Here is a 57,671-nt window from a genome sequence, read left to right as displayed (position 1 = left end):
GACGTGCAAAAACAGTTGATTTAATTAGCGAATACGCCCAAATTTATAAACATTATGGACGTATTAATTTAGAAGGAAATGCTTTTCCTCTTCCGATTCGTAGTGACCATAGCTACCGTAGTACTTTCGGTGCTGGAAGAAGTTTTGGGGGCAGACGAGTTCATGAAGGAACCGATATTTTTGCCGGATATGGCGTGCCAGTAAGATCGACTTGCTATGGCATTATTGAAACGAAAGGTTGGAACCGCCTTGGTGGATGGCGCATTGGTATTCGCGACCTTCATAACAATTACCATTATTACGCTCATTTAGGCGGGTTCTCAAAAGAAATACAGCTTGGACAAATTGTTGAGCCCGGAAAAGTAATCGGGTTTGTTGGTAGCACTGGCTATGGCCCCCCTGGTACAGCCGGAAAATTCCCACCCCACTTACATTTTGGCATATATAAAGACAATGGCTATACAGAATGGGCCTTCGATCCATATATGCATTTAAGCCTTTGGGAACGCAAAGAACGAGCAAATACAAAACGATAACCGTAGCGCATTGCTACGGTTATTTTTTATCCAGTAAAAGCCCGATTGATTCAAGTTTCACTTTATATGCAATTAACTATCTGTTTTCTTTTTATCAGGTACAGCAACACTTCCGCTTCCATAATACGTAGGCACTTCCCCTTGAACGATACGCGTCGCAATCGGAACATTTTGTTTCACCGTTATCTCTTTCGTATGAAATGGAATGATTACTTGCAACGTTACTTCCATTTCCATAACAATTTGAATCGCTGTAGTGTTGATCCCGTGCGGCTCAATTTTTTGTTTAATATCTGTATTCACATGCCCAATTGGCGTGAACTGAATCGGAATATCTGGTCCTATATTACCAAGAAGCGCATTATCAGTTACACGCCCAAAAGGAACTGCCATAGTCGCCCCGTTTTTTTCAGAAATACCTAGCTCCTTCAACTTCCCTTGTTCTACTTGCTGCAAATATTTTTCTATGTACGTAGTCGTTGACGTTACGATTTCATTTACTTGCTTCGTATTTAAATTAATTGTGGATACTTTCCCGTTTTTATCATTTTGTACTTTCATTAACGAATCGACATCGAATCCTTCATTAATTCGATCCTTTACCGCCTTCGTCATAATTGCCGTCGCCATTTTCTTTGTCTCTACTTCTCCATATTTAATTAAGGTCGGCTGAATACTATTATTCACAATCCACAGCCCTTGCGTAAGTAATATAACAAAAAGAATAAACGACATAAGCAGTATATACCGAAAGGCGATAGGTCCCTTTCGAAACCGCGAGTTTTTCGAGCGAAATATACTCATAAAAAAACCTCCTTCTTATATCATTTCTATGCAAGAAGGAGGGACGATATATGCTTATCTCATTTTTAATAATGCTTCTTTTCCAATCGTTCCTGCTGGAATGCCTAATGCTTCAGCTCCAGTCGTTACCGATTCTAGTGGCGCTTCAAGAAGTTGTTCAATCGTTCTTACACCAACCGCACGGCCAGCAATAATTCCTCGATCACCTAACTTCTCATTTAAAAGACCTACATCTAATGCACCACACATAATATATCCTTTATCGCTCATTACAGCTAGCAAATTCGTCTTTGGAAGTTTGACGCTAACCGCAATAAACGTATAATTATTAATTATAATTGGCTCCACATTAACCATAGTTCACACTCCTCTCTTTCTTATCTGTATGACAAGAGAAAAATGAGTGTTACAAGTTAACTAGCCTATAGTTTAACGGAAGATGTATAAGTTATTAACATATCTGTTAACACATCTCTAAGTAGTTCTGGCATATAATATTGTTTGCTAGAAAGTGTGGATAGCTCTGGGTATAAGTATCCAAACGTAAACATATCAATTGTTCCTACTGTATATATACGGTCTAACTCCAGCGATTCGCCGTTAATCAATACATCTTCTAATAAAATTTTATTCCCAGGAATCGTATCTGGAATTACTTCTACACCAGCGTAAATCATTTTCCCCATCACTTTTCCACGAAATCCGAATCCTTTTACCTCAAGGTTTTCCATATTCGGTTTACGTGCTTTCAAAATAACTTCTCTTAATATCTTTCCTGGAACTTTCAAAGCACACGGATTAATTGGATGTGGACAAATTCTGTGAATATCTCCGCGCGTTACAACACCCTCTTCTAATCCTTCAAGAAGTACACCAGCATTCACCATTCCAACTTCTGCACTGCACCATGTTTTCAGCGCACTTGCTAACATATGAGAAAACGGCGCCTCATGAAACCAATCAACCGGTAATGACTCTTTTAAATGAACGACAGGCTCTGCCATTATATGCTTACTTTCTTCCTGCAGTATTTCAATTGTGGATAACGGCTCGCTATAAGCCCCTAACCGTTCCGTCTTAATTGCTCTACCGTCTTTTTTCAGTAGTTTCTTCGTCTCTATATCCACAGTAAGCTGTACGTGACCAACGTAACGCCCCCACTTTTCACAACAACAAAGTAACGTATTATTCATAAGAACACCACGCTCAAATAAATGATGCGTATGCGCACCTAAAATCACATCTATATCATAATGCTCTGCCATATACTCATCCATGCTTTTTCCAAGGTGAGAAAGGACAACTGTAATATGAGCCTCATCTCGCACTTCTTCTAAAATAGACTCTAAATGGATAAGCGGATCTTCAATATGCCAATCGAGCATATGATAGAACTCTGGATAAGCTACCGTTAACCCGATAAAGGCAATCGTAATCCCATCTGTCGTTGTATGTAATTTATAAGGCTTTGCCCACTCCGGACGTACACCTTCTTTTTCAAATAAATTCGCGACAAGCACTTCAAATCCAGCCTCATCATATAGACGATTCAAATGCTCCTTCGCTAACGTAATTCCTTCATTATTTCCGATCGTTACATAATCATATAACGCCTCATTTAAAAGCTTCGTATTGCCAAGTCCATTCGTCGCTTCCGAAATACTATGAAAACGATCCACATGATCGCCGATATCAACCGTCAAAACGGTCTCTCCCGCTTCCTGTCTTCGCTTTTTCTCTCCCTGTACAAACCGAGAAATTTGCGGCCAATTTTCAAAATGACTATGTATATCGTTTGTATGATAAAGGTGGATGATTGTTTCCTTATTTATATTCAGAGAAAAAACCTCCTCTCAGTTCCTTACTGCCATTTACGCTATGCGCATACAATAATCCTGTAAATACTTTTCGTCTTTTCTTGCTATTTTACATTGTACTCGCATTGTGAGAAAAAGCAAAAGATTGCCCTTTTTTATATGAGAAACTTTTGCTAATGCAGGAAAGAATTCCAGATAGTGGAGGGAGGGGTGGATTTGTCAAAAAGTTTAATATAAAATTCAGTGGTTGATTGTTCAAGTGGATTTGTCAGTCTCTTTGTCTTAAACCTAGTCGTTCTCTGTTCTTATAAAATGTTTGGGGTATGTGAGAATTTTCTTTTGTCTTATCTTGTCGACAAATCGATATTCCTTGTCGAAACGTTGATATATTGAAATAATCGTTGATATATTCCCGTTTATGATCGATATATTTGAAAAATCGTTGATATATTTAGCTGAACACCCACCCGGGTATCCTCTCCCAAGCCAAGACAAATCCGCAAAACAAAAAAGCGCCCTGCACAGCAGGGCGCTTTCTTCATACATATATTATCCAGTTCTAGCGGCTAGAATGTTCGGTGGCTTCACTTCTTCCTATGAGGCAAAAAGCGCCTCTACGTCAGAAGCTCCATCCCCCTCACATTCTGAACGAGCCGCTTCCACTTTAAATATTGTCCAGCTTTGCCTCCTAAACCCTCATGTCTAAGAACCTTCCGCACGAGAAGATAAAAAGCATCTTCTGTGCGAAAGAACCTTAGCCAACGGGTCTGAACAGTCGGCTCCGCATTTCTATTTAACCAATAGAACCTTCCATCTCAAACTTGATCAGGCGGTTCATTTCAACTGCGTATTCCATTGGAAGTTCGCGAGTGAATGGCTCGATGAAGCCCATTACGATCATTTCTGTAGCTTCTTGCTCAGAAATACCGCGGCTCATTAGGTAGAATAATTGTTCTTCTGATACTTTCGATACTTTCGCTTCATGCTCAAGTGAAACGTAATCGTTTTTGATTTCGTTGTAAGGAATTGTATCAGATGTAGATTGGTTATCCATGATTAACGTGTCACACTCGATGTTAGAGCGAGAGTTTTTCGCTTTTGGTCCGAAGTGTACGATACCACGGTAAGTTACTTTACCACCATGCTTCGCAATCGATTTAGAAACGATTGTTGAAGACGTGTTTGGTGCTAAGTGAATCATTTTCGCACCAGCATCTTGGTGTTGGCCTTTACCAGCAATCGCGATTGATAATGTTAAACCACGAGCGCCTTCGCCTTTTAAGATAACTGCTGGGTATTTCATCGTTAATTTAGATCCGATGTTACCATCAATCCATTCCATCGTCGCGTTTTCTTCACAAACCGCACGTTTTGTAACTAGGTTGTATACGTTGTTCGCCCAGTTTTGGATTGTTGTATAACGGCAATACGCATCTTTTTTAATGATGATTTCTACTACCGCACTGTGAAGTGAGTTAGTAGTGTAAACAGGTGCTGTACAACCTTCTACGTAGTGTACGTGTGCACCTTCGTCTACGATGATAAGCGTACGCTCGAATTGTCCCATATTTTCAGAGTTAATACGGAAATACGCTTGAAGTGGTGTATCAACTTTAATACCTTTTGGAACGTAGATGAATGATCCACCAGACCAAACTGCAGAGTTTAATGCAGAGAATTTGTTGTCTGTTGGTGGGATTACTTTTCCGAAATGCTCACGGAAAATATCTTCGTTCTCTTTTAATGCGCTATCTGTATCTTTGAAGACGATTCCTAGAGCTTCTAGGTCTTCTTTCATGTTGTGGTATACAACTTCAGATTCGTACTGTGCAGATACACCAGCTAAATATTTTTGCTCAGCTTCTGGAATACCTAATTTATCAAATGTTGCTTTAATTTCATCAGGTACTTCATCCCAAGACTTCTCAGATTTCTCAGATGGTTTTACGTAGTACGTAATTTCATCGAAATCTAAGTCATTTAAGTCGCCGCCCCATTGTGGCATTGGCATTTCATAGAACTTATCCAGTGATTTTAAACGGAAGTCTAACATCCACTGTGGTTCTTCTTTCATACGTGAAATCTCTTCAACGATCTCTTTTGTTAAACCGCGTCCAGCACGGAAAATCGAAACGTCTTTGTCTTTGAAACCATATTTGTAATCGCCGATATCTGGCAGTTGCTTCGCCATGTTGGTGTGTCCCTCCTTAGATAACCTCATTTTTAGGAACCTTTAACATTACTTATCTTCGTTTAAGCCCTTTTCTAACGCTTTCCACGCTAATGTTGCACATTTAATACGTGCAGGGAACTTGCATACGCCTTGTAATGCTTCAATATCTCCTAAATCGATGCTGTCATCGTACTCTTTTCCTAGCATCATGTCAGAGAAAATTTTCGAAAGCTGAAGTGCTTCTTCAATTTTCTTACCTTTTACTGCTTGTGTCATCATTGAAGCTGAAGACATTGAGATTGAACATCCTTCGCCTTCAAACTTCGCCTCTTGCACAATACCTTCTTCTACTTTCATCGTAAGTTGAATACGATCGCCGCAAGTTGGATTGTTCAAGTTAACAGTAACACTATCTTCTAACACGCCATTGTTACGAGGATTCTTATAATGATCCATAATAACTTGACGATATAACGTATCTAAATTATTAAATGACATTTGTGAAATACTCCTTTGTCTTGATTAGCGATTCAACAAATGTATCAATTTCTTCTTTTGTATTATATAAATAGAAGCTCGCACGTGCTGTTGAAGAAGCTTTTAGCCACTTCATAAGCGGTTGTGCACAGTGATGTCCTGCGCGAACTGCAATGCCTTCTACATCTAATACAGTCGCTACATCGTGAGGATGTACGTCTTCAATATTAAATGTAACAAGACCAGCGCGATGCTTTGGACCATAAATTGTAACGCCATCTACTTCTGATAGTCTTTCTAAAGCGTATTGCGCTAATTCATGTTCATGCTTTTCAATATTATCAAGACCGATTTCTTCTAGGAAATCAATTGCCGCACCAAGTCCGATTGCATTACCGATAATCGGTGTACCTGCTTCAAACTTCCACGGAAGCTCTTTCCAAGTAGATTCTTGTAAATCTACGAAATCAATCATTTCACCGCCAAATTCAATTGGCTCCATATTGTTCAGCAATTCTTTTTTACCATATAATACGCCGATGCCTGTAGGTCCGCACATCTTATGAGCAGATAATGCGTAGAAATCACAGTTTAAATCTTGTACATCTACTTTCATGTGAGGTGTACTTTGTGCACCGTCAACGACCATAATTGCGCCATTTTCGTGTGCGATCGCTCCGATTTCTTTTACAGGGTTAATCGTTCCAAGCACGTTTGAAACTTGCATAATAGAAACGATTTTTGTATTCGGTGTAACTGTTTGACGAACATCTTCTAAAGAAATTGTACCGTCTGGTTGAAGCGGAAGGTATTTTAAAGTTGCACCAGTTTTCTTCGCAACTTGTTGCCACGGAATGATGTTACTATGGTGTTCCATGTAAGAAATAACGATTTCATCGCCTTCTTTTACATTTTCAAGACCATAGCTAGCCGCTACTGTATTTAATGCAGTTGTCGTTCCGCGCGTGAAAATAATCTCTTCCATTGATTTCGCGTTAATAAACTTGCGAACTTTCTCGCGTGCACCTTCATACGCGTCGGTAGCTTTCGTACCGAGCGTATGAACACCGCGATGCACGTTAGAATTATATTCTTTATAGTAACGTTCTAACGTTTCAATGACTTGAATTGGTTTTTGAGAAGTTGCTGCACTATCGAAATATACAAGTTGTTTGCCGTTCACTTTTTGATCAAGAATTGGAAACTGTTTGCGTATTTCATGAATATTCATTAGCGAACTTTCCTTTCAATTACCTCAACAAGCTGTGCTTTTACTCCTTCAATTGGAAGCTCATTTACTACAGGTGCTAAGAATCCATGGATGACTAAACGTTCTGCTTCGCGTTTTGGAATACCACGGCTCATCAAGTAGTATAATTGGTACGGATCTACGCGGCCTACTGAAGCTGCGTGACCTGCCATTACATCATCTTCGTCGATTAAAAGAATTGGGTTTGCATCCCCACGAGCTTTCTCATCTAACATAAGAACGCGAGAAGATTGTTGTGCGTTTGATTTAGATGCACCGTGTTCAATCTTACCAATTCCGTTAAAGATAGATGTTGCACTATCTTTTTGTACACCGTGTTTTAAAATCCAACCTTCAGAGTGTTTACCGAAGTGAACAACTTTAGTTGTAAAGTTTTGCGTTTGGTTACCACGGCCAATTGTTACTGTTTTCGTATCAGCATATGAACCGTCGCCCATTAAGTTTGTAACGTTCTCGGAAATTGTATTTCCGTCATTCATAAGGCCTAGAGCCCAATCAATGCGGCCGTCGCGTCCAACAACACCGCGGCGGTTAACGTAAGTTGTTACGTCTTTTGCTAATAGATCAACCGCACCAAATTTAACTTGTGCGCCTTGTTCCACGATTACTTCTGCTACGATATTTGCAATACCTTTAGCATTTTCATTTGCAACATAGTTTTCTACATAAGTTGCAGTACTGTTCGCATCAGCTACGAATAATACATGGTTATATACGTTAGCTTCTTCGCCGTCTACTAAGAATACAGCTTGAAGTGGAGTTTCAAGAACAACGTTTTTCGGAACATATACGAATGCACCGCCGTTGATTAATGCAGCATGAAGTGCAGTTAAACGATGCTCGTCTACCTTCACGCCGTCTTTCATTAAATACTTTTGTAATAGTTCAGCATGCTCTGTTGCAGCTGTTACGATGTCTGTAAAAATAACACCTTTTTCTTTTGCTTCGTCTGCTAAAGAAACGAACGCAGTTGTACCAGTACGTTGTACTAATACACTGTTATTTTCATCGATTAAGTTTTTCACTGCTTCTGGAAGCTCTGTTAAAGAACTTACAGGCTCTTGCTTAGCAGCGTCGCCTTTTCCGATAAAGTCCCATTTTTCAATTTTCGTTTTATCAGGCGTTGGCATTGGAAGTTCTGTTGCTTGTGCAAGAGCTTGTAAGCGGAACTCAGTCAACCAAGCAGCTTCGTTTACTTCGCTTGCGCGCTGACGGATTGTTTCTTGATCGAAAGGTAATGTACCGATTGTCATGTTTATGCTCCTCTCTTACGCTTCTTGCTCTGCTGTTTCGTCTTCAATACCTAATTCTTTTTTAATCCAGTCGTAACCTTCAGCTTCTAGACGTTGTGCAAGCTCAGGGCCACCAGATTTAACAATACGACCGTTCATCATAACGTGAACGAAGTCTGGAGTGATGTAGTTTAATAAACGTTGGTAATGCGTAATCATTAGGCAACCGAACTCTTCGCCGCGCATTTGGTTAATACCTTTAGATACAACTTTTAATGCATCGATATCAAGACCTGAGTCGATTTCGTCTAAGATTGCGATTTTTGGCTCAATCATCATTAATTGAAGAATTTCGTTACGTTTTTTCTCTCCACCAGAGAAACCTTCGTTTAAGTAACGTTGTGCCATTTCTGGATCCATTTCTAGGAATTCCATGTTTTTATCTAATGTACGTATAAATTTCATAAGAGAAATTTCATCGCCTTCTTCACGACGTGCGTTAATTGCAGAACGTAAGAAGTCAGCGTTTGTTACTCCGCTAATTTCACTTGGATATTGCATTGCTAGGAATAGACCCGCTTGTGCGCGCTCGTCTACTTCCATTTCTAATACATCTTCACCGTCGATGATGATGCTACCTTCTGTTACTTCATACTTTGGGTGACCCATAATTGCAGAAGATAAAGTTGATTTACCTGTTCCGTTAGGTCCCATAATTGCGTGGATTTCTCCACCTTTTACTTCAAGGTTTACACCCTTTAAAATTTCTTTGCCGTCAATTGATACGTGTAAGTCTTTAACCGTTAATGTAGAACCAGCCATCTCAATACCTCCATTAATCCTATATATACATTTTAAAAATTCCTAAAACGTTCATATTCTCATTTTATTCTCATTCTAATTTTATATCAAATAAAATGATATCGCAAACGACGAAAAAAAGTAACCGTTTTTTCACAAATGTATATAAGTATTTCCTTTTCACCTTTATATGATACACCTTTCTTCTTATTTATATAAAGAAAAAAGGACCGGTAAATTCCCAGTCCTTTCCTTATAATTATTCACTTATCGGAAGTACAGCACCTTTATATTCTTTATTAATAAAGTCTTGAATTTCTTTTGAATGCAATACTTCTACTAATTCTTTAATTTCTTTTTTCTTCTCGTCACCTTTACGAACTGCAATGATGTTTGCATACGGAGAGTCTGATCCTTCAATCGCAATTGCATCCTTCGTTGGATTTAATTTTGCATCAATTGCATAGTTCGAATTAATAAATAAAGCATCTCCCTCATTATTTTCATACAGCTTTGGTGACAATCCAGGCTCTACATCTGTTTTAAACTTTAAGTTTTTCGGATTTTCTACAACATCTTTTACTGTCGCTTTAACAACATCTACACCGTCTTTTAATTTAATAACGCCGCCTTTTTGTAACAATGCGAGCATACGGCCACGCTCCGCTACGTTATTACTCATAATAACTGTTCCGCCATCTGGCAATTCTTTTAAACTTTTATATTTCTTAGAATAAATCCCCATTGGCTCTAAATGGATTTTTCCTGCGTTTACAATTTTATATCCCTTTTCTTGAATTTCTTTATCTAAGTAAGGAATGTGTTGGAAGTAGTTCGCATCAATTTCCTTATCCGCTAACGCTTTATTTGGCAGTACATAATCCTGGAACTTTTTAATCTCTAACTTAATGCCTTTTTTCTCTAAGATTGGCTGTGCTTTCTCCAAAATAACAGCGTGCGGCACGTTAGAAGCTCCAACAACAAGCTTATTCTCTTCTTTCCCTCCGCAAGCAGCTAATGTAAATACAGACAGCGCTGTAACAACTGACAATAGAATCTTTCTCATATGATGTCCCCTTCTCCCCTATAGTTATGTAGTTATAAAAAAGGCTGGCATACACCAGCCCTTTTCAGCAATTATTCTTTTACAGGAACAACTGCCCCTTTATATTCTTTATTAATGAAGTCTTCAATTTCTTTAGAATGTAATACTTCTACAAGAGCTTTAATCTCTTTCTTATCTTTATCGCCTTTACGAACAGCTACTATGTTTGCGTACGGTGAATCATTTCCTTCAATTGCAATTGCATCTTTTTCCGGATTTAACTTTGCATCAATTGCATAGTTAGAGTTAATTAAAACAGCGTCGCCTTCTTTATTGTTATACACTTGTGGCAATAAACCAGGCTCGATATCCGTTTTGAATTTTAGATTTTTCGGATTATCTGCAATATCTTTTGGAGTTGCTTTAACTGGATCTACCCCATCTTTAACTTTTAAAATACCTTCTTTTTGTAAAATTGCTAAACCACGTCCATGGTCAGCAACAGAATTACTCATAATAATTGTCGCTCCGTCCGGAAGTTCTTTTAAGCTCTTATATTTTTGAGAATATACACCAATTGGCTCTAAATGAATTTTCCCTGCTACTTCAAAGTCATACTTTTTATCTTTAATTTCTTTTTCTAAATACGGAATGTGCTGGAAGTAGTTTGCATCTAAATCCTTATCCGCTAACGATTTATTTGGCAACACGTAATCTTGGAATTTTTTCACTTCTAATTCAATTCCTTTTTTCTCAAGTAACGGTTTTGCCTTTTCTAAAATTTCAGCGTGCGGTACGTTAGAAGCACCAACAACAAGCTTCTTTTCATCTTTATCTTTCCCGCCACAAGCAGCTAAGCCAAAAATTGAAGTTGAAATAAGTGCCGTAAGTAATAATTTTTTCATTTGAAACATCCTCCCGTTTTTTATTATCGTTTATCTATTCGAGTCGTTAAACTATCACCAATCCACTGAATTAAAAATACAACTAGTAATACACAAATTGTCGCAACGATTGTTACATCGTTATTTCCTCTTTGGAATCCTTCTAAGTAAGCAAGTGTTCCAAGGCCACCAGCACCAACAACTCCCGCCATTGCTGTATATCCTACTAAAGCAATTGTCGTAACCGTAATACCAGATACTAATGCTGGTAACGATTCTGGAATTAACACTTTCAAAATAATTGTGCTTGTTTTTGCTCCCATTGCTTTTGAAGCTTCAATTACACCTTTATCAATTTCGCGAAGTGCGATTTCAACCATTCTCGCGTAGAATGGTGCCGCTCCAATAATTAAAGCCGGCAGCGCTGCACTTGCTCCAAGAATTGTTCCAAGAAGAATCTTTGTGAATGGGATTAATAAAATAATTAAAATGATGAACGGTATAGAACGGAATATATTTACGAATGCTCCAATCACCGTATTAATTGATTTGTTTTCCCATAAATTATCTTTTGCTGTCATGAAGAGTAACAATCCTAAAATTAGTCCTAAAACAAATGTCGCAAGAGCTGCGATTGCCGTCATATATAACGTTTCACCCGTTGCTTCTAACATTTGATTCCAATCAACATTTGCGAGTAACTTATCCATGTGCAATCACCTCCAGCTCTACTTGATCTTGATGAATTCCTTCTATTGCTTGCTGGATCGCTGTTTCCTCACCATTTAAATGAACAACTAAACTACCGTAAGAACCGTTATTCGTTTGTGCGATATTTCCTTGCAAAATGCTAACTTCTATATCACTGCGTTGCATCAATCGTTGAAGCACTGGTCTTTCTACAGCCTCACCAATAAACTGCAAACGAATTACTTTTCCATCTGGATATTTTTCAATTAAACTTTCAATCGTTTCATTTGTATCTTCAGAATCTGTTAACTGCTGTACAAATCGTTTCGTAATATCTTGCTTCGGATTACGGAATACATCAAGTACTGGACCCGTTTCTACAATCTTTCCTCTCTCCATTACCGCCACTCGATTACAAATCTTTCGAATTACGTGCATCTCATGTGTAATGAGTACAATTGTTAAACCAAGGCGCTTATTGATGTCTAATAGTAAATCCAAAATTTGATCTGTCGTTTCTGGATCAAGAGCCGACGTTGCTTCATCACATAAAAGTACTTGTGGGTTGTTAGCTAATGCTCTTGCAATCCCAACGCGTTGTTTTTGTCCCCCGCTCAGCTGAGATGGGTACGCGTCTCCTCTTCCTTCTAATCCGACAAGATGAATTAATTCATCAACACGTTTTCTTCTCTTCGTTTTATCAACACCTGCAATTTCAAGTGGAAACTCAATATTTTCACGTACAGTTCGTGACCAAAGTAAGTTGAAGTGTTGAAAAATCATTCCGATTTCTTGCCTTGCCTTACGAAGTTCACTTCCTGTAATTGTTGATATAACACGATTCGCAATTGTAATTTGGCCAGAAGTCGGTTTTTCTAACTGATTAAACAATCTGATTAAAGAACTTTTCCCAGCGCCGCTATATCCGATAACACCAAATATTTCGCCTTTTTCTATTTTTAAATTGGCGTTATCTACAGCAGTGACATCACCGCTTTTTGCTTTATATATTTTCTTTACATTCTCTAATAGAATCATGATGTATCACCCCTTTTTTTGTTTAGGTCGACTCCGCAATTTTTTATGTTTAATGCGTGTAGTCCACCGTTATCACTACTTTTATTGTTTGAATGTCCTCCACATTCAAACAATAAAAAAACCTTTCTGCTTTAGAGAAGCAGAAAGGTTTATGTGCGTATATAACAACATTATCCCTCTCTCTCATCTCTCAAAGCATTTGCTTTGCAGGAATTGGCACCATTTCAACATAAGTTGACGGTTGCCGGGCTTCACAGGGCACAGTCCCTCCACCTCTCTTGATAAGAGAAATCAGATTCAATTTTCGTCTGATTTGTAATTTATGAAATTGTCTATATTTTATGAATTGAATTGTATCAATATCCAAACACCATGTCAACAGAAATTTTCGCAAAAAATGAACCTTCAGAATTTTAAGCACCTACTGGCATCGGTTTACATATATGAAACATCGATTCGACTAATAGCATCGTTCGATACGTTCCCGAATATTGTACACGTCCATCGTTCATTAACATTTGCAATCGTACATTTCCATTAACCAATTGTTCTATATCCTTTTCGTCTAAGCAAATGATTTGTTCCGTTCCTCTTTCCTCATGTACCAGCTCTATATAATCTCTTGAAATTTGTAACGAACAACTTTCATCTCCCAAACGGAAATTAACAGTTTTTTCCTCTCGTCTTAAAAGCGGCTCTAAATGATATTGACCATTAGCGTAATTTACAAATGATTGAAGCAAAGAATATAATCTCACCCTAAATCACATCCTTCATATCACTTTCTATTACATACCATTCCCTCTCACTAAAGAGCAATCCTGTTATTTTCGCTCGACAAATACTGTATCCATCCTGCATCTCGACATATTTCCCAAGAAATATGTCGAGGCGGCAAAAATTTTGCCGCCTACTTTAATTCCGTATATAAATATTCAACCGAATGAAATGCGTATATCTTCTTCATCAGTGTCCCATTTTCAAAAACAAGTAAACAAGGTACACTTTCAATCCCATACTCTTTTGCTAAATGTGGAGCATAATTTAAATCTAACATCCCAATTTTCAACTCTTCAATTGTCATCTCAACGACTGTTAACATCTTTTTTGCTAATTGGCATGTTCCACACATTGGAGTATATACATATAACACTGTTTTTTCTTCGTTCTCTATTAGGGATGTAGCTTCGGCTCCTGTCCAATCAATCACTTCTATCATTCCTTACCGTAAATATTCTGTATAAACGTCAATGTCGGCTCCCCATAATACATTTGCTAAGTGTGTAGATGGCGCAGTTGCCACTTCTCGGTACGAGCGATCAATATAGATATGCTCGGCTTGCGGAAATTCTTTTCGAAATTGTTTCCTTAACTTTTCTCCAGCATCATCAGCATCTACTAGCACATACACTTCCTTATCAAAAAACTGATCAACGAGCTCATCCATTTTCGATAAACCAATTGTACCATTTGTACAAACAATTTCCACCGGTTCACGAATAATAGATTCAATCTTTCTTCTATCTGATGTACCTTCTACAATAATGACTTTTTCTACATAAATCATATGTCATCACCCGATCACCATATACTATATAACCTTGAACTTAGTATATAGTATATTCGTTATTTTCATGTTGTTTCCTGTTTATTTTTGCAAAAGAAAAGCGAAACCGACTGTTTAGCCCTGTTGGCTAAGGTTCTTCCGTACAGAAGACGCTTTTTGTCTTCTCGTGCGGAAGGTTCTTAGACATAAAGGGCTAGCCGCTGGAGATGGACAATGAAAAGCGCAAGCGGCTCGTTCAGATTGTGAGGGGGGATGGAGCTTCTGACGTARAGGCGCTTTTTGCCTTGTAGGAAGAAGCGAAGCCACCGAACAATCTAGYCGCTGGAGATGGACAATGAAAAGCGGAAGCGGCTCGTTTAGATTGTGAGGGGGATGGAGCTTCTGACGTAGAGGCGCTTTTTGCCTTGTAGGAAGAAGCGAAGCCACCGAACAATCTAGTCGCTGGAGCTAGACAACGAAAAACAAAAACGGCTAAACCTGCATAAAGATTAAACGAAAATTTTTTTCAAAAAACGTTCTCCTACACGATAATTAGTATATGATTCTACATTCATTATTTTACATAAAATAAAAAAGGACAGCACAAAGGCTGTCCTTTAGTCGACTATAATTAGTCTTGGTTTGTCATTTCTGCATATTTTTCTGCAGTTAATAACTTCTCAACTTGGCTTGCATCAGAAAGTTCAACTTTAACCATCCATGCACCCTCGTATGGAGATTCGTTAACAAGTTCTGGTTGGTCACTTAATTCTTCGTTTACTGCTACAACTTTACCGCTTACAGGTGCGTATAACTCAGAAACTGTTTTAACAGATTCTACGCTTCCGAATGGCTCGTCAGCTTCGATTGTTGCACCTACTTCAGGAAGTTCAACGAATACGATATCGCCTAGCTCACCTTGTGCAAAGTGAGTGATACCGATAACAACTTCATTACCTTCAGTTTTTACCCATTCGTGTTCTTCAGAGTAACGTAAATTATTTGGAATGCTCATGACTGTACCTCCAGTGAATGTATTAATTATGTAAAAATACCTTATTGGTACTTTTTCCACACACTTTCAAACTGCTCTTCGTTAAAACCAAGTGTTACATTCGTTCCATCTGTTACAATTGGACGTTTAATCAACATGCCATCAGATGCTAAAAGCTCATACATTTCGTCTTCGCTTGCATCTTTCAACTTATCTTTCAGACCAAGTTCACGGTAACGCATTCCACTTGTATTAAAGAATTTTTTTAATGGTAATTCACTTTTTTCATGTAAATTACGTAAATCTTCTTTTGATGGTGGATTTTCAACAATATGAATCATCTCATATGCTACATCGTTTGCCTCAAACCATTTCTTTGCCTTTTGACATGTGCCACACTTTGGATATGAATAAAATGTTACTGTCATAAATTCACCTACTTTTTTACTAACCTTTACCTTTATCATATAGAAAACGTTTTATTATTTCAAACCATTATTCGCTAAACTTTTACTTATTTCGTGATAATTTTTAATAATCCTGCGAATTTTTCTTATTTTTCCGCCATTTGTTAAGAAAAAAATAAATATATAAATTTTTTAGATTCTGCACCAAACATATATCTTAAACAAGCGTTTGATTAATTCTCCATTTTTCTTCGTTAACCTTTGAACTACATGAGTTTCTTTCTACCGAACATACAGCTTAAACAAGCGTTTGATTAATTCTCCATTTTTCTTTCTTAACCCTTAAGTTACATCGGTTTCTTCCTACCGAACATACAGCTTAAACAAACGTTTATTTAAAAAAATAAGAAGCCTCTTTTGCAGGCTCCTTCATCATCTATTCAAATAATCTGCAATTGTTTGAAATACTACGATATACATATTATGAATACTTTCTTCTGTGTTTCCACCATTTGATAAACCAATTGCCCATTGTTGCCCTTCACCACTTCCGATATTCGCAAAACCTTGCGTATACATCGCATTTACATCTTTTCGTGCACTGTTATACTCTATCCCTTTTGTAATAAAAATTGAATATAATTTATCTTGTAAACCGATAAAAAATACTGGTTTCTTTAGCGATGAAAATACATTTTTATACTGCTCTGTTGAGGCTTCTTGAAAGTGATCTTTCATTATTAGAAAACCATCCACTTCCTTAGATTTCTTTTCCAGTGCCTCTAACTTCATTTCCTCAAACTTTACATTCCTAAACGTATCTTTCGGCTTTTCTCCAACAACTCCAATTACGAGTGCTCTTCCGTTATATTCTAATTTCTCTCCTTCTTTATCCTTTGCACACCCAGCACCGACTAGGCATATCAATATAAAAAATAAGAAATACGATAAACGCTTCATTTAGCACCCTCCCCCTTCTTTTTAGTCAAGTGACAAAAACGTAAGGTTAATTCAAGAAAATGTAAGTAAAATCGATAGCCCAATTCACGTTTCTATATTATAATCAATTGAATTTACTTACATTACTAAACATAGGAGATTAACATGAAGAAATTTAAACTTTCATCTTTTCTTCCGTTAAGTTATATACTTCTACTCGTACTCGTAAGTCCCCTTTACGACGTATTAAATAAATCGACTGTTCACGCAGTAGACGTTACAACTGTAGTAGATGATTGGATTCCATTTGTAAAAGCATTTATTATTCCTTATTTACTTTGGTTTCCATACTTATACGGCGCACTTATTTATTACTGCTTCGCTGACCGAAAGCAATATTATGTCACTTTAAGTAGTGTTATTTTTGGAAAGCTTGCTTGTTTTTCTATTTATTATTTTTGGCAAACAACTGTACCGCGTCCGACTGTCGTTGGAACAGATGTATTTTCTGAACTAGTTCGCTATATTTATAGTATCGATCAACCGGTAAACTGTTTCCCTAGCATTCACGTTCTTACTACATTTGTAATTATGTTAGCTGCCTTTAAGCGTAGAGAACAACATGCTTTTGAATATTACATCCTTACTTTCTTCGGTACACTTATTATTTTATCAACGCTATTTACGAAGCAGCATGCCTTTTTAGATGCCGTTTCTGGAATGACACTTGCAAGCATACTATACTTCGGAGTTCAGCTCTTATTAGCAAAAGAACCAATAAAAGTTCCAGTAAAACAAAATCATAAAATGTAACATAAAAAAGCAGACTGTGGCTCAGTCTGCTTTTATCTATTATTAAGGAGATTTTCAATTTAAGATTGCGGTACAGTCATATCACCAGAGTGAATACGACCTGCTTTTTTAAGAGCAATGTAAAGTATATAAGAAACAGCTACTGGAATGATGATATAAGTGATTACCATCGCTGGGACAACTTCCCATCCTTCGCTAGAAATTAAATTAATTGGTGCGATAAGAGAACTTAATCCAAGACCTGCAATTTCCTTTCCTGCTTCCAGTTGGAAAATTAATGCGGATACTGGACCAACTATAGCACTGGCGACGACAGTTGGGACGAGAATCATTGGATTTTTAGTGATATTTGGTAACTGTACTTTCGGAGTACAAAGTGCTTGAGCTAATATGCCACCTAAATTGTTTTCTTTCGCTGAGATAACAGAGAATCCGATAAACTGAGCAACGCAGCCTGCAAGAGCAGCACCACCTGCAACACCGTCTAAGCTAAGTGCGATCGCTAACGCAGCTGATGAAGCTGGAGAGATAAGTAATAATCCCCAAACTACTGCAATGACGATAGAAGCGATAAACGGGCTACCAGCTGAGCTATCTTTAATAAATGCTCCAACTGTATTTAAAACAGGAGTAATATTATGAGATAACCAAATACCTACTAAACCAGAACCTAATATTGCCGCAAATGGAACGAGCATCATATCTAACGCAGTTTTTCCGCTTAAACGTTTACCAATATATACAGCTAAAGTTGCTGTTAATAAAGCACCGATTGGCTCACCTGTTTTAATAATTAGACCTGCTTCAGTAATTGAAATGGATCCGGCACCAATTGCTCCAGCCACCATAGCCGAGAAAATTACAAGGCCATTTGCACCGAGCATAAAAGCAATTCCGGCACCAATTGCTGGTGCCATAAGTGATTTTGCAACAACTCCGATTGTAATAAGTAATGGTATATCAACAATTCTTCCTATATTTTCGATCAGTAAACCAATTCCGAGGGATACGAAAATACCTTGTGCGATTCCAGCAGATGCTTTAAATACACGAGACATTATATATTCCTTCATTTGTTTCACCTTCTTCTATAAGTTAGTAACCAATTGTTTTCATATAATCACGTAAAATATCGTTTGATTTTGCGAATCGAGATTCTTCATCCTCTGTTAAATTGAGTTCTACAACTTCTCTTATACCGTCTCTAGTAATAATAGCTGGTACTCCTGTACAAATATCATATTCACCATACTCACCATCTAAAATGGCTGATACAGCAATGACACGGTGATCATCATTAAAGATTGAGCTTGCAATATATGCTAGAGAATTTCCGATTCCGTAATAAGTAGTTCCTTTACGTTTATAAATTTCCCATCCGGCTTTTGCAGTCTTCTCAACGATTTCATCTAAATCTATTTCACCAAATCGTTCTTTTTGTTCTTCTAAAATTTGCAGAATTGGCTTTCCACCAACAGTTACGTGAGACCAAGCAACCATTTGAGAATCACCATGTTCTCCTAATGAATACCCATGAATACTACGAGGGTCTACATGTAGCATTTCAGATAAAATTGTTCTTAAGCGAGAAGAATCTAGTGATGTACCAGTACCGATTACGCGATTTCTAGGTAATCCAGATAATTTCCAAACTTCATATGTAATAATATCAACTGGGTTCGATGCAAGTAAGAAAATACCATCAAATCCACTTTCCATTACGCCACCAACAACACTTTCCATAATCTTCGCACTCGCTCCTAAAGTATCTAAGCGACTTTGCCCTGGTTTTGGTGCTGGTCCTGCTGTAATAATGACAATGTCCATATCTTTGCAGTCTTCATAGCTTCCTGCATATACTTTTGTTCTTGTATTTGTAAAGTTAATGCAATGTGATAAATCCATTGCTTCCCCAACTGCACGTTCATGATTTATATCAATTAATAATAGCTCTTCGCAAATCCCTTGATTTACAATGGAATACGCACAACTTGATCCAACTAATCCAGTACCGATAATTGCAATTTTTCTTGTATGTCTTTTCATAGCAATCTCTCCTAATTGATCATATAATCTATTTCTTTTGTTCTTTACATTCTTAATTATAGAGGTTCCCACGATAGAAACCATGGATACTTTGTGAAATATTGAACAAAGTTTTTGTCCTTTTTGTGAATTGTTATATTCCATTTTCGTCATATTTGTTACAACTGGAAAAATATTTATTATGTATTTATTGACATACAAAAAATAAAACGAGCGAATTCATTTTCGCTCGTTTTTTCATCCTATTATTCTGCACTTAACTGACTTTTCAATTGCTGCACAATCATCGGATTCGCAGGTGCTGCTGGTTTATAATAACTCTTTTGCTTTGCGTACTCATACATATTACGTTGACGCATTTCATCTTGATTACGAATTTGGATTAACGTTTGATGTAACTGTTCATTATCAGACTGAGCAATATAATTTGCATAACTTGTTAAACTTGCATTTAATCCTGCTAAATAATCATTTACCATATCTTTTTCATTCATCTTTCTCTTCCTCCTATCCTAGGAAAGTCATTAATTGCTGTTTCGTATTTCTTGCATCTTGCGCATCTTTTTGTAGCATTTGTTTCAGTTGTGGATCTGTACACGTCTGTGCATACTGCTCCAACTTGTTAATAATTGTTGCGTGTCCACCAATTAAATGACGTAAGTTTTCTACTTCAAGCTCTGTTAAATTTTGCATGGAATACTCCTACCTTTCTTCTTTCATTCTTCTTTAGTATTCTGTTTTTTTCAAATCGTATTCATTAAAAAGTCTGCTAAATAATCATTTAACTAAAAAGAGCCTCTAAACGATTAGAGGCTCTTTCTACTTAAATTCCTTTCCGCTTCTTCAATCGCCCGTTGCATTTGTATTAACGGATTTTCAATCATTTTCCCATGTCCTGTCGCCAATAAAGACGGCTTATACTCCAGCAATTTCTGCGCGCTTGCTAATGAAACTTCTGCATCCCACGTACCAAACATAGGAAACGGGAAAAGCCACTTCAACTGTCCTGCTACCGCTAATCCTCCTCTCGTTTGAAATGCATCTCCAACAATGAGTGCATCATTTCTTGTGTCTAAAAACGCCATTGATCCCGGTGTATGACCTGGAGCTCCAATCGCTACAAGAGAACCAACTTTATCTCCCTCTTGAAGAAGAATATCTGGAATCGTATTTATCTGTTTTGACACTCCCACTTTTATTGGTGTATTTCGTTCTCCCTCTTGCAGTACCTTATCTCCTTCAAGTAAACATGCATCTCTTTTTGAAATATAGACCGGAACATCCGGCAGCACTTGTTTTATAACATCAAGCGCTCCTACATGGTCATCATGCGCATGTGTAATAACGATATTCGTAATCGGTTTTCCTATTTTCCGAGCTGATTGTAAAATCTTCTTTGCACAAAACGGTAAAGCCGCATCAATTAAAGTTAATCCTGTCTCTTCTTCAACGAAGTAACAGTTAATTGGAAATAGACGCGGTAAAAATGCGATTTGATGAACTGTTCCTACACTTATTACCTTCATCTTCTTTACCTCCATAAAAAAGAGCTGTTTACACATACATATGTAAAACAGCTTTATTCAAGAATTCAGCAATAAAAAACCAGTAGCCAATCGGCTACTGGTTCTCTTTCATCTATTAAACTGTGTAACGCTCATCTTCTAAAATTTTCGCAGCGATTTCACGTTTCTTCGGAATTACGTTAAGTGGTGTGTGGCGAGTTAATTTACGTAATGATGATAACATCATGCGCAGCATGTCGCCGTTTTCAACTGCGATAAGTGTTTCTTTCGCATCTGCTTCGATTTCGTTAAATGCTTCTTGGCAGAATACTTCAGTGTATAACACTTTTTGTTTATTCTTTTCAAGACCAGTTGTTTTGATTGCTTTTTCTGTACGAAGAACAGCTGATTCCATTGCGTATAGATTGCTTACAATGTCAGCGATATTCACAAGAATTTCTTGCTCTTTATCTAATGCTTTACCGTATTTTTGAGCAGCTAATCCAGCTACCATTAAGCCGATTTTCTTCGCGTTAGTTACTAAATATTTTTGAAGTGCTAATGGCTCATCGCCTACTTCTTCTGGCATCATCATCATTAACTCTTCTTGTAATTTTTGTGCTTTTTGAAGAAGTGGTAATTCACCTTTCATCGCTTTACGTAAGAACGTACCTGGTACGATTAGGCGATTAATTTCGTTCGTTCCTTCGAAAATACGGTTAATACGAGAATCACGGTACATTCTTTCAATCTCGTACTCTGCCATAAACCCGTAACCACCGTGAATTTGAACACCTTCATCTACTGTATAGTCTAATACTTCAGAACCGAATACTTTGTTTAAAGAGCACTCGATTGCATATTCAGCGATAGAAGCTGCTACTGCTTTACCGTCTTTTACTTCTTCTTCAGATAATGTGCTCATGCGGCTTTCGAATAAACCTACTGTACGATATACAGAGCTTTCAGCTGCATATGTTTTTGCTGCCATATTCGCAAGTTTCTCTTGAATTAATGGGAAGCGAGCGATTGGTTGCTTGAACTGTTGACGTTGGTTTGCATATTGTGCTGAAATTTCTACTGCACGTTTCGCAGATCCAACTGTACCAACACCTAATTTATAACGGCCGATATTTAAAATGTTGAAAGCGATAATATGACCTTTACCGATTTCACCAAGTAAGTTTTCTTTCGGTACTAATGCATCTTCTAAAATTAACGTACGAGTTGAAGAACATTTAATACCCATTTTCTTTTCTTCTGGGCTTGTAGATACGCCAGCATATTCTTTCTCTACGATAAATGCTGAGAAGTGCTCTCCATCAATTTTTGCATACACGATAAATACGTCAGCGAATGCAGAGTTTGTAATCCATTGTTTTTCACCATTTAATACATAATGTGTACCTTCTGCATTTAAACGTGCAGTTGTTTTTGCACCTAATGCGTCAGATCCTGAACCTGGCTCTGTTAATGCGTATGCAGCTAATTTCTCACCAGTTGCAAGTAATGGTAAATACTTTTTCTTTTGCTCTTCGTTACCGAATAATACGATTGGTAACGATCCGATACCTACGTGAGCACCGTGAGTAATTGCAAAGCCGCCAGCGCGAGAGAATTTCTCTGCGATTAACGCTGAGCTTACTTTATCAAGACCAATTCCGCCGTACTCTTCTGGTACGTCAGCGCCTAATAAACCAAGCTCCCCAGCTTCTTTTAAAAGACGAACAGAACGATCAAACTCATGTTGTTCTAAATATTCAAGCTCTGGAAGAACTTCATTTACGATAAAGTCCTCTGTCGTTTTTGCAATCATTTTATGCTCAGATGAAAAATCTTCTGGCGTAAACACTTGATCAATCGTAATCTCATCAACTAAAAAGCTACCGCCTTTAACCGCATTTCCTACTGTTTTTTCCATGAAAATTTCCTCCTTCATATTTTCATGAGCCGCTTCTCTCTTTTTGAAAGAAGCTGGCTCTCAATTTTATTTTTTATAAACCTTGGTTGCTTCCATTCTTTGCTTTAGCGTCGTCTCGTTCTGAGCGAACCGCTTCCACTTTTTTTATAATCCAGTTCCAGTGGCTAGAACAGTCGGTCGTTTCACCCCTTCCTGTGAGGCAAAAAGCGCCTCTTCGTCAGGGCTTCCAACGCCCTCCTGTTCTGAGCGAGCCACCTGCACTTTTTTTATAATCCAGTTCCAGCGGCTAGAATGTTCGGTGGCTTCGCTTCTTCCTACGAGGCAAAGAGCGCCTCTACGTCTGAAGCTCCATCCCCCTCACATTCTGAACAAGCCGCTTCCACTTTTTTTATAGTAATTCAAACACTCCCGCTGCTCCCATTCCGCCGCCGATACACATTGTTACGATACCGAATTGTTCGTTGCGGCGTTTCATTTCGTGAATAAGAGATAGTGTTAGTTTTGCTCCTGTACAGCCAAGTGGATGTCCAAGTGCGATTGCACCACCGTTTACGTTTACTTTTTCTTCATCTAAACCAAGTTCACGAATAACTTGAATTGATTGAGAAGCGAATGCTTCATTTAGTTCGAATAAGCCAATATCAGATAGCTCTAAGCCAGCTAGTTTTAATGCTTTTGGAATTGCAGCGATTGGGCCGATTCCCATTACTTCTGGTGGTACGCCAGCTACTGCAAATGAACGGAATTTCGCAAGCGGTTTCATGCCATCGCTCACTGCTTTTTCACGATCCATTAATAGTACAGATGCTGCACCGTCACTCATTTGTGAAGAGTTACCAGCTGTTACAGAACCGCGAACGTTAAATGCTGGACGTAATTTACCTAAAATGTCTAGCGACGTTTCTGCTCTTACACCTTCATCTTGTGCGAAAATGATTGTTTCTTCTTGCAGTTTATTGTTTGAGCCAACCGAGCGTAACGTCACATCTACAGATACTGTTTCATCAGCAAAGTTTCCTGCCGCTAATGCTTTGGCAGCACGTTGATGACTTCTTACTGCAAATGCATCTTGCTCTTCACGAGAAATTCCATATTTCACAGCAACTTGCTCTGCTGTATGTCCCATACCCATATAATATTCCGGAGCCGCTTCTACAAGGCGACTATTCGGACGAACAACGTGTCCCATCATTGGAACTAAACTCATTGATTCCGCTCCGCCTGATAATACAGCTTCAGAGTGACCAAGCATAATGCGCTCTGCTCCGTAAGCGATACTTTGTAAACCAGAAGAACAGTAACGGTTAATTGTAATAGCTGGAACATCGTAAGAAAGTCCTGCTAGTCCGCCGATATTACGAGCCATATTTAAACCTTGTTCTGCTTCTGGCATCGCACAACCGAAAATTAAATCATCGATTGGTCCTTCATAATTTGCACGCTTTAACGTTTCCTTTACTACTAACGCCCCTAGATCGTCAGGACGAACTGTTTTTAATGAACCCCTCTTTGCTTTTCCAATTGGTGTTCTTGCTCCCGCAACAATGACAGCTTCTCTCATGAACGATATCTCCCCTCGTTATTAGTTACGTAATGGCTTTCCTTTTACAAGCATGTGCTGCATTCTTGCTTGTGATTTCATCTCACTTACTAAGCTAATAAATGCTTCACGTTCTACATCTAATAAATACTGCTCATCAACTTCTGTTCCGTACGGCACTTTTCCGCCCGCAATGACATATGCAAGTTTCTTCGCAATGTGAAGATCATGTTCAGAAATGTAACCTGATAAATGCATTGCTTCTGCACCAAGTACAAGAGTTGCATATCCTGTTTCACCAACAACTGGTATCTTTTTACGAATCGGTGCTTTATAGCCAGCTTCATATAAAGCAAGTGCTTTCTGTTTCGCATCATATAGTAAGTGATCACCATTCACACTAATACCGTCTTTATCGCCTAAGAAGTTGTTCGATACAGCTTCTTGTGCTGATGTAGAAACTTTCGCCATCGCTACAGATTCGAACACTTTATTCGCAACTTTTTGCAGATCAAACTCTACACCGTTTGGCATTTTATTTAAGTGTTTAATGTATAGCTCTTTATTACCGCCTCCGCCAGGGATTAAGCCAACACCAACTTCTACTAAGCCCATATACGTTTCACTAGAAGCTTGAATGCTAGCTGCTGGTAAGCAAACTTCTGTACCTCCGCCAAGCGTCATACCGTATGGTGCTGCTACAACTGGCTTAGAAGAGTACTTAATTTTCGTCATTGCATCTTGGAAGTTTTTCACAACCAACTCAATTTCAAAGTAATTGTCGTCTTGTGCTTCCATTAAGATCATTGCTAGGTTCGCACCAACGCAGAAGTTCTTCGATTGGTTACCGATAACAAGACCTTTATAATTCTTTTCTACTTCATCAACAGCGTAGTTAATCATTTGCGTAATATCCATACCGATTGCATTGCTCTTCGAATGGAACTCTAAGCAAAGGATGCCGTCGCCTAAATCAATTAAGCTCGCTCCGCTATTTTTCTTTAATACACCATTTTTCGCTTTTAATTGCTTAAGAGAAATTGCTTTTTTATTACGCTCGATTAGCTTATATTCGCCATTATCGTAATAGTAGCTATCGCCGTTATCATGTTTATAGAAAGTAGTGAAACCTTTCTCTAACATTTCTTTCACCCAAGTAGGAACAACTACGCCGTTTTCTTCCATCTTTTGAACAGATTTTTCAACACCAATTGCATCCCACACTTCAAATGGCCCTTGCTCCCAGCCGAAGCCCCACTTCATCGCTTGGTCAATTGCAACGATATCGTCAGCAATCTCTTTATGAAGTTTTGCAGAGTATAAAAGAGTTGGTGTAATGATGTTCCATAACAACTCTCCTGCACGGTCTTTCGCGTATACAAGCGCTTTCAATTTATTCGCTAATCCTTTTTCTTGTTTACTTAACTCTACGGATGCAGCTTTTAATTTTTTACGCGCTTCGTATTCCATCGTTTCAGGATTTAATTCTAAAATTTCTTTTCCTTGTTTTAAGAAGAAGCCTTGACCCGTTTTACTTCCAAGCCATTTTTTCTCAAGCATGTCATGCATGAAAGCTGGTACTTTAAATACATCACGCTCTTCTTCTTGTACGTTTTCATATACGTTATTTGCAACGTGTACGAATGTATCTAAACCGACAACATCTAATGTACGGAACGTCGCGCTCTTCGGACGACCAATAAGTGGGCCTGTTACAGAATCAACTTCCCCAATGCTATAGCCGCGTTTTATCATCTCTTGAAGAGTTACTAATAAACCGTACGTACCGATGCGGTTTCCAATAAAGTTTGGTGTGTCTTTTGCGATAACAACGCCTTTTCCAAGAACGTCTTCGCCAAATAGTTTCATGAAGCTTAATACTTGTGGATCTGTTTCTTTCGTCGGTATTACCTCTAGAAGTTTTAAATATCGTGGTGGGTTAAAAAAGTGTGTGCCTAAGAAGTGTTTCTGGAAGTCGTCTGAACGACCTTCTGCCATTTTTTCAACTGAGATGCCTGACGTATTCGAGCTTACAATAGAACCCGGTTTACGAACAGCGTCTACTTTTTCAAATAATTTCTTTTTAATATCTAAGTTTTCAACTACTACTTCAATAATCCAATCTACATCAGCTAGACGCTCAAGATCATCTTCTAAGTTACCTGCTTCAATCAGTGCTAAATTTCCTTTCACTGTCAGAGGAGCTGGTTTTTGCTTTAATAATTTTTGCACAGCCGTATTACTAAAACGATTTCTCACACTTTTATGTTCTAATGTAAGTCCCTTCGCTTCCTCTTCTTTTGTTAGCGCAGGTGGTACAATATCAAGCAATAATGTCGGAATACCAATATTAGCTAAGTGTGCCGCAATCCCTGAACCCATTACGCCTGAACCTAGAACAGCAGCCTTTTTAATTTGGAACATCCAATTCTCCCCCTATTCTTGAATGAATGCTCATTCAATTTTTCGACATAAGTCGCAATCAATGAGTGAGCCTCTACTAATAAATATATGATACTGTTTAAATTTTCGCAATATATTTATTGATAAAATTTTCTGAAATAAATATTTTTCTTTCATTTGGCTATGCTATACATGTGTATTTTCTTTGTTTAAATGCACTTTTCCTTTTTATAATCTGACGAAACTGGAGGAATATATATGGCAAAACTTAAGAAGAACCCCTCTAAGGCTGGAATTAGTGCAGCTAGTGTAACTGGAAATGCAGGTCCGCATAATCACGGTGTTGAAAAAGGACGCCAAGGTAATAATCAACAATATAAGAAGCATAATATGGGCGAAAAATAACGCTATATTTTTGGGCAGAGAACGTGGCATAATGATTAATGGCTGCTTTTTCTGCCCAATTTATTTGTACATATGGAAAACAAAAGAGGGAACGATGATGAAACGAACAATAGTTATGATTGTAATGATTGCTACACTATTTACAGGGATGATTTTCTTCTCTTATGCACAGAGGCAACAAGCTGTAAGAGCTGATCAACCTAAGATTACTGGGCAATATGGCGTTACAATCGATGCAGACACAGGTGAAATTTTGTATGGGAAACGCGAAGACGAACGTTCTTATCCGGCTAGTATAGCCAAAATGATGACAACCCTTCTTTTACTAGAGAATGTAAAAGAAGATGAAGAAATTACAGTTACAGAAAACGCAATTAAAACAGAAAGTCAAAGTAAGAAAATTAAACTTCGTGCTGGGGAAAAATTAAAGCGTGATGAGGCATTAAAACTTATGCTTATCATTAGTGCAGATCCAATAGCTGAATCAATTGCAGAACATATCGCAGGATCAAAAAATGAATTTGTGAAGATGATGAATGCTAGAGCGAAGGAACTTGGTACAAAGCATGCGACTTTCAAGAATGCAAGTGGTGCTGATGCAATTGGGAATAAAGTATCACCATATGACATTGCTATTATTACGAAAGAAGCATTAAAGTATCCAGTTGTTTTAGAATATATGAATTCAACACGTACAACTCTACATACTTCAGAACGCTCTCCAAACATCGCAAACTATGGACGAGAAGAACTATATGACGATCCATATGCGATTGGAAGTAAAAGTGGTCTATCAGCACTTGGCAAATATACAGTCGTAACAGTCGATGAAAAAGACGGTAAACGCGTCATTAACGTCGTATTATCTTCTACTCGCGCGCAACTATATCCTGATACGAAGAAAATGGCACATTATGCATTTCAGCAATTAAAATAACCAAGGAGTATTTTCTCCTTGGTTATTTTTTAACCATACCTTTTAATACGAACGCAACGTTTGCTGGACGCTCTGCTAGACGACGCATGAAGTAGCCATACCAGTCGTTTCCATAAGGTACGTAAACACGCATTTTGTAACCTTCTTTTACTAGCTCAAGTTGACGCTCATTACGAATACCATATAACATTTGGAATTCAAATTGATCCCTTGGAATGTTGTGTTCTTCAGCAAGTTTTTTTGTATATTCAATAATCGCTTCATCATGTGAAGCAATTGCAGTATAATTTCCATTTAATAAGTGCATTTTAATAATTTTTTTATAATTGTCATCTACATCTTTCTTATCCGGGAACGCCACTTCTTCAGGTTCTTTATAAGCACCTTTTACAAGACGTAAATTAGGATTATAAGCATTTAAATCTTCAATATCTTTTTCTGTACGATATAGGTAAGCTTGAATAACAGTACCAATATTATCGTATTCAGATTTTAATTGTTTAAAGATATCAATTGTTTTACCACAGCGTGTATAGTCTTCCATATCAATGGTAACGAACACACCATTTTCTTTTGCAGCTTCTAAAATACGGCGCATATTGTTCATTACGATTTCATCAGAGATATCTAATCCCATAGAAGTCATCTTTAAAGAAAGCTGCGAATCAAGACCTTCTCTTCCAATTGCACGGATCGCTTCAATCGATTGGTTAGCCATTTCATTTGCTTCCGCTTCATTATCAACGAATTCACCTAAATAATCGATTGTTACACAAAGACCTTGCTTATTTAATGCCTGAATGGCAGCTGTCGCTAATTCAATCGTCTCCCCTGCGACGAAGCGACCTGCACCAAAGCGTAAACCGTACTTTTTAGCCAGTTTTGTTAGCGCTTTATTTTTAGATAAGAAAAGAAACGAATTTCGCATTAATTGTTCCATGTAATTCACCCCTATGACTGTAATTTATCTGTTTTTTACCCCTCTTCAAAATTATATCACTGTTTAAAATTATTGGATACAAATAATTATTTAGATAATTTATAAAATACTATAAAAACATTTAAAAACCTATATTCTCGCATGCAAATATGAAGGGAATATTTTTCGACATTTAGAAAAAACGGGTTTACTAGGGCAAAAATAGGCATACCGAAAATATTCGACATGCCTATAAAACCCTTAATATTCCATGTAAATTATATAAGGATATTAATAAGAAAAACTTAAAGTAGCATCACCTAAGTTTTTTAATTCTCATTTCGCTTCTCTTCATTCAGCCTTTTAATATCCGTAATTAACTGCACCATCTCTTCTTTCGCATCTGGATAAGTTTCATTCCAATGCTTCACTAAAGCTGGCATCGTCTTCGCTATGTAAGAATAAAGTGCCCACTTCTTTACCTGTTCTTTTCGCTCTTCATTACTCTCGCCAAGTAACAGCTCAGTGTATTTCTCTAGTAAACCGTCAAACTGCTCGTTAAACTTTTCACTCATTTTATTTACCTCCTATATGAAAAAAGCAGCGAAGATCGCTGCTTTTTCTTATAATTTTGATCGGACAGAGTTTAATTTTTTCTCCATTGTGCTTACTTTATCACGACGATCATCAATACGAATCGTTGTTGCAACACGCTGTGCACCTTTCGTATATGGAACTTCATGCATTTGTTGAATTACTTCTAGAATGACAGGAAGATCTCCTTCAATAATTGTATTCATCGGTGTTAATTGATACTTCACGCGATCCGCATTTTTCTCTAGCACCTTTTGTACTTCTGCTACATATTCACTAACACTTGGATTACCTGTTCCTACCGGAATAATCGATACGTCAACAATTGCCATAGTAGTCTTCCTCCTATAATCGCTTCTTATATATCCATTGTCTATTTTACCGAAATCCTCATCATTTTACTAATATGTTACTCTTCCACTTTAAACTGCTCAACTAATCTTTCTAAATCTTTCATATGCTCTGTCAAACTTTCCATCGTGTGGGCTACCTTTTCTAGATGATTAACCTGTGATTCCGTTGCAGCATGTACCTCTTCAGAAACAGCTGCACTTTCTTGACTCGTACCAGCAATTGTATGCATTACCGCTGTAATTTCTCCTTGCTCGTAACCTATGTTATGTACCTCTTCTACAATTTTTTCAACTGAAGTACTAATCGTATTTACAACTGACATAATTGTGCGGAACTCCATTTCTGCCTCTGTCGTCACTTTATTTTGCACATCTGCAATGTCTTTCAATTTACTTACAACTTCTACAACCCTTTTTACTTCTAATTGCACATCACCAATCATCGTTGTGATTTCTCCTGTTGCCTCTTTTGATTGTTCCGCTAATTTCCGAACCTCTTCAGCAACAACCGCAAATCCCTTACCTTGCTCACCTGCACGGGCAGCTTCAATCGAGGCATTTAAAGCAAGTAAATTTGTTTGTTCCGAAATACCTTTTATAAGCTCAACAACATTTTGAATCGATCCAACTCTTTGTTCTAACTTATCTGATGCTTCTTCTGTATGAACAACAATCGAAGATGATTGTCCCCTCGTACGGACTAAGTTCCTCATTGTATTTAATCCTTGCTTAGATGCCTCTTCCGCTTTGCCAGTCACTCCTTTTATTTCACCAACGGAGCTATTCATTTGTTCCACTGACTCTGCCATATTCTCGAGCTGAGCTGAAACTTCATCCACACTATTCGCAAGAGTAGAAGCTCCCCCGCTCACATCATCCATTGCTCCGGAAACTTCTCTACTAGCCGCTACTGTTTCGTTCGTTAAATAATGTAAACTATTCGTTGATTGTTGCACTGTTGATACGCTGTTTTTAATTTTACTTACCATTTCATTCATTTGTTCAACCATATCATTAAAGTGCTTCGTCAACTCTCCAACTTCATCTTTACTTGTCACCTTCATTCGCAGCGTTAAATCCCCTTCTGCTACTTTTTGAACGTGATTCTTTAATAATTGCAGTGGTCTTGCTAATCTTCTTGAGAACAAGTAGGAAGCTACGATTCCAACTAATAAACTAATACACGCCATCATAATGACTGTATTTCTCGTACTATTTAATAGCCCATCGATCGTTTCTTTCGGATAAAAGATTCCTATCGTCCATTTCATCGTATCAAATGATTGACTATAAACAACTACATCTTCACCTTTTATTGTAGTGACCGCATATTTTGTTACCTCTTTATTTAAGCTCTTTATAAGTGGCTCTTTAGAAACATCTTTCCCTATCTTTTCTGGATAAACAAGAGCCATATTTTTATCATTTATAATAAACATTTCTCCGTCATTATTATATTGAATATTGTGAAGCAACTTCTGAATCGTCCCAAGCGATACATCCATCGCAACAACGCCTAATACAGATCCATCTTGAGCTGTAATTGCTTTAGAAACACCTACACTTAACTTTCCTGTTGCAATTTCATAAGAAGGTTGTCCCCAATGGACCTTTTTTACATCAGCCTCTGAATCTTTATACCATGGTCTTGTCGTTGGATCATATCCTTCTGGCACTTGCCCACCTTCAGCAAGATTGGCACTTAATGTTTTTTTATCTTTCGTACCAATATATAAATCTAAAATACCAGGATGATTCTTTTTATACTCCGCAAACTCTTTCGTTAAAAACGCTTCCTCTTCTGGAGTAACCCCACCTTGAAGCATATTACGAATCATCTCACTGTTCGCGTAATACCCCATATCTTCATCCGTTCTTTGAACAAATGTCGTAAGTTGCTCTGTCACAAGATCCATCGCATTTTGAGAATACTCGTCTAAGGAACGCACTTCCTTTTCTTTCTGTAATTGATACACAGCTGTACCCAATATTACGAACATCATAGAAATAAGTACTGAAAACACTACCGCAATTTTTAAACGTAAACTTCTTAACATCTTCCCCCCAGCATCCCCTTCGCATTAAATTGAAATATTATTAATCATTATATTAAGTATAATAGATAAAATTAAAAAATTGAAATTAATTCTCACCTTAATACAATTAGAAAACGGACTACCACTTGTGCAAAAACAAATAGTTCATTATCCTTAAAATATAATCTCATTCGTTCGGAGGGAACTATGTTACAAAAATTCGGTTTCTCACAATATGAAAGCCAAGCTTATGAAGTTGTCGTATCAAGCAATGAACCATTAGATGCTACAACAATTGTGAAGCATTCAGGTGTTCCAAAAGCAAAAATATATGAAGTACTAGCACGCCTAATCGATAAAGGAATGGTAATGGATTCTGTTTCAGAAAAGAAAAAATTGTATACAGCATTACCACTAAAGCTAGCAATTGAAAAATTAACGACAGAATTTCAATCAAATATTAAGGAACTGGAAACAAATATATCAAAAAAATCATTTACAGATGACCGTGTTTGGAGCTTAAAGATGCAATCTTCTATTCGAGTTCAAAGTAAAGAACTCATTGAAAGTGCAAAAGAATCAATCCGTATTTCAGCTTGGAATGATACTCTTTTAGAATATCTTCCTTTACTAGAACAAAAAGCAAAACAAGGTGTTCAAATTGAATCCCTTATTGTTGGAGAAGTAGAAACAGACTTAGAAAACATGCATTTTCTAATCCCAGCTGAAGAGCCTAATGCATTAGAGCGCTACTTGCTACTCATCGTTGACGATCGTGAAATTTTATTTGCTGGCGTAGAACAAGAGTCATGGCAAGCGATGAAAACAATGTCACAACCTTTCGTAAAGTTCTTTACAGAATTTTTCTATCACGACGTTGCACTTGCAAAGATTACTCAAAAACACCATGATCTCTTTATGGAAGATGAGGAAATTAAGAGTTTGTTGATGAAGTTAAGATACTAATTAAATAATAAACAGGAGTCTAGTTTTTCACTTAGACTCCTTTTCGTTTTGTTCCTTTATCTCCATCAACAGCTCAATGATTTTCTCATTTTGCTCTACCTGTTTCTCTGAATTTTTATAGATGAAACGAACCCATCTAAGTGCAAGAATAATAAGAAACAAAGGGAGCATTGAAATTAGAAGACCAATAATTGAAAAATTCGTATACATATACCTCACCTCGCTATACACCCTTTCTCCATTTATCTACTAAAACCTGCAATTTTTTACAAATAAAAAAAAGAACCTATCAAACGATAGATTCTTCTTTCGCAAACTGAGTAGAGCGTCCTCTCGTAATCGAGAAAATCGCGCAAAGCAGTGCTAATATAATAAAGCCACCGCCTACCCAAGCGTTATATATAACAGATGATTTTTCAATAACAACTCCGCCTACTGTTGAACCGAGTGCAATTCCTAAATGAAGCGCAGAGTTATTTAAACCTTGCTGGATACCAGCTGATTCCGGTGCAATGTCAATTAAATAATTTTGCTGTGCTGGTGAAATCGCCCAGCTCAGCATACTCCAAAGTCCCATCATAATGATGAAGAGTGGGAATGAGAATGTCATTAATGGCAACATGAAGATTGCACATGCAAATACGATAATAATCGAGATAATACTTTTCTTCGATCCCCATTTATCAGCAAGCCATCCACCGAATCCACCGCCGATTACTGCTGCGATTCCGAAAATGAAGTAAAACACACTAATCCAATTTGCTTCAACATTCATAACATCTTTTAAAAACGGTGTTAAATATGCATACAATGTTAAATGCCCCGTTAAAAACAAAAATGATGTTAACTGTGCACTTACAATTTTTTTATCTTTTAAAGTAGCAAGTTGTTCTTTTATTGATAATACCGATGTCGGTGGTACTTTCGTTAAGAACAATGAAATACAAGCAATTGCCATAACTGTTAATACTGAAATCAATACAAATGGCGCACGCCATCCGTATGCATTTCCGAGTACAAGACCGAGCGGTACTCCAAGTACAAGTGATCCACTAATTCCCATAAAAATGATTCCAATTGCACGCGCACGAAAATGCGGTTCTACTACACTAGAAGCAAGTGTTACCGATAGTGCAATAATTAATGAACCACTCGCCGCACAAATAACCCTTGAGAACATTAGCATTCCGTAATTCACACTAAATGCCGAAATAATATTTCCGATTAAGAAAATCGATAATGCTCCAACATACAATGTTTTTCTTTCAAACTTCCCTGTCAAAGCTAATAAAACTGGACCTGACAAAGCAAATACTACCGAAAATATTGTTATAAGCTGACCAGCTGCGCTAATAGATACTCCTAAATCATTGGCAACTAAATCGAGCGTTCCTCCTATAATTAGCTCAACCGTTCCGACTACGAAAGCCGCGATAGCTAAAATATAAACACGAAAATTCAAGTCTTTCCCCACGCTTTCTGTTTTGGTTACTACGACTATAGTAACCAAAACAGAAAGTGGACGCAAGTACAATTTTTTTACAGTAAAAAAGGTAGGCGTATTATACGCCTACCCTTCCATCATTCTGTTTCTTTCTTCTTATTCAAGTACCAATACACCGGAAGTCCCGTAAAGACAATTCCAATTGATAAGAAACAACTTACCGGATCATTAATAATCGCACTACCGATTACAAAGAACGAACCTAAAATCGCAACGATTGGTACGATTGGGAATAACGGTACACTATATGCACGCTCTTTATTCTTATTACGTTTCCTTAAAATGAAGACACCAATAAACGTCATTACATAGAAAATATAAATAATGAATACGGAAATCTCAGATAGCTTATTTGGATCACTAATAATCATTAAAATAATTCCTAAAATGATTTCAACAGTAATCGCATTTGCTGGTGTTTTAAATCTCGGACTTTCCTTTGCAATAAACTTAGCAAATGGAAGTTGTCCACGTTCTGCCATAGACATTGGAATACGTGGGAACGTTAAAATCTTTCCATTTAAACAACCGAAAATAGAAACGATAATACCGATACTAATAATTTTCCCACCATATTCTCCAAGTAACATACCAGCAGCTGTCGCTGTTGCATTTTCTCCAAGGTCTACAATTTTCGCTGCTGGTAATACATTTAATAACGCCAAGTTAATTAATACGTATGCAGCTGTTACAATTAAAATCCCAACTGTCATTGCTTTCGGTAATAACTTTGTTGGATTCTTCATTTCTCCACCAATCGAAGCAAGTAAAATCCAGCCGTCATAAGCAAATAACGTTGCTAAAATTGCCATACCGATACTTTGATTTTCTGATATCGGCACTACTACGTTAAAAATATCACTGTTTCCTTTCCAAAAACCTAACACGACAATTAATACAATCGGAATCATTTTCCCAATTGTCGTGATTGTTTGAACGATACCTCCGTATTTTGTTCCCATACTATTTACAAAGCCAAGGAACACAACTGTTCCGATTGCGATTGGTAAATTCCACACTTTATCTAAATAGAAAAAATTAATCATTAAAGAACTAAAGTATAAACCTAATGTTCCGATAATAGCTGGTCCATAAACAATTGTTTGCATCCAGCCTGATAAATATCCCCAAAAACTTCCGTAAATCTCCTCTAAATACGTATACAACCCACCATTTTTCGGGATTTGCGCTCCAATTTCGGCTACTGTTAAACCACTCGCTAACGTCAACAGACCACCAATTACCCAAGCAAGAATGGCCATATTAGAACTCCCTGAGTAATCTAATACGCTTCCTGGTTTCATAAATACACCAGACCCGATAATCGTTCCTACTACGATAGAAAGTGCTACTGTTAAACCAATTTTGTTCTTCTCATCATGATGCATGCTGCGTATCCTCCTTCCAATTCTAGTGTGATGCAAAAATGAAATAAAAAAACACTCCTCCCTAAAAAAGGGACGAGTGTTGTATTCGTGGTTCCACCCTTGTTTCAATTCGCAAAGTAACACACTTCACCAATTTCTCAAGTCTAAATAACGGTTTTTGCCGGCAAGCAATTACTAGATGTTCGTTCACTGCTGCAGTTCAGAGGTGGTAATCTATTTTTCCGTATTAGGAAGCTCACAGCCAAAGGCTTCCCTCTCTGGGAATCGTAAAAAATTAATCGTGTCCTCATCATCACTTCTTGATGTCGAATTTTGTAGTTATTGTTCATTATATTGAATTGTTAGAAAAAATCAATATATTTTTTTATATAACATAGGAAATATTTCTCTTCTTATATTATAACAGAAGATACAAAACCTCTCTAATTCCCTAAAAATGGTATAATTCATTTAGGAGGTGTACCAATAATGATTGCTGTCTTTTGTATCATCGCTACGTTTCTCTCTGTTCTATTCGCTATCATGTATCGAAACAAGTATCCTGTTTATAGCATTTTAGCGATAGCTATTATACCAGCTGTTTCCTTCTACGTATTGGGTAAATATCAATATACGGAAGTGTTTATCGGTTTTGCAATCTTCTACTGCGTCTTCGGATACATACTAACAATGAAAAGAATCTTATTGAATCATTAAAAGAGACCGATTTCTATAAGTAGAAATCGGTCCTCGCATGTACCTTCCGGTTGCCCCACGAAAGATACATAAATCAATTATTTATCTTCTTTTTTCATAAAAAACTTGTGATGCGGAAGATCCACATTTAATTCCTCTAATTGTTTCTTTTCATTGTCTAAAATCGCTTTTGCTTTTGTTTTTGTTGCTTCATCTAATCCCGCAAAGATGTCTTCACGCTTCTCTTTTTCTGGAAGTTTCACACCTAATTTTGTTAATTCTTCTTTTGCTTGCTCATGCGTTAATTTTCCAGATTTCTTTTGCTCTAAAATCGACTTCGCTTTCTCTTTCGCCTGTTCATCTAAGTTAGCAAACATGTCTCCATGYTTACCTTTCTCCGGCATTTTCACGCCTARCTTTGTTAATTCCTCTTTTGCTTGCTCATGCGTTAATTTTCCAGATTTCTTTTGCTCTAAAATCGACTTCTTGTTAATTCCTCTTTTGCTTGCTCATGCGTTAATTTTCCAGATTTCTTTTGCTCTAAAATCGACTTCGCTTTTGCTTTCGCCTGATCATCTAATCCTGCAAACATGTCTTTACGCTTCTCTTTCTCCGGAAGCTTTACACCTAGTTTCTCTAACTGTTTCTTTGTATCGTCCATAATTGTTTTTACTTTTTGTTTTGTAGCGTCATCCAAATCCTTTTTCGCCGTTTTTGTAGACTGTTCAGCTGCTGGAGTATTCGTTGCCGCGAATGCCGGAATACCGACTCCTCCAATGATTCCGAATGATAAAGCACCTGCAATCGCTAAATACCCAACTGTTTTCTTCTTCATAGGAAATTTCCTCCTTCATATTTCTAAAGCATGTACACTTTCGTATACAATGCCAATAGTAATGTTGGTTTCTTAAAATTCCCTTAACGTTTCGAATAAAAAACACCGCTCATAATGAGCGGTGTTTCTCTATGCTTTTTGTAATTGTAACTCTTCACGTTCCATTATTTTTCTTAATACGATTGTTTGTGTCATTGTAAATAAGTTACCTGTTATCCAGTACAATACAAGTCCTGATGGCGCCGCAAACCCCATAAATAGAATCATTGCCGGCATCATAATTTGCTGTATCTTTAGCATCTGTACTTGTTCTCCAGGTGTAATATTAGATTGGAAAACTTTCATCTGAATAAATGTCGTTAACGCTGCAATAATCGGTAATATATGATATGGATCTGCATGTCCTAAGTTCACCCATAAAAAAGAAGATGTGCGAATCTCTTCCGTTCTGCTAATCGCATAATACAAAGCAGAGAAAATCGGCATTTGTATAAAAATTGGCCAGCAACCAGCAAGTGGATTCCAACCGCCTGATTTCATTAGCTCTGACATTTCTTTTTGATACTGCTTTTGTTTTTCAAGATCTTTGCCTACATCACCGTACTTTTTCTTTAGCTTCTGCAATTCAGGTTGCATTTTCTTCATTTTCGCTTGGCTACGATATTGTGAAACAGCTAATGGAATCATTGCTGAACGAATAACGAGCGTCATAATAATGATTGCAATCCCAAAGCTAGCTCCAGGTATATGATGAGCAACAAATTGAATCATAAACGAGATTGGATATACGAAATAATGATCCCAAATCCCAGTACTATGTGCATCAATTGGGACTGCATTACTGCAGCCAGATAAAACAAGTAATAATGATAAACTAACGAGCACAGCTCGGTATGATTTTAACATGTTCATTCCTCCAATGTTTCGTAATTATTTAGCGAAACATTGGTGTATACGGACCGACCTCATCATTCTCTTCACTTGATTCTTGTCTACGTACAGAACGAATCATTCCATATTTATAAAAAATAGAAAATAGCGGTACATTTCCCGCACTATCTTCACATGTATCAACTAACGCAAAAGCTCTTTGTCTACCGCTTGATGCTTGTTGACGCACAAAGCGAGAAACATTAGCAAGGAAGAAAACTTCTAATAAACAAAGTGCCGTCGTTACAAACGATATATATAAAATTGCATCCTGCAATAAAAATTCCATCGCTTCACATCCTTAATAAGGTCATTTTAGCACATTAGGCAAACATTCTCTATTTCCTTTTATTTTCAAAAAAAGTATTTTGCATATTTTCTCAAGAAAACAATAATTAAGAAACGTTGTATTCGCTTTCTTTAGTATATTCACGCACATCAATGAATAGGCTTGATTTATTAGAAATTTATAAAATTTTTGCATTATAATAAAACTATTGCCAGTTTTTGAAAAAACCTTTATTCTCTTCTTGTAATCAAAAATGAATATGGAGATGAAACATACTATGGGTCAACTAGGAGACGCCGATTACGTTCCCGACACCGCCTTTTTATCCTTCCCAGCAGCTAAAACATTTCATTTAGAATTTATGATACAGTTGGTTGTTATTTTTATAGCTTCTATTTTGTATGCAATTTCTATGAATATGTTTTTTATCCCGCATAATATGATTAGCGGTGGATTCGCTGGTGTAGGGATGATTATCGGTTATTTAATGCACTACAATATCGGTGCACTTATCTTTTTACTAAACATTCCTCTTCTTATTTTAAGTCACTTTTACTTAGGCAAGAAGACAACCTTTTTAACAGCGTACTTTGTAGCTGTGTCATCTTTAGCGATGAATATTATCCCGGTACACCAAGTTTCAGACGATATTTTACTTTCTTCTGTATTCGGTGGTGTTATCTGCGGAGCAGCTTCAGGAATTATATTCCGATTTGCTTCTTCAACAGGTGGTTTTGATGTTGTTGGATTGATTGTAGCAAAATATCGAGATGTTTCAATTGGAGCAATCATATTTGTATTCAACTTAATCTTACTTGTCGCAGCAGGTTTTATTTTCGGATGGGATATTACACTTTATACGTTAATTAGTCGATTTGTAGTCAGCAAAGTTATCGATGCTGTGCATACGAAACATATTAAATTAACGATAATGACTATTACAGAAAAAGGCGAGGAAATAAAAAGCGCACTACTACATCACGGCATACGCGGGGTGACAATGGTAGACGCTGTCGGCGGCTATACAAACCATAAGAAAAAAATGATTTACACTGTCGTGACTCGCTATGAGTTAGGCGAAATGAAACGTATTATCCGTCAAGTGGATAACAAAGCATTTATGAACATTACTGAAACAGTTGAAATTGTCGGCCGTTTCAAACGTATATAAAAAAGGTTAATACATTAAAGGGCATAACATATTAGTCATATATACTATGTTATGCCCTTTGTTATTCAACTAACGCACCCTTTAGCATAATAAAATCACGAAGTTTATTACTACAAATCGGAGGATAACATTCCATATACAAAACTATCTGTCCATTCATTTTTATTCCAAAAATCTTGTATGAAATGAGCTTCCTTTCTCATACCTATTCGTTCACACAATTTTTTTGAAGCTGTATTACGTGCATCAAGATTAGCTTGTATACGATGTACATTACATTCATTAAATAATTTAAACACCAAACTACTTACTGCTTCTGTTGCCAAACCTCTTCCAACTACTTCATTTGAAAAACTATAACCAATCTCAACAGTATCCTTCATATTTGTGTACCATACGGATAAGTCACCAACTACTTTAGTCTTGTATATAACTGCCAAACTTAATATTGATTCTTCAGTAAGTGCATTGTTTGCTAGCTTCTTATTAAATCTTTTCTGCATGTCTTCATGAGTCCACTTATTATGTAATAGGAACTTACATGTATCATCATTATTATAAATAGCAAATACATCCTGTAAATCAGTACTCTTAAAAGGTCTAATTATTAATCTTTCTGTTGTGATCTCCAAGTTAGCTCCCCTCCCTTACATTCATGCTACAAAACATTTTTTATTGTATTTAAGCCTCCTTCTTAGATCTCACCTTGATTACATATTTCATCATAATAAATTAAAATCCTTCTTCCACTAAACTGCATTGTTAATGGTATTTCCTTACGCTTTTTATTTTTTACACTTATTACAAAATCAGATAATTCTATTATTATGTCCCTAAATGTGTTATAATGAAAGCAGACTCACAAAAAAAGAGTATATAGACTTGGAAGTTTCTCTTATTTTACAAGCAAAAAGAAACGAGCAGTCGGGTATATTTCAGACACCATACACGTAACGGTTTAAACAACCGATCATCTTAGTTACTCTTCAATGATCTTTTTATAAAAAGATACGTACAATTAAAACTCACTTCAATATACTATACCTACCTTTTTGACTTCCAAATCATCTTATTACATAGGGAGATGAACATATGAATCAATATATACGATATACAATAGCTGTCCTGTTTGCTATTATCGGCGGTACGATTTGTTTCTGGACAAACACACAGCTTGGAGAGAATATCATTTTTAATGGAATCGAAACACTTGTAAGCGCTTCAATTTTAGGCGGATACATTTACTTCCTCTTCAATCCAGAAGAAAATGCTCAGAAAACAATGTTATTAACAATGATTGGAATCGTTGGTGGATGTATTTCCTACTCAATGACAAACTATACATTACCACTTCAATTAAGCTCAGCTTTCTTCCACGGTCTATGGACTTGGTTCATTGCATTCTGCTTAGCAGACGTATTCAACCTATTACAAGACAATGAAGAAGATAGCGGTCGCCAAATTGAAAGTAACTCTTAAGCTGGAAGGAATTCTTCCAGCTTTTTTATGTTGGTTTGCATACACCGGCACTACAATAAAAAGAAGCTACCCAACGGCAACTTCTTTTCCACATACCCCACTTCGTATTCACTTAAATATATCAACGATTTTTCAAATATATCGATCGTTTCTCCACTTATATCAACGATTTTTTCATTATATCAACGATTCGGCACAAGATATCGATTTAACGACAACCTTAGACATCCAAAACGTACAACATACCCTATCCCCCAAGCAACTTACTGCCGAACTCTACGATTAAAAAGATAATCAATAGGATCGCGAGTATCTTTAATGCTACATATGCTACTTTAAAAACAACATAAATGAGCAAGACTATCAAAATAATTGATAAAATTTCCATATTTACTTCCTCCAAGCTTTGCTCTTCTTATCTCATTTTACTCGCCCTAGGCTGTTTATGGAACGGCATAAGATGACATATAAAAAAGAGGATACCTCACCCATCGTAAGATACCCTCTCTTTCAGCTGCTTAAACCATTCTCTTTCTAATTGTAAATATCCCATCTCACTCTTCTCGGCGCTCTTTAATTCTTGATCGGCTTTCTTCATATAAGTACGGGACGCTTCCATATTGCCCTCTACATATTTAATAATCCCTTGTGTACGGTAATATCCACTTAGGTCCATTTTTGTAATAGCCTTTGCATGTTCCTTTGCTTCTTGCAAAGAAAGACTATCCATCTGATAAAGGGCTTTATATAAAAGGTACCAACTATGAAAACTACTAACGAAAAACTTATTTTCTTTCGTTACAGGTAATTGAACAATTCGTTCTATATACGGTATCGCTCTTTCCATTCCCTCTTGATCTGCACGAGCAAAAAAGACGAGCATAAGTCTACTCATTATCTCCCTTATCCCTTTATTCTCTTTTATTTTCTCCTCACTAAGTTCTACTAATCTTTCATCCCAATCTTTCGGTCTTTTATAACTAAATAACTCACTCGATATTTGAATCTCATATAAGTGATTTCTAGCTCTTTCATCATCTTTAATTAAAATAAGAAATTGCATCCCATCACTCATAAGCATTCCTTTTATCGGCACAATTGTAACCGCAAAGATTGCAAAATGGAAAAAGGAAAAATATAAAAGATATTGATAATAACTCACCATGTATATGTAACCGGAAGTAATACCAAATAGTAAACTCGTAATCGGTCCACCTAAAGTGAGCCACGCCCACTTTTTCGAAAGATTCGGTGTCTCTATAGAAGGTGGTACTAATGTTGCAACACCTCCAAAGTACGCCCATAATTTATTTTCTCGAATGCGTAATTTTCCCTTTTCTTTTTGAATAGTAATGGGTCCTACTGTCATAAATTTAAATGTTAAACCACCTATTACACCAAATACTACATGTCCTAGCTCATGAATGGCTAACACTAACAATGAAATTCCAACTATTGCCCATAGGTTCAAAATTACTTCTAATTTCCCAGTTCGGATTACTCCGTATAAAATGGACAGAATTAGCGCCACTGTCATTGAGCCAGCTGGCCTTCTTAAAATATCCACCTTTTTCTCCCCTTAATAAATCATTTTTCTCTGCATTTCGTACATGAACTTCCCGAGATGCAATATCCAAATAAATGAGATTAAGCCAATTAATACAAAATCGATATCACTAGCAGCTGTATATATAACGGCAGCCCACCATACATATGCCAATATTGTATTCGTAAATTCATACGCTTTATATCCAGCCTCATGCACAATGTGCTTTAATCCTTCATCTGCGTTTTTCGTCCACATTTTCATAGATTCCATATACGTTACACCTTGTTCAGGGTATAGCTTATTATAACGATTTTTTGTTATGAGCCCGATAATCACTACAGTAGTTAAACAAACAATAGAAGCTACTAAATTCCACACCGCAAATGAAACATTAGTATCCTGCAACAGTGCACGTCTACATGTAATAACTGCATATACAAACCATGCCTGCGTCACTATATCACCTACACGTAAATATATACTTATAATGCCTAATTTTCTGCCTTGTACGCTCTCTTCTTCATCGCGTGCCTCCGCTAACATACGCGTATTCTTCCAAGTGTAGTACATCATTAAGATTCCAAAAATAGTACATATGCCTATAAATGTATTGGATGATAATTTTCTCGGTTCATCCGAGAGTAAATTTAAAGCTATATAAGACGTTAAAAAGCCACCCATCATACTTAATGCTATTTTCCCCACAGAATCAAATTGTTTTTTTCGTTTACTCTTCATCATCCTCTTCCCCCTCCACTAACGTGAATATTTCCTCCACCGATACATTGAAAATTTGTGCGATTTTTAACGACAATACAATAGATGGTGCATAATCCCCGCGCTCAATTAAACTAATCGTTTGCCGTGATGATCCAATCGCTTTCCCTAAATCCCCTTGTGATAAACGATGCTTTGCTCGCAATTCCCTCACTCGATTTTGAAGCTTCATGTCTTCCCTCTTTTTCATTTATTTAATTAAAATTGTAAATAATATCCTTATTTTTGTCAATTATAATTGTCATTACGACTATAATAATTGACAAGATACTTATTTCTTATCCTGTATCAAATTCCTATAAAGAATGTAAAATGTGCATTAAACATAGTCTTAACAATAAAATAAAAAAGGCAGTGCTTTTGCACTGCCTTCCTAAATTCTGACATAGAATGGATTTCATATTAGCTTGCGTTTTGTAGTAATACTCGTTTTAACTGTTTGCGGAAACGAACACCTAACGTAATTGCTACGATAACGATAACTCCAACAATGATTTTACCGATATGATCTTCTAGCACTCCAAAGATGTCATGTAAGTTTCCACCTAACCAGTAACCACCGATTAAGAAGAATGATACCCAAAATAGAGCGCCTGAATAAATTGTAATGGCAAAACGACGGAATGGTAAATTAATAATTCCTGCAAAGTATCCTGTGAAATGACGTACACCAGGAATAAAGAAACCAATAAAAATCAGGAAGTACCCATACTTATCAAACCACATTCTCGTTAAATCAATTTTTCTTTGTGTTAAAAATACGTATTTTCCATACTTTTGAATGAAAGGCATACCTAATTTATTTCCTAAAAAGTATTGAATCGTCATTCCTACACTTGTCCCAATAAAGGATAGAATGATTAAAATCGGTAAACTTAAATCACCCTTCTGCGCTAAAAATCCCGCATATGCTAATGTGGGCTCTCCCGGAAACGGAAGTGCAATATATTCTAACAGCAAGCCGACAAGTACAACATAGTACCCGTATTGCTGAAATAATTCATGAATCCATTCCATGTCATCTCTCCTTTCAATCACGTACAACTTCTTACTATTATTGTATAAAAAAATTGTCGAAATAACTATCACAATAGCTTACATTTTTATTACATTTTTGTAAGGGTCACACTAATGATTTCCGTTCTTTATTAATTAGTAAAAATCATTTTTTAAGTCGAAATAACAAAAAGACGCATTAATATCATGCAAGTTTTATCCATTTTTTAACACTTAAAAACCCCTCTAATTTTGTTCTCAATAAAAAACCACCACAAACTCATCCTAACTTCATATTAGCTTCATATACGTATTGTAAGATTATATCGGAATTTGTTGAAAAATTTAACCAATATATGACTAAGCATTAATTTGAATAAATATAAGTCGTTTTCGAAATTGAAAAAAGGGTGAATACGAAATGGAAGCATATAAAATGCACGATTTTATTAATACAAATGTTGAATCTCATCAAAATGAAACCGTTTTTAATTTACACATGTGTGAAACAAGTGAATTTGACGTAAGTTTAACAAAATCTACAACACTATCTTTTATCGTTTCAAAAAAGAATATTAAAATTGTCACGAAAAAATGGATTAATTCAAATCAAGAAAGCATGATTGGCAAAAGCTACATCATTCCAACAAAAGCTTTTCATTATTTCTTACCAATCATTTCTGAAAATGAAGATGAGCTAAATATTCAAGTTCAAAGTTTTGGACTACGTGGTGAGCTTTTATTAAATGAAAGATTACTTATTGATAAAAACAACAAACACAACAGCAAAATCACTGCATTCTTTGAAACATTAGATGAAAATGTAAATAAAGCTTTACGAGGATTACAACTTCATTGTATGTAAGACTATTACGATAGTAAAAGGAGAATAACAATGAAAAAATTATTATTAAGCGCACTATTATCATTAGGATTTTTAACTCTTCCATTCGCTAGCGCAGAGGCCGCTACAACGAAAGATCAATTAATCGTAAACACTCAGTTAAATAAAATGGATTATTATCAGGATGGAAAATTTATAAAAAGTTTTGCTGTCGCTACTGGAAAAGCAGCAACACCTACACCTAAAGGAACTTTTCAAATCGTAAATAAAATTAAAAACCGCCCTTATTATACAGGCAAAATTAAAGGCGGCGATCCACGGAATCCACTTGGTGACCGTTGGCTCGGATTAAATATGGCAGGAACTTACGGAACAACTTATGCGATTCACGGAACTAACAATAATCAAGCAATCGGCAAAGCAACAACACTTGGTTGTATTCGTATGTATAACAATGATATACACTGGTTATTTGAGCGCGTTCAGCAGCAAGCTACTGTCACTGTAAAATAGCCTAAAAACAAGATTTATGTGTAGCCAAGAATTTTATGTCTTGGCTTATTTTATTTATTCATTTACAGTAGCAAAACAACTGTATTTACATATATAATAGGAATAGATTTGATTAGCTGATATTTAAACATTGATAAACGTAGATATTAAAATTATACAGTTATAATGTTTTATAAATTTTATAATACATACTATAATAGAACTACTGTAATTCTGAACTATTCAGTAACACTAAACTATTCCCCTTGCTACCTTCATGATTATTTTATAGCGGGGGCTTATTATATGTATAAACAATCTGAGTCACTCGAAAAATGATGAATTCGAATATTGCAGTAAAAAGCGTTATTTAGGAGGTGTTACTATGACGCATATACTGGTGATTGAAGACAACCCAGATATACAAGAACTAATTCGTGAATTTCTAATGGCACAAAACTTTACTGTTGATGTAGTTGGTGCTGGAACAGAAGGTATTCTTCTTTTCCAAAAAAATTCATACGATCTTGTCCTCCTCGATGTAATGTTACCAGATATAGATGGCTATAGTATTTGTAAAATTATGCGAGGACAATCTGATGTACCAATCATTATGTTAACAGGCTTACATAATGAAGAAAGTGAAATTAAAGGATTTGAGTTAGGTATTGATGACTATATTACGAAACCGTTCCATTACACTGTATTTATTAAGCGTGTAGAGGCTGTATTAAGAAGGGCAGCAACGAAGGAAGCAGAAGCTGCAACTATACTACAATTCCATGAATTGATGTTAAACTCTACAGCATATGCAGCTTATGTTCATGGTAATCAAATTGAATTGACAACAAAAGAATTTGAAATTATTTATACTTTACTGCAAAATCGAGGAAAAGTATTATCAAGAAGTGATTTGTTGAATAAGGTATGGGGCTATGAACATTATGGTGATGTAAGAGTTATAGATACACATATTAAAAACTTAAGAAAAAAATTAGGAATTACTTATATTAAAACGGTGAAAGGCATTGGCTACAAAATCGAATCGTAGCAAAGACAACATCACCAAAAATATTTTCATCAAAACCTTATTATTTTGTATTCTTTTATCACTTTGTCTTTATCAAATTATTTACTTTCTAGCTTCAAACTACGATAAAGAACATTTTGCGAAAGAAAATGGAACGCCGACTACAGAACAGGCGGATTTAGATAAGCAAAACAATCAAAGTAAAACGAATCAAAATAAAGCTGTGTCAGAGGGAAGTATTTCCAATTTCCAATCTTCTATTATAGATTATAAATCTCTTTCTACAGCTATCAATCACCTTTTGCAGCCTAGCCAAACTGCAAAAGCAAAAGAACATACACAAAACCTTTCGGGGAAAAATAGCACTTCTAATCCGCTTACAGAAGCAGAAAAGAAAGCCGCTAATAATGATGCCTTACATACACAAAATGCAGCAAGTAAAATAAATGATATAAATGATAATCCAAAGTTAGCAGATGCGTTGCAGCAATTAGCTCCACATATTGGCGCGACAATGCTTGCATTATCACTACTCGGATCTTTAATTTATACAAAACTAATTGCCAAACCTTTTCAATATATGAGCGATGCTTTAAAAGATATTATGAATCTTGATTTCTCAGATAAAAAACTACTTAACAAAAATACAGATCAAACAGATTTTAATTTGCAAGTAGCCGCTTCACAAGTACCAAATATTGTGAAGAATTTACATGCAAGCAATCAAGATTTAAGAAATGAGCTCAAAAAGGAACAACAATTAGAGCAATCTCGTAAAGAATTTATGTCTATGGTATCCCATGAATTAAAAACACCAATCGCAGCCGTTATGGGACAACTAGATGGCATGATTCACGGAATTGGAGCTTATAAAGATAGAGATAAATATTTAAAACGTTCCTATGAAATGATGCAAGATATTAACATATTAACGGAAAAAATGTCGGAATTATCCAAAATACAAAACCCTCAATTTAAACCGAATTTAGAAGTCATTTCTTTATCTAATATTATTGAGGATGTTATGAAGAAAGTAGATTACTTTGTATCTGTAAAACAATTAAATGTACAATCTAATATTAAACACGACGTACAAATTTTAGCTGATCCTAAATTTATTCAAACTGCTATTTTTAACATTATTTCAAATGCAATTCATTATACAATTGACCACCAGCACGTATATATAAAGCTTTATGAAAAACCAAACGGTTACGCATTAGAAGTATTAAATACAGGTTCACAAATTGATGAAGATAAACTTGCTCATTTATTTGAGCCTTTCTATCGTGCAAACCCTGATAAACACGGTTTAGTACAAGGTAGCGGTCTTGGATTATATATCGTGAAACAAATATTAGATAAACATCAATTTCCTTACGGAATACAAAACACAGCTCAAGGTGTAAAATGCTCCATTGTATTCCCAAAAGCAATGTAGCATTCACTATAATTACATACCCCAAACTCATACTTTATGTGTGAGTGGCGGAATTTTGTAGAGTGTCTTACTCTGTTTCGTTCGCCCGTTATCCTTATTTGGATAGCGGGCGTTTTTTATTACTTAAAAGGAGGATTTTTTATGGATAAGTTTAAATATTCATTGCTCGTTTTATTCGGTGCTTGCAGCTACGGCATACTTTCAACTATTTTCAAACTCGGATTCCTAAGTGGATTTTCAGCACATCAACTATTAGGGGGACAATATGTCTTCGGATGGATTGGACTATTTCTACTCGTTCTTTTCTTTTCACGTCATAAAGTAACAAAAAAACAATTCTTTTCATTACTAACCGTCGGAACAACAATGAGTATGACTGGAATTTTCTACGCTATTTCTGTAGAAGAGCTACCCGCATCTATCGCTGTCGTCCTACTCTTTCAGTTCACTTGGATTGGTGTCATTATCGAAGCAATTGCAAATCGAATATTTCCAAGCCGCGATAAGATCATATCTATCCTTATTTTATTTGCTGGTACATTGTTTGCAGGTGGTATATTTGAAGGCCTCGGACAAAGTTTTTCTACGAAAGGGATTATCTTTGGACTATTAGCTGCTGTCTCTTTTTCATTCTATGTTTTTGCAAGCGGACGCGTTGCTACAGATGTTCCCCCTTATACGAAAAGCTTTCTTATGACAACAAGTGCAACTCTTATCGTATGCCTATTCTTCCCGCCGACCTTTTTAACAGATGGTGCCCTGCAAGCTGGTCTATGGAAATATGCTTTCTTCCTCGGATTATTCGGCGTTGTTGTACCTGTCATTTGTTTTTCAATCGGTGTACCAAAAGTTGGAACAGGACTTAGCACGATATTAGGTGCAGCTGAATTACCAACTGCTATTATCGCTTCTATTACACTTGTACATGAAGTCGTAACCTTCATGCAGTGGATTGGAATTATTTTTATATTGCTTGGAATTTTCACTCCCCAGCTGCTTACGGCTAGGAAAGAAAGGAAACATAATCGCGTGCATAGCGCTTGAAAAAAATACAGAATTTATATAAAGTAAAACTTTAATTAGTGGGGGTTTTGTTCATCCCCCACTGATTATCAGCCCTCACCAATCGGGCTTTTACGGGCAGTTGATCCCCACCTAACTTCTTCGCTTTCGCTGAATTTTGAGGTGGAGTCTTACTGCCCGTTAATGCGGGATAAAAATATAACTACAATTAAAATAAGTAAATTTATCGGGAGGTATAAATGACTATTTTAAGCATCGTATTTTTTGCTATTATGTGTATCTTCTTCCTAATAAGATATATGAAAGAAAAGAAATTTTACGATTTACTTCTCATTCCCGTTTGTATATATGCAGGAGCAGTGAAAACTCCTTTCGTAGAGTACTTAAACTTTAATACTACATTTAAAATAACGTATGATATTGCAGCTATTATTCTTGTAATCCTTGCTGTACTTTTCTTTTTGAAAGATAAGAAAGAGAATCATACTGCATAACAAAAGACCTTTCATTTACTTGAAAGGTCTTTTTCTCTATCTCATTTTGCCGCTACATACAGCTTCTCTATCTCATGCTCAATTTGTTTTACATCGATTCGCTCAAATAATGGCTGCACGCTATCAATTCTATTCGGCAACGTATTTTGCGGTTCCCAATTTCGGTTCACAATCGACAATGTGCTTCGAACTCTTTCACTTGAAAATGGTAAAAATGGTTCAAGGAGATTTGCAAAATTAGCAATAAGATAAATACAATTATAAATCGTTTCTTCACATGAAACTGGATTATCTTCTCTTTCTTTCCAAGGCTGCCTCTCATCAAAGTATTTATTTGCAAAACGTACGGCATCGAATATTGTTTCTAGCGCCACCTTAAATGTAGTTTGCTCAATCGCCTCTCCTACATTTTTATATAATCCTTCTACTTTATCCTTCAGTTCTACATTGATAGTTCCCTGCGGCACAATGCCATCATAATATTTTTCAATAAACTTTAATGTCCGGTTCACGAAGTTCCCGTATGCACCTAACAGTTCACTATTATGACTGTAAATGAATTCACGCCATGAAAAATCAGTATCACGATTTTCTGGTGCATTTACTGTTAAAAAGTAACGAATAGAATCTGGATTGTAACGTTCTAATATGTCAGGCACCCATACTGCCCAGTTTTTACTCGTAGATAACTTTCTTTTTTCAACTGTTAAATACTCATTCGAAACGATATGACGCGGGATTGCTTCCTCTCCTATTCCAAGTAAAACCGCTGGCCAAATGATGGAGTGAAATGGAATATTATCCTTGCCGTGTACATAATATGTTTGCGCATCGCTATTCCAAAACTCATGATCATCTTTTCCTGTTTCTTCAGCCCAATATTTACTCGCTGAATAATATCCTGCCACTGCTTCTATCCATACGTAAATTTTCTTATCTTCATACCCTTTCACTGGAATTGGTACCCCGATTGGTAAATCTCTTGATACAGCCCTATCTTGTAAGCCTTCCTTTACATATCTTTCCGTTAATTGAATTGCATTATCACGCCATGTTCCTTTTTCTTTTGCGATTTCTACAACTTTTTTAATTTGCTGCTGAAATGTATGCAATGCAAAATAAAAATGCTCTGTTTCCTCTACAGATGGTGTACTACCACATAACTTGCATGTCTTTTCTAACAAATCGAGTGGATCTAAAATAGCTGAACACGCATCGCATTGATCGCCTCTTGCTGCTTCATGGCAATGTGGACATATTCCTTCTACATAACGATCCGGTAAAAACTGCGTACACGTTTTACAGTACGCTTGTTCCACTGTTTTTTTATAAATATAGCCTTCTTCCAATAAACGTAAAAAAACTTTTTGAACAGTTTCATGATGATGCTCGCTATCGGTACGTGTATAGCAATCATACGTAAAACCGAGATCACGAAAACATCGCTGGAATTCTTCATGGTACTTATTAGCAATTTCTTTTGCTGTCACACCTTCTTGTTTTGCTCTAATTGCAATCGGTGTTCCATTACAATCACTGCCCGAAACATACAACACATTCTCACCTTTTGCCCGGTAATAACGTGCTAAAATATCTCCAGGTAACAAACTCGCAATATGACCAAGATGTAACGAGCCATTTGCATACGGCCAAGCGCCTCCAATAAAAATACTCATCTTACATTCCTCCTTTTAAATATAAAAAAGCCCCGCCCTTATCTTAAAAAAGATAAGGGCGGGGCTGTATAAACAGTCGCGGTACCACCTTATTTCGCCAATTACTCACATAATTAGCCTTAACAAGTACGGAGCTATATGCTCTTATACTGTGGTTTTGATAACGAGTACCAACTCTCGTCGCCGCCTACTATTATCATTTGATAAGTTCAGGACGAAGCTCAAAGGCCATTGTTCAAATGAATATTCTTGCTTCTTCTCAGCTACCGAAGCTCTCTGGAAAGAATGTGTTCATCCTACTTTTCCTTTTCAACGCTTTTACGTATAAAAAGTATTGTACGACTTAATCACAGAAAAATCAAACTTTTATTCAGAAAGAAAAGGAAATCCCATCCCCCTGCCGAATAACTATACGTTCACAAAAGGAGTGATAACATTGAACCAAAAACAACTAAGCACTATTAATGAAAAAAGCTGGAATACAGCTGCTTATGAAGCTTGGACGAATCGCCATGGGGCACCGGAGGATTATGCGAAAAAAATCATGGAAGACCCTATGCGCGAGGTAGATCACTATTTACCTTACATACAATCTCCGAAAGGAAAACATATTATTAATTTACTAGGATCAAAAGGGAATAAGGCCGTTGCTCTCGCCCTTTTAGGCTCTGACGTAACAGTTGTTGATATTTCAGCAAGTAATGCAAAATATGCAAATGAACTTGCTGCCGCCGCAGACGTCTCTATTCATTACATCGTTTCTGATGTACTAGATGTAAATCTCTCCAAATCATTTGATATCGTATTACTGGAGCTTGGTGTACTTCATTACTTTCTAGATTTAAAACCACTTTTCAAAAAAATTTCTCAACTACTAAAGCCAGGTGGAATACTTATCCTTCGCGATTACCATCCAATATACACAAAGCTATTAGGAGTAGACCACCCATCGTTTCGAGCAAGTGGAAATTATTTCGATGAAGAATTGATTGAAGATGATGTTGCTTATAGCATTCTTCTTACAGAAGCGCAGAAAGAATCGTTACCGAAAACAACCATCCGTCGCTGGACATTAGGAGAAATTATTACAACACTCGCCGAAGAACATTTTAAGATTGAAAAACTAATTGAAGAACAGGGACCTCATCAAAAGTGGGTCTTCCCTTCTACTGCCCCAGAAGGAATTGAAGAACAAATACCCGGTCTATATACAATAATTGCGCGAGCATGCAAAAAAGGATCCCTTCACGGATAGGATCCTTTTTGCATGCTCGCGCATATAAGTTGAGGTTGGAGATTACCATAATTCTGTAGAATAGGACACAAGATATTTCAACATTTCGTCTCTGACTTACGTCGTCAAAAAGGGGTATGACCAACATAACGAAGAGTAATGTTTTAGTTGATACTGATAATCGTTATCAACTAATTAGAAGTATACATGATGTTATTTCAAATTTCAATAGCATTTCTAATATTTATTTATGGATTTTATGATATACAAATGTATACATTTTAAGAACTTTTTCTAATACCAATCTGACTCCTTCCATTATCTGCTATAATTTTCATTGAACAGATTAATAACTTCATAATAATGTTTTTATTAATTCCGCTTCAAATATCTATAAATCATAATAAACAGTTTAAATGAGGGTAGGGGTAACGATGAAATATGTTAGTATTCGAAAAAAACTACTGTTCACACTCTTAAGCATTTCTTCTTTATTTAGCATTGCTCTTATTGTTATTCTTTCATTCGCCATGAATCAAGCAAGTGAAATCGAAACGTTAAAAAATGATGTATCGAAAAGAGCGACGATTTTAAAAGAACGTGGCGATTGGTTCCAGGCACAAGTTGCTGGTTTACAAGAATATTTGCTATCACATGATCAAAAAGGATTAGATAAGTTCAACCGAGAAGGGAAAAAATTAGCTGATACTAGAGAGAAAGTAACAAGTGACAAGAAGCTCCCAGAAGGAATGAAAGAAGCCATTTTAATGGGAGGAAAATGGCGTAGCGTCATAGATAATGAGGTACTACCTCTTGCGCATGAAGGAAAATGGGACGAAGCATCTAAAATTGCTTTAGCACAAACAGATTATGTAAATGATCTGTTAGGTCGTTTTAATAAATATACAAATGAAGAGAATGAGAAACGTGACGCATTAATTGCTGACGTCGAGTCTTCTTCATCACTTATTCAATATATTATTTTCTTCTCACTCATTACATGTACATTAACGTCTATTTTATTAGCATGGTGGTTCTCTGGTAAACTCGTTAAACCAATTCGACAAATTGATGAGAAGTTGAAAGAATTAGCTTCTCAAGATGGAGATTTAACGGCTAGATTACACGTAACGAGTAAAGATGAAATTGGTGACATTGCAAATTCCTTTAATCAAATGCTCACTAACTTACAGCATATAATAAAACAAGTTCAACAAACATCAACAAGTGTAAAAGAAGCTTCCGAAAATGTATTTATCGAAACAACCGCTTCTATGGAAAATACCGCAAGGACACAAGAAACTATGAATGCTCTTGAACACAATATTCGTTCACAAGTTTCTAGCATTGAAGAAAGTTCAACCTCAATGGATGACATGGCAACGAGTGTTCAGCGTATTGCTGAGGCCGCCTCTTCTGTTACTAGTTTAGCTGTCACAACCTCAGAAAAAGCAGATGATGGGAATAAAGTCATTGAGAAATCTATTACACAAATGCATACAATTAACGAAGCTGTTAACGCTACATCACAAGTAGTTGAGCGACTCATTACACATACAAATCATATCGATACTGCACTTCAATCTATTTCTAATATCGCCGAGCAAACAAATTTACTCGCTTTAAATGCTTCTATTGAAGCAGCTCGTGCTGGTGAACACGGCAAAGGATTCGCTGTTGTTGCTGATGAAGTTAGAAAACTTGCTGAACAATCTCAACTAGCCGCAACTGACATTAACCATTTACTGCATCAAATTCAAGCCGATACAAAAATAGCAAATGACATGATGACACAAGGTCAAGCAGAGGCTTCTGAAGGAATTACGGTTATTCGTACCGCTGGATCTTCATTCTCAGAAATTGTTAACCACATTAACAAAGTCTCTACGCAAATGCAAGAAATGTCTGCAACTGCTGAAGAGATGGCTGCAAGCTCTGAAGAAATGAACGCAGCTTTAAATAATATCGCTTCTATTTCAAACGAAGTTGCTGCAGAAACATCACAAACAGCACATTCGGCTGGTGATCAAGTAAACAAAATGAGTATCGTGGCTAACAAATCATCTGAAATGAAAACCATCGTACAAGAACTTGAAATTCTCGTTTCTCATTTCAAAACAAACGCTTAAAGTGAAAATGACACAAGCTCAAAGGTATAAGAAAGAAAGTTTTACAGTCTCTCTTTTTTCACTTTAAAATATCTCTTTCTATCTCTCATTCCGTCTGCTATAATTCCTAAAGGAAATAAGAAAGCTTTATTCCAACTGGAGTAAAGCTTTCTTTCAATTTTTTACATTTATTAATTCTAATACTAAGATTTCACAAAGGAGGCTTTTTATCATATGAATTTTGTAAGTATCAGAAAAAAACTTATGTTCATGATGGGAACGATTTGCGCTTTATTCGGTATCGCCTTAGCATTTATTTTATTTTTTGCTATTGACCAATCTCGTAAAGCTGAAACATTACAAAAAGAAATTTCTCCACTGGCAACAGAATTGAAAGAACGTGGAGATGCTTATCAAGTACAGCTCTCTGCTTTAAGAGGTTATTTACTACAACATGATCAAGTCGAATTAGACAAGTTTAATGAGATGAGTAAACGTCTTGAGGATTCAAAAGATAAACTTCTTTCTAATCCAAATCTTTCTTCGTCCGTAAAAAGCACAATGGAATTAGGGTCTACTTGGAGAAAGTTCGTTGAAGAAAAAGTATTCACTCTTGCAAAAGAACAAAAATGGGAAGAAGCTTTACAAGTAGCTTCTTCAGAAAACGGAACTGTCTATAAAGTAATTGGTGACTTCACAAATTATAGTAATGAACAAGCTACATTACGTGAACAATCTATTGAAAAAATTGACCAATCTGCACTCTTAATCGAATATGTTATTTTCTTATCACTTGTTATTTGTATTGTCGCTGCAATTATTCTTGCATGGTGGTTCTCTGGTAAACTTGTGAAACCAATTCAACAAATTGACACGAAACTAAAAGAGTTAGCTTCTCAAGAAGGTGACTTAACGGCACGTCTACAAGTAAATAGCAACGATGAAATCGGTGCTATCGCAGCATCATTTAATAAAATGTTAGAAAACCTACAACATATTATTAATCGTGTTCAAAAAACATCAGTGGAAGTACAAACCGCTTCTGAAAACATGCTAGAAAAAACGAATACATCACGTGAGGCGACAGTAAGAGTCCAAAGCTCAATGTCTAACTTAAACGCAAGTATTCAATCACAAGCTTCTAGTATGGAAGAAAGTTCAACTGCAATGGACGATATGGCAGTAAGTGTTCAACGTATTGCTGAATCTGCTTCATCTGTAGCGGAACTTGCTGTTGCCACATCTGAACATGCTAGCGATGGAAGTACCGTTATCCAAAAATCCGTTTCACAAATGACAACGATACACGAAGCTGTAAATGCTACGTCAGAAGTGGTTGAACGTCTAATCACTCATACGAAATATATCGATACCGCTGTACAATCTATTTCTAATATCGCTGAGCAAACAAACTTACTTGCTTTAAATGCTTCTATTGAGGCAGCTCGTGCTGGCGAGCAAGGAAAAGGATTTGCTGTCGTAGCTGACGAAGTTCGAAAGCTTGCTGAACAATCTAAAACAGCTGCAACAGACATTAATCAATTACTACATCAAATTCAAAATGATACAGAAACTGCTAGCTCTATGATGTCTCAAGGCCGTTCTGAAGCATTTGAAGGCATTCATGTTATTCGTGAAGCTGGTACTTCTTTCACAACAATTGTAGAACAAGTAAATAAAGTATCTACTCAAATGCAAGACATATCAGCAACTGCTGAAGAGATGGCTGCAAGTGCTGAAGAAATGAATGCTTCACTTAATAACATCGCTTCTATCTCGACTGAAGTATCCAGCGAAACCGCCGCAACGGCACAATCTGCTGAACAGAAAGTTATCGTTATGAATGAAATGACAGTAACTGCTGGAAAAATGAAACAAACAGTTGAAGAGTTAGATCAACTCGTATCTCATTTTAAAACAGAATAGATTTTCAAAAAATATCCCTCTTTCAAAGAGGGATATTTTTTTTGAGCTCATTTCCTGCACATTATGCTCATTTCCGTTATAATGAGAATCGATATCATTAAAATATAGGAGGGGCTGCTTATGTCACAAGAAGCATTTGAAAATAAATTATTGGATAATTTAGAAGCTGTTATTGACCCTGAACTAGGTGTTGATATCGTTAATCTTGGATTAGTGTATGATGTTACAGCAGATGAAAATAATAATGCTGTCATTACGATGACTATGACTTCTATCGGTTGTCCAATGGCTGGGCAAATCGTATCAGACGTTAAAAAAGTATTATCAACAAACGTACCTGAAGTTAATGAAATAGAAGTAAATGTCGTTTGGAATCCACCGTGGTCGAAAGAACGTATGTCACGTATGGCGAAAATCGCATTAGGTATTCGCGACTAGCGGAATAAAGTGAAACTTTATTCCGTGGGGGTTTTGTTCATTCCCCACTGATTATCAGCCCTCACCAATCAGGCTTTTACGGGCAGCAGGGCCCCCACCTAACTTCTTTGCTTCCGATGAATTTTGAGGTGGGGGTCTTACTGCCCTGCAAATAGCGGGATAAAGAAAAAAACCTGACATTCTTGAAGTGAACCCGAATAGTGGTACATGAAAAAAACACCTCCTGAATTCGCATACTAAGTATGCAAATTCATTGGAGGTGTTTTTCGTTTGAAGACAAG

The 57,671-nt window shown here is 36.5% G+C and carries 60 protein-coding genes, 1 pseudogene, 1 riboswitch and 2 other annotated features (1 of these 64 running past the window's edge); of the genes and pseudogenes, 18 read left to right on the top strand and 43 right to left on the bottom strand.

Annotated features, from left to right (window positions below; genetic code table 11):
* Positions 1-536: the 3' portion of a M23 family metallopeptidase gene (locus tag ASE54_RS17010; RefSeq protein ID WP_000944694.1), read on the top strand. It extends 448 nt beyond the left edge of the window; 536 of the gene's 984 nt are visible here — the last part of the coding sequence; its start codon lies off the left edge, out of view; the stop codon is at positions 534-536.
* Positions 537-608: 72 nt separating this feature from the next.
* Here ASE54_RS17010 and yunB read toward each other — a convergent pair whose 3' ends face one another.
* The 18 genes from yunB to ASE54_RS16915 all read right to left on the bottom strand — a co-directional run bounded on the left by yunB (position 609) and on the right by ASE54_RS16915 (position 16,674).
* Complete coding sequence (gene yunB, locus ASE54_RS17005; RefSeq protein ID WP_000021796.1) at positions 609-1,340, bottom strand: sporulation protein YunB; 732 nt, start codon at positions 1,338-1,340, stop codon at positions 609-611.
* A gap of 54 nt (positions 1,341-1,394) precedes the next feature.
* Positions 1,395-1,697 carry a DUF1805 domain-containing protein gene (locus tag ASE54_RS17000; protein ID WP_000248473.1) on the bottom strand — a complete coding sequence of 101 codons (303 nt, stop codon included), beginning with the start codon at positions 1,695-1,697 and terminating at the stop codon, positions 1,395-1,397.
* Positions 1,698-1,762: 65 nt separating this feature from the next.
* The gene (locus tag ASE54_RS16995; RefSeq protein WP_079246078.1) at positions 1,763-3,154 is read right to left on the bottom strand and encodes a bifunctional UDP-sugar hydrolase/5'-nucleotidase; all 1,392 of its coding nucleotides are present in this window, start codon (positions 3,152-3,154) and stop codon (positions 1,763-1,765) included.
* 796 nt (positions 3,155-3,950) lie between these two features.
* Positions 3,951-5,348 (bottom strand): Fe-S cluster assembly protein SufB, encoded by a 1,398-nt coding sequence (sufB, locus tag ASE54_RS16990; protein WP_001118824.1) that lies wholly within the window; start codon positions 5,346-5,348, stop codon positions 3,951-3,953.
* 48 nt (positions 5,349-5,396) lie between these two features.
* Complete coding sequence (sufU, locus tag ASE54_RS16985; RefSeq protein ID WP_000009525.1) at positions 5,397-5,828, bottom strand: Fe-S cluster assembly sulfur transfer protein SufU; 432 nt, start codon at positions 5,826-5,828, stop codon at positions 5,397-5,399.
* Complete coding sequence (gene sufS, locus ASE54_RS16980; protein WP_001020767.1) at positions 5,818-7,038, bottom strand: cysteine desulfurase SufS; 1,221 nt, start codon at positions 7,036-7,038, stop codon at positions 5,818-5,820. The genes sufU and sufS overlap by 11 nt, the downstream gene beginning before the upstream one ends.
* Entirely contained in the window at positions 7,038-8,330 is a 1,293-nt protein-coding gene (gene sufD, locus ASE54_RS16975) for a Fe-S cluster assembly protein SufD (protein WP_000152177.1), read from the bottom strand. The genes sufS and sufD overlap by 1 nt, the downstream gene beginning before the upstream one ends.
* 15 nt (positions 8,331-8,345) lie before the next feature.
* Positions 8,346-9,131 carry a Fe-S cluster assembly ATPase SufC gene (gene sufC, locus ASE54_RS16970; RefSeq protein ID WP_000929162.1) on the bottom strand — a complete coding sequence of 262 codons (786 nt, stop codon included), beginning with the start codon at positions 9,129-9,131 and terminating at the stop codon, positions 8,346-8,348.
* A gap of 238 nt (positions 9,132-9,369) precedes the next feature.
* Complete coding sequence (gene metQ, locus ASE54_RS16965; RefSeq protein WP_001226751.1) at positions 9,370-10,176, bottom strand: methionine ABC transporter substrate-binding lipoprotein MetQ; 807 nt, start codon at positions 10,174-10,176, stop codon at positions 9,370-9,372.
* Positions 10,177-10,247: 71 nt separating this feature from the next.
* Complete coding sequence (gene metQ / locus ASE54_RS16960) at positions 10,248-11,060, bottom strand: methionine ABC transporter substrate-binding lipoprotein MetQ (RefSeq protein ID WP_000735090.1); 813 nt, start codon at positions 11,058-11,060, stop codon at positions 10,248-10,250.
* Positions 11,061-11,083: 23 nt separating this feature from the next.
* Entirely contained in the window at positions 11,084-11,749 is a 666-nt protein-coding gene (locus ASE54_RS16955; RefSeq protein ID WP_000359401.1) for a methionine ABC transporter permease, read from the bottom strand.
* The gene (locus ASE54_RS16950) at positions 11,742-12,767 is read right to left on the bottom strand and encodes a methionine ABC transporter ATP-binding protein (RefSeq protein ID WP_000601782.1); all 1,026 of its coding nucleotides are present in this window, start codon (positions 12,765-12,767) and stop codon (positions 11,742-11,744) included. Before ASE54_RS16950 ends, ASE54_RS16955 begins: the two co-directional genes overlap by 8 nt.
* A 180-nt stretch (positions 12,768-12,947) precedes the next feature.
* Positions 12,948-13,055, bottom strand: a riboswitch (SAM riboswitch).
* 125 nt (positions 13,056-13,180) lie between these two features.
* Complete coding sequence (locus tag ASE54_RS16940) at positions 13,181-13,525, bottom strand: hypothetical protein (protein WP_001242142.1); 345 nt, start codon at positions 13,523-13,525, stop codon at positions 13,181-13,183.
* Positions 13,526-13,677: 152 nt separating this feature from the next.
* Positions 13,678-13,986, bottom strand: coding sequence for a thioredoxin family protein (locus tag ASE54_RS16935; RefSeq protein WP_003280640.1), 309 nt, complete (start codon positions 13,984-13,986; stop codon positions 13,678-13,680).
* A gap of 3 nt (positions 13,987-13,989) precedes the next feature.
* The gene (locus tag ASE54_RS16930; RefSeq protein ID WP_000640870.1) at positions 13,990-14,334 is read right to left on the bottom strand and encodes a toprim domain-containing protein; all 345 of its coding nucleotides are present in this window, start codon (positions 14,332-14,334) and stop codon (positions 13,990-13,992) included.
* 610 nt (positions 14,335-14,944) lie between these two features.
* Positions 14,945-15,328 (bottom strand): glycine cleavage system protein GcvH, encoded by a 384-nt coding sequence (gcvH, locus tag ASE54_RS16925; protein WP_000026896.1) that lies wholly within the window; start codon positions 15,326-15,328, stop codon positions 14,945-14,947.
* A 41-nt stretch (positions 15,329-15,369) separates the two neighbouring features.
* Entirely contained in the window at positions 15,370-15,735 is a 366-nt protein-coding gene (locus ASE54_RS16920) for a Spx/MgsR family RNA polymerase-binding regulatory protein (RefSeq protein WP_000218968.1), read from the bottom strand.
* Between the two features lie 411 nt (positions 15,736-16,146).
* Entirely contained in the window at positions 16,147-16,674 is a 528-nt protein-coding gene (locus ASE54_RS16915; RefSeq protein ID WP_000826875.1) for a hypothetical protein, read from the bottom strand.
* A 144-nt stretch (positions 16,675-16,818) separates the two neighbouring features.
* Here ASE54_RS16915 and ASE54_RS16910 point away from each other — a divergent pair, with 144 nt between their 5' ends.
* A complete protein-coding gene (locus ASE54_RS16910) occupies positions 16,819-17,466 on the top strand; it encodes a phosphatase PAP2 family protein (protein WP_000713769.1) in 648 nt (215 codons plus the stop codon).
* Positions 17,467-17,525: 59 nt separating this feature from the next.
* On the opposite strand, the gene ASE54_RS16905 is transcribed toward ASE54_RS16910, so the two are convergent.
* From ASE54_RS16905 to ASE54_RS16870, 8 genes are all read right to left on the bottom strand, one after another.
* The gene (locus tag ASE54_RS16905; protein WP_000666176.1) at positions 17,526-18,539 is read right to left on the bottom strand and encodes a PTS sugar transporter subunit IIC; all 1,014 of its coding nucleotides are present in this window, start codon (positions 18,537-18,539) and stop codon (positions 17,526-17,528) included.
* Between the two features lie 22 nt (positions 18,540-18,561).
* A complete protein-coding gene (locus tag ASE54_RS16900) occupies positions 18,562-19,665 on the bottom strand; it encodes an L-lactate dehydrogenase (protein WP_057187486.1) in 1,104 nt (367 codons plus the stop codon).
* A gap of 92 nt (positions 19,666-19,757) precedes the next feature.
* Positions 19,758-20,006 (bottom strand): spore coat protein, encoded by a 249-nt coding sequence (locus tag ASE54_RS16895; RefSeq protein ID WP_001002987.1) that lies wholly within the window; start codon positions 20,004-20,006, stop codon positions 19,758-19,760.
* A 13-nt stretch (positions 20,007-20,019) separates the two neighbouring features.
* Positions 20,020-20,205, bottom strand: coding sequence for a hypothetical protein (locus tag ASE54_RS16890; protein WP_001180555.1), 186 nt, complete (start codon positions 20,203-20,205; stop codon positions 20,020-20,022).
* 113 nt (positions 20,206-20,318) lie between these two features.
* Complete coding sequence (locus ASE54_RS16885; RefSeq protein WP_000864824.1) at positions 20,319-21,038, bottom strand: MBL fold metallo-hydrolase; 720 nt, start codon at positions 21,036-21,038, stop codon at positions 20,319-20,321.
* Between the two features lie 115 nt (positions 21,039-21,153).
* Positions 21,154-22,956 (bottom strand): acyl-CoA dehydrogenase family protein, encoded by a 1,803-nt coding sequence (locus ASE54_RS16880; protein WP_002008874.1) that lies wholly within the window; start codon positions 22,954-22,956, stop codon positions 21,154-21,156.
* Between the two features lie 370 nt (positions 22,957-23,326).
* Positions 23,327-24,499, bottom strand: a complete 1,173-nt coding sequence (locus ASE54_RS16875; protein ID WP_001206329.1) for an acetyl-CoA C-acetyltransferase — start codon at positions 24,497-24,499, stop codon at positions 23,327-23,329.
* Between the two features lie 21 nt (positions 24,500-24,520).
* Positions 24,521-26,902 (bottom strand): 3-hydroxyacyl-CoA dehydrogenase/enoyl-CoA hydratase family protein, encoded by a 2,382-nt coding sequence (locus tag ASE54_RS16870; RefSeq protein WP_000486369.1) that lies wholly within the window; start codon positions 26,900-26,902, stop codon positions 24,521-24,523.
* 237 nt (positions 26,903-27,139) lie between these two features.
* Here ASE54_RS16870 and ASE54_RS34595 point away from each other — a divergent pair, with 237 nt between their 5' ends.
* Positions 27,140-27,286 carry a YuzL family protein gene (locus tag ASE54_RS34595; protein WP_001096344.1) on the top strand — a complete coding sequence of 49 codons (147 nt, stop codon included), beginning with the start codon at positions 27,140-27,142 and terminating at the stop codon, positions 27,284-27,286.
* A gap of 97 nt (positions 27,287-27,383) precedes the next feature.
* Complete coding sequence (locus tag ASE54_RS16865) at positions 27,384-28,223, top strand: serine hydrolase (RefSeq protein ID WP_000831456.1); 840 nt, start codon at positions 27,384-27,386, stop codon at positions 28,221-28,223.
* Positions 28,224-28,245: 22 nt separating this feature from the next.
* On the opposite strand, the gene ASE54_RS16860 is transcribed toward ASE54_RS16865, so the two are convergent.
* The 4 genes from ASE54_RS16860 to ASE54_RS16845 all read right to left on the bottom strand — a co-directional run bounded on the left by ASE54_RS16860 (position 28,246) and on the right by ASE54_RS16845 (position 32,146).
* On the bottom strand, positions 28,246-29,163 hold the full coding sequence (locus ASE54_RS16860; protein ID WP_000436780.1) for a proline dehydrogenase: 918 nt from the start codon (positions 29,161-29,163) through the stop codon (positions 28,246-28,248).
* A 308-nt stretch (positions 29,164-29,471) separates the two neighbouring features.
* A complete protein-coding gene (locus ASE54_RS16855; RefSeq protein WP_001290589.1) occupies positions 29,472-29,717 on the bottom strand; it encodes a YusU family protein in 246 nt (81 codons plus the stop codon).
* A 48-nt stretch (positions 29,718-29,765) separates the two neighbouring features.
* Positions 29,766-30,068, bottom strand: coding sequence for an MTH1187 family thiamine-binding protein (locus ASE54_RS16850; protein WP_001018860.1), 303 nt, complete (start codon positions 30,066-30,068; stop codon positions 29,766-29,768).
* Positions 30,069-30,145: 77 nt separating this feature from the next.
* Positions 30,146-32,146: a methyl-accepting chemotaxis protein gene (locus ASE54_RS16845; protein ID WP_000946370.1), complete on the bottom strand. Its 2,001-nt coding sequence runs from the start codon at positions 32,144-32,146 to the stop codon at positions 30,146-30,148.
* Positions 32,147-32,332: 186 nt separating this feature from the next.
* Between ASE54_RS16845 and ASE54_RS16840 the strand changes: the two genes are divergently transcribed.
* Positions 32,333-33,091, top strand: a complete 759-nt coding sequence (locus ASE54_RS16840; protein WP_000939479.1) for a TrmB family transcriptional regulator — start codon at positions 32,333-32,335, stop codon at positions 33,089-33,091.
* A 27-nt stretch (positions 33,092-33,118) separates the two neighbouring features.
* Here the strand turns inward: ASE54_RS16840 and ASE54_RS16835 are convergent, their stop codons facing one another.
* The 3 genes from ASE54_RS16835 to ASE54_RS16825 all read right to left on the bottom strand — a co-directional run bounded on the left by ASE54_RS16835 (position 33,119) and on the right by ASE54_RS16825 (position 35,983).
* Entirely contained in the window at positions 33,119-33,301 is a 183-nt protein-coding gene (locus ASE54_RS16835; RefSeq protein ID WP_000288473.1) for a hypothetical protein, read from the bottom strand.
* A 79-nt stretch (positions 33,302-33,380) separates the two neighbouring features.
* Positions 33,381-34,625 carry an MFS transporter gene (locus ASE54_RS16830; protein WP_103656261.1) on the bottom strand — a complete coding sequence of 415 codons (1,245 nt, stop codon included), beginning with the start codon at positions 34,623-34,625 and terminating at the stop codon, positions 33,381-33,383.
* A 47-nt stretch (positions 34,626-34,672) separates the two neighbouring features.
* Positions 34,673-35,983 carry an amino acid permease gene (locus ASE54_RS16825; RefSeq protein WP_000546306.1) on the bottom strand — a complete coding sequence of 437 codons (1,311 nt, stop codon included), beginning with the start codon at positions 35,981-35,983 and terminating at the stop codon, positions 34,673-34,675.
* 65 nt (positions 35,984-36,048) lie between these two features.
* Positions 36,049-36,285: a binding site (T-box leader), on the bottom strand.
* A gap of 166 nt (positions 36,286-36,451) precedes the next feature.
* Here ASE54_RS16825 and ASE54_RS16820 point away from each other — a divergent pair.
* Complete coding sequence (locus ASE54_RS16820; protein WP_000562246.1) at positions 36,452-36,679, top strand: hypothetical protein; 228 nt, start codon at positions 36,452-36,454, stop codon at positions 36,677-36,679.
* A 77-nt stretch (positions 36,680-36,756) separates the two neighbouring features.
* Here ASE54_RS16820 and ASE54_RS35830 read toward each other — a convergent pair.
* The 3 genes and pseudogenes from ASE54_RS35830 to ASE54_RS16805 form a co-directional block, all read right to left on the bottom strand.
* A pseudogene (locus ASE54_RS35830) lies at positions 36,757-37,493 on the bottom strand (hypothetical protein).
* A 129-nt stretch (positions 37,494-37,622) separates the two neighbouring features.
* Entirely contained in the window at positions 37,623-38,399 is a 777-nt protein-coding gene (gene yidC / locus ASE54_RS16810) for a membrane protein insertase YidC (RefSeq protein WP_000920546.1), read from the bottom strand.
* 28 nt (positions 38,400-38,427) lie between these two features.
* Positions 38,428-38,712, bottom strand: a complete 285-nt coding sequence (locus ASE54_RS16805) for a hypothetical protein (RefSeq protein WP_000394930.1) — start codon at positions 38,710-38,712, stop codon at positions 38,428-38,430.
* 277 nt (positions 38,713-38,989) lie between these two features.
* On the opposite strand from ASE54_RS16805, the gene ASE54_RS16800 reads away from it, so the two are divergent.
* The gene (locus ASE54_RS16800; protein ID WP_000530044.1) at positions 38,990-39,883 is read left to right on the top strand and encodes a YitT family protein; all 894 of its coding nucleotides are present in this window, start codon (positions 38,990-38,992) and stop codon (positions 39,881-39,883) included.
* Between the two features lie 110 nt (positions 39,884-39,993).
* Here the strand turns inward: ASE54_RS16800 and ASE54_RS16795 are convergent, their stop codons facing one another.
* Positions 39,994-40,515 carry a GNAT family protein gene (locus ASE54_RS16795; RefSeq protein WP_000406909.1) on the bottom strand — a complete coding sequence of 174 codons (522 nt, stop codon included), beginning with the start codon at positions 40,513-40,515 and terminating at the stop codon, positions 39,994-39,996.
* A gap of 460 nt (positions 40,516-40,975) precedes the next feature.
* Here ASE54_RS16795 and ASE54_RS16790 point away from each other — a divergent pair, with 460 nt between their 5' ends.
* The gene (locus ASE54_RS16790; protein ID WP_001077773.1) at positions 40,976-41,362 is read left to right on the top strand and encodes a DUF3938 domain-containing protein; all 387 of its coding nucleotides are present in this window, start codon (positions 40,976-40,978) and stop codon (positions 41,360-41,362) included.
* A 247-nt stretch (positions 41,363-41,609) separates the two neighbouring features.
* Here ASE54_RS16790 and ASE54_RS34575 read toward each other — a convergent pair whose 3' ends face one another.
* The 5 genes from ASE54_RS34575 to ASE54_RS16770 form a co-directional block, all read right to left on the bottom strand.
* Positions 41,610-41,750, bottom strand: a complete 141-nt coding sequence (locus ASE54_RS34575; RefSeq protein WP_000404758.1) for a DUF3985 family protein — start codon at positions 41,748-41,750, stop codon at positions 41,610-41,612.
* A gap of 96 nt (positions 41,751-41,846) precedes the next feature.
* Positions 41,847-42,899: a hypothetical protein gene (locus tag ASE54_RS16785; RefSeq protein WP_002083694.1), complete on the bottom strand. Its 1,053-nt coding sequence runs from the start codon at positions 42,897-42,899 to the stop codon at positions 41,847-41,849.
* A 42-nt stretch (positions 42,900-42,941) separates the two neighbouring features.
* Positions 42,942-43,649: a DUF3169 family protein gene (locus tag ASE54_RS16780; RefSeq protein WP_000837717.1), complete on the bottom strand. Its 708-nt coding sequence runs from the start codon at positions 43,647-43,649 to the stop codon at positions 42,942-42,944.
* Positions 43,639-43,860 (bottom strand): helix-turn-helix transcriptional regulator, encoded by a 222-nt coding sequence (locus ASE54_RS16775; RefSeq protein ID WP_000776170.1) that lies wholly within the window; start codon positions 43,858-43,860, stop codon positions 43,639-43,641. The genes ASE54_RS16780 and ASE54_RS16775 overlap by 11 nt, the downstream gene beginning before the upstream one ends.
* Before the next feature lie 230 nt (positions 43,861-44,090).
* The gene (locus tag ASE54_RS16770) at positions 44,091-44,705 is read right to left on the bottom strand and encodes a DedA family protein (protein ID WP_000454764.1); all 615 of its coding nucleotides are present in this window, start codon (positions 44,703-44,705) and stop codon (positions 44,091-44,093) included.
* Between the two features lie 400 nt (positions 44,706-45,105).
* Here ASE54_RS16770 and ASE54_RS16765 point away from each other — a divergent pair, with 400 nt between their 5' ends.
* The 6 genes from ASE54_RS16765 (at position 45,106) to ASE54_RS16740 (ending at position 50,008) form a co-directional block, all read left to right on the top strand.
* Entirely contained in the window at positions 45,106-45,549 is a 444-nt protein-coding gene (locus ASE54_RS16765; RefSeq protein WP_000388763.1) for a DUF3978 domain-containing protein, read from the top strand.
* Positions 45,550-45,579: 30 nt separating this feature from the next.
* Positions 45,580-46,041: a L,D-transpeptidase gene (locus ASE54_RS16760; RefSeq protein WP_000735060.1), complete on the top strand. Its 462-nt coding sequence runs from the start codon at positions 45,580-45,582 to the stop codon at positions 46,039-46,041.
* A 364-nt stretch (positions 46,042-46,405) separates the two neighbouring features.
* The gene (locus ASE54_RS16755; RefSeq protein WP_000148834.1) at positions 46,406-47,071 is read left to right on the top strand and encodes a response regulator transcription factor; all 666 of its coding nucleotides are present in this window, start codon (positions 46,406-46,408) and stop codon (positions 47,069-47,071) included.
* Positions 47,049-48,491 carry a HAMP domain-containing sensor histidine kinase gene (locus ASE54_RS16750; protein ID WP_000201948.1) on the top strand — a complete coding sequence of 481 codons (1,443 nt, stop codon included), beginning with the start codon at positions 47,049-47,051 and terminating at the stop codon, positions 48,489-48,491. Before ASE54_RS16755 ends, ASE54_RS16750 begins: the two co-directional genes overlap by 23 nt.
* 141 nt (positions 48,492-48,632) lie before the next feature.
* Positions 48,633-49,535, top strand: a complete 903-nt coding sequence (locus ASE54_RS16745; RefSeq protein ID WP_000357149.1) for an EamA family transporter — start codon at positions 48,633-48,635, stop codon at positions 49,533-49,535.
* Between the two features lie 218 nt (positions 49,536-49,753).
* Positions 49,754-50,008 carry a hypothetical protein gene (locus ASE54_RS16740; protein ID WP_000154129.1) on the top strand — a complete coding sequence of 85 codons (255 nt, stop codon included), beginning with the start codon at positions 49,754-49,756 and terminating at the stop codon, positions 50,006-50,008.
* Between the two features lie 41 nt (positions 50,009-50,049).
* Here ASE54_RS16740 and metG read toward each other — a convergent pair whose 3' ends face one another.
* Positions 50,050-51,684, bottom strand: a complete 1,635-nt coding sequence (gene metG, locus ASE54_RS16735) for a methionine--tRNA ligase (protein ID WP_000021589.1) — start codon at positions 51,682-51,684, stop codon at positions 50,050-50,052.
* 51 nt (positions 51,685-51,735) lie between these two features.
* Positions 51,736-52,006 (bottom strand) — a binding site (T-box leader).
* 114 nt (positions 52,007-52,120) lie between these two features.
* Here metG and ASE54_RS16730 point away from each other — a divergent pair.
* From ASE54_RS16730 to ASE54_RS16715, 4 genes are all read left to right on the top strand, one after another.
* Positions 52,121-52,939, top strand: a complete 819-nt coding sequence (locus tag ASE54_RS16730) for a class I SAM-dependent methyltransferase (RefSeq protein WP_001072254.1) — start codon at positions 52,121-52,123, stop codon at positions 52,937-52,939.
* A gap of 413 nt (positions 52,940-53,352) precedes the next feature.
* On the top strand, positions 53,353-55,047 hold the full coding sequence (locus ASE54_RS16725; protein ID WP_000878434.1) for a methyl-accepting chemotaxis protein: 1,695 nt from the start codon (positions 53,353-53,355) through the stop codon (positions 55,045-55,047).
* Between the two features lie 213 nt (positions 55,048-55,260).
* Positions 55,261-56,952: a methyl-accepting chemotaxis protein gene (locus tag ASE54_RS16720; RefSeq protein ID WP_001012200.1), complete on the top strand. Its 1,692-nt coding sequence runs from the start codon at positions 55,261-55,263 to the stop codon at positions 56,950-56,952.
* A 120-nt stretch (positions 56,953-57,072) separates the two neighbouring features.
* Positions 57,073-57,390 (top strand): metal-sulfur cluster assembly factor, encoded by a 318-nt coding sequence (locus tag ASE54_RS16715; RefSeq protein ID WP_000076424.1) that lies wholly within the window; start codon positions 57,073-57,075, stop codon positions 57,388-57,390.
* The last annotated feature ends 281 nt before the right edge of the window (positions 57,391-57,671 follow it).

This window comes from Bacillus sp. Root131, assembly GCF_001429475.1.
Taxonomy (GTDB): Bacteria; Bacillota; Bacilli; order Bacillales; family Bacillaceae_G; genus Bacillus_A; species Bacillus_A thuringiensis_S.
This window is presented reverse-complemented; position numbering and strand designations above follow the sequence as displayed.

Excerpts from the sequence above, each read along its gene's own strand:
- ASE54_RS17000 (WP_000248473.1), bottom strand. The coding sequence starts at position 1,697 with ATGGTTAATGTGGAGCCAATTATAATTAATAATTATACGTTTATTGCG.
- ASE54_RS16860 (WP_000436780.1), bottom strand. The coding sequence starts at position 29,163 with ATGGAACAATTAATGCGAAATTCGTTTCTTTTCTTATCTAAAAATAAA.
- metG (WP_000021589.1), bottom strand. The coding sequence starts at position 51,684 with ATGAGTATTTTTATTGGAGGCGCTTGGCCGTATGCAAATGGCTCGTTA.
- sufS (WP_001020767.1), bottom strand. The coding sequence starts at position 7,038 with ATGAATATTCATGAAATACGCAAACAGTTTCCAATTCTTGATCAAAAA.
- ASE54_RS16845 (WP_000946370.1), bottom strand. The coding sequence starts at position 32,146 with ATGTTAAGAAGTTTACGTTTAAAAATTGCGGTAGTGTTTTCAGTACTT.
- ASE54_RS16955 (WP_000359401.1), bottom strand. The coding sequence starts at position 11,749 with ATGGATAAGTTACTCGCAAATGTTGATTGGAATCAAATGTTAGAAGCA.
- ASE54_RS16805 (WP_000394930.1), bottom strand. The coding sequence starts at position 38,712 with ATGGAATTTTTATTGCAGGATGCAATTTTATATATATCGTTTGTAACG.
- sufB (WP_001118824.1), bottom strand. The coding sequence starts at position 5,348 with ATGGCGAAGCAACTGCCAGATATCGGCGATTACAAATATGGTTTCAAA.
- ASE54_RS16875 (WP_001206329.1), bottom strand. The coding sequence starts at position 24,499 with ATGAGAGAAGCTGTCATTGTTGCGGGAGCAAGAACACCAATTGGAAAA.
- ASE54_RS16785 (WP_002083694.1), bottom strand. The coding sequence starts at position 42,899 with ATGACAGTGGCGCTAATTCTGTCCATTTTATACGGAGTAATCCGAACT.
- ASE54_RS16755 (WP_000148834.1), top strand. The coding sequence starts at position 46,406 with ATGACGCATATACTGGTGATTGAAGACAACCCAGATATACAAGAACTA.
- ASE54_RS16800 (WP_000530044.1), top strand. The coding sequence starts at position 38,990 with ATGGGTCAACTAGGAGACGCCGATTACGTTCCCGACACCGCCTTTTTA.
- ASE54_RS16930 (WP_000640870.1), bottom strand. The coding sequence starts at position 14,334 with ATGATTTATGTAGAAAAAGTCATTATTGTAGAAGGTACATCAGATAGA.
- ASE54_RS16890 (WP_001180555.1), bottom strand. The coding sequence starts at position 20,205 with ATGCAAAATTTAACAGAGCTTGAAGTAGAAAACTTACGTCATTTAATT.
- ASE54_RS16775 (WP_000776170.1), bottom strand. The coding sequence starts at position 43,860 with ATGAAGCTTCAAAATCGAGTGAGGGAATTGCGAGCAAAGCATCGTTTA.
- ASE54_RS16855 (WP_001290589.1), bottom strand. The coding sequence starts at position 29,717 with ATGAGTGAAAAGTTTAACGAGCAGTTTGACGGTTTACTAGAGAAATAC.
- ASE54_RS16720 (WP_001012200.1), top strand. The coding sequence starts at position 55,261 with ATGAATTTTGTAAGTATCAGAAAAAAACTTATGTTCATGATGGGAACG.
- ASE54_RS34595 (WP_001096344.1), top strand. The coding sequence starts at position 27,140 with ATGGCAAAACTTAAGAAGAACCCCTCTAAGGCTGGAATTAGTGCAGCT.
- sufC (WP_000929162.1), bottom strand. The coding sequence starts at position 9,131 with ATGGCTGGTTCTACATTAACGGTTAAAGACTTACACGTATCAATTGAC.
- ASE54_RS16780 (WP_000837717.1), bottom strand. The coding sequence starts at position 43,649 with ATGAAGAGTAAACGAAAAAAACAATTTGATTCTGTGGGGAAAATAGCA.
- ASE54_RS16765 (WP_000388763.1), top strand. The coding sequence starts at position 45,106 with ATGGAAGCATATAAAATGCACGATTTTATTAATACAAATGTTGAATCT.
- ASE54_RS16745 (WP_000357149.1), top strand. The coding sequence starts at position 48,633 with ATGGATAAGTTTAAATATTCATTGCTCGTTTTATTCGGTGCTTGCAGC.
- ASE54_RS16725 (WP_000878434.1), top strand. The coding sequence starts at position 53,353 with ATGAAATATGTTAGTATTCGAAAAAAACTACTGTTCACACTCTTAAGC.
- ASE54_RS16840 (WP_000939479.1), top strand. The coding sequence starts at position 32,333 with ATGTTACAAAAATTCGGTTTCTCACAATATGAAAGCCAAGCTTATGAA.
- sufU (WP_000009525.1), bottom strand. The coding sequence starts at position 5,828 with ATGTCATTTAATAATTTAGATACGTTATATCGTCAAGTTATTATGGAT.
- ASE54_RS16880 (WP_002008874.1), bottom strand. The coding sequence starts at position 22,956 with ATGAAGGAGGAAATTTTCATGGAAAAAACAGTAGGAAATGCGGTTAAA.
- ASE54_RS16850 (WP_001018860.1), bottom strand. The coding sequence starts at position 30,068 with ATGGCAATTGTTGACGTATCGATTATTCCGGTAGGAACAGGTAATCCA.
- ASE54_RS16885 (WP_000864824.1), bottom strand. The coding sequence starts at position 21,038 with ATGAAGGTAATAAGTGTAGGAACAGTTCATCAAATCGCATTTTTACCG.
- ASE54_RS16715 (WP_000076424.1), top strand. The coding sequence starts at position 57,073 with ATGTCACAAGAAGCATTTGAAAATAAATTATTGGATAATTTAGAAGCT.
- ASE54_RS16905 (WP_000666176.1), bottom strand. The coding sequence starts at position 18,539 with ATGAAGGAATATATAATGTCTCGTGTATTTAAAGCATCTGCTGGAATC.
- ASE54_RS16820 (WP_000562246.1), top strand. The coding sequence starts at position 36,452 with ATGATTGCTGTCTTTTGTATCATCGCTACGTTTCTCTCTGTTCTATTC.
- ASE54_RS16825 (WP_000546306.1), bottom strand. The coding sequence starts at position 35,983 with ATGCATCATGATGAGAAGAACAAAATTGGTTTAACAGTAGCACTTTCT.
- ASE54_RS16770 (WP_000454764.1), bottom strand. The coding sequence starts at position 44,705 with ATGGAATGGATTCATGAATTATTTCAGCAATACGGGTACTATGTTGTA.
- ASE54_RS16760 (WP_000735060.1), top strand. The coding sequence starts at position 45,580 with ATGAAAAAATTATTATTAAGCGCACTATTATCATTAGGATTTTTAACT.
- yunB (WP_000021796.1), bottom strand. The coding sequence starts at position 1,340 with ATGAGTATATTTCGCTCGAAAAACTCGCGGTTTCGAAAGGGACCTATC.
- ASE54_RS16870 (WP_000486369.1), bottom strand. The coding sequence starts at position 26,902 with ATGTTCCAAATTAAAAAGGCTGCTGTTCTAGGTTCAGGCGTAATGGGT.
- ASE54_RS16950 (WP_000601782.1), bottom strand. The coding sequence starts at position 12,767 with ATGATTCTATTAGAGAATGTAAAGAAAATATATAAAGCAAAAAGCGGT.
- ASE54_RS16900 (WP_057187486.1), bottom strand. The coding sequence starts at position 19,665 with ATGACGAAAATGGAATATAACAATTCACAAAAAGGACAAAAACTTTGT.
- ASE54_RS16910 (WP_000713769.1), top strand. The coding sequence starts at position 16,819 with ATGAAGAAATTTAAACTTTCATCTTTTCTTCCGTTAAGTTATATACTT.
- ASE54_RS34575 (WP_000404758.1), bottom strand. The coding sequence starts at position 41,750 with ATGGAAATTTTATCAATTATTTTGATAGTCTTGCTCATTTATGTTGTT.
- ASE54_RS16790 (WP_001077773.1), top strand. The coding sequence starts at position 40,976 with ATGAATCAATATATACGATATACAATAGCTGTCCTGTTTGCTATTATC.
- yidC (WP_000920546.1), bottom strand. The coding sequence starts at position 38,399 with ATGTTAAAATCATACCGAGCTGTGCTCGTTAGTTTATCATTATTACTT.
- metQ (WP_001226751.1), bottom strand. The coding sequence starts at position 10,176 with ATGAGAAAGATTCTATTGTCAGTTGTTACAGCGCTGTCTGTATTTACA.
- ASE54_RS16935 (WP_003280640.1), bottom strand. The coding sequence starts at position 13,986 with ATGATAGAAGTGATTGATTGGACAGGAGCCGAAGCTACATCCCTAATA.
- ASE54_RS16915 (WP_000826875.1), bottom strand. The coding sequence starts at position 16,674 with ATGAAGCGTTTATCGTATTTCTTATTTTTTATATTGATATGCCTAGTC.
- ASE54_RS16835 (WP_000288473.1), bottom strand. The coding sequence starts at position 33,301 with ATGTATACGAATTTTTCAATTATTGGTCTTCTAATTTCAATGCTCCCT.
- ASE54_RS16865 (WP_000831456.1), top strand. The coding sequence starts at position 27,384 with ATGAAACGAACAATAGTTATGATTGTAATGATTGCTACACTATTTACA.
- sufD (WP_000152177.1), bottom strand. The coding sequence starts at position 8,330 with ATGACAATCGGTACATTACCTTTCGATCAAGAAACAATCCGTCAGCGC.
- gcvH (WP_000026896.1), bottom strand. The coding sequence starts at position 15,328 with ATGAGCATTCCAAATAATTTACGTTACTCTGAAGAACACGAATGGGTA.
- ASE54_RS16740 (WP_000154129.1), top strand. The coding sequence starts at position 49,754 with ATGACTATTTTAAGCATCGTATTTTTTGCTATTATGTGTATCTTCTTC.
- ASE54_RS16920 (WP_000218968.1), bottom strand. The coding sequence starts at position 15,735 with ATGACAGTAACATTTTATTCATATCCAAAGTGTGGCACATGTCAAAAG.
- ASE54_RS16895 (WP_001002987.1), bottom strand. The coding sequence starts at position 20,006 with ATGAATGAAAAAGATATGGTAAATGATTATTTAGCAGGATTAAATGCA.
- metQ (WP_000735090.1), bottom strand. The coding sequence starts at position 11,060 with ATGAAAAAATTATTACTTACGGCACTTATTTCAACTTCAATTTTTGGC.